Below are 54,597 nucleotides of genomic sequence, written 5' to 3' on the forward strand. Positions count from 1 at the left end.
CACGACCGCCATGCTGTCGATCCTGGGTGCGACGCCCGACGATATGGAAGAGATCCTGAAGGGTCTCGGCTATCGCGCCGACAGCGTGAAGCCGGAAGAGGCTGCAGCGTTTCTCGGCGCGCAGGCGCCGGCCACGAGCGCTGCTGCGCCCAAGGTCGAGACGTCTGAGGCCGAGACGGAGACAACAGAGACGTCTGACACGGAGGCATCTGACACGGAGGGCGAAACCGCTCCTACGGCCGATGCGGCCACCGCGGACGATACCTCCGATGCGACGACCGAGGAGGCCGCCGATGTGTCTGCTTCGGCCGAGGCTGAGGTCCAGGCCCCGGCTGCAAAGCCCGAAGCGGCTTCGGATGCGCCGGTTGCGACAGACGAGCCGACCGCCGAGAACGCACCTGTGTCCGAGCCGGTTGCCGAGACGGCGCCTGCTGCCGCGGATTCTGCACCGTCGGATGCCGTTGTCGGCGACGTGGCCGAAGCCGAGGTCAAGCCCGTGCTTCTCTGGCGTCCGGGTGGTCGCAGCGACAACCAGCGCCAGGGCGACCGTCGTCCCGGCCAGCGCGAGGCCCGTTCGGGCGATCGCCGTGGCGGCAACCGTCCGGGCCAGGACCGGGCCGCTTCGGCGCCGAGTGACGGTGCTGCACCGTCCGAAGGCCGGCCGCAGGGTCGGCGTGACGACCGTGACGGCGAGCGCAAGGCCGGCGGTGGTCGTGCCGACGGCGGACGTCCGGACCGCAATCGCGGCCGCGACGGCAAGCCGGGTGAGGGCGCTCGCTCCGATCAGAAGGGCGATCGTGGCGATCGCCGGGATCGCAACGACCGTCCGGGTGGCAAACCCGGTACGGGCGGCCACGGCAAATCGCAGGCACCGGCGACCTTCGAGGCCCGCCCGCCGCGCAAGGACAAGCCGATCGATCCCGATTCGCCATTTGCAAAGCTGGCTGCCCTCAAGGAGCAGATGAAGAAATAAGGAGCTGCGACGTCATGGCCGACCTGGAGATCACGCCTGCAGAGGCCGCCTCCCGCCAGCGCCTCGACAAGTGGCTCTTCTTCACGCGTCTGACGAAGTCCCGCTCGATCGCCCAGAAGGCGATCGAAGGGGGGAAGGTTCGCGTCAACGATCATCGCGTCACCCAGCCCTCGCATGCCGTGAAAACCGGCGATGTCGTGATGTTGTCGCTCGACCGTCGCGATGTCACGGTGCGCATGAGCAGCGGCGGCAGCCGGCGCGGCCCCTATGAGGAAGCGCGACGGCTCTATGACGACCTGACGCCCGCGCCCGTTCCCGGAGAACGCCTGACGCCTTTCGAGCAGGCGACGCGGGAGCCGGGCAGTGGCCGACCGACCAAGCGGGAGCGCCGCGAGATCGATCGGTTGCAGGACGGGTGGGACGGCGGCGGCGAGGAGTAAAATCCTCCTTTTCCGGGGCTTGGATTGGAACGCAAGAGCCTTGCAAAGGTTGGGCAAAGCCGTTACCTCACCCAACAACACCGGGAATGCCACGGGGCGCGATGCGCTGAGGCCCGACGATCTGGGCCCATGCTGCGGGTTCGGGCAAACCCTGGCTGCAGGCCGGCGCAAACAGCACCGGACCATGTGGTTCTTCTGATGATCGGGCCCTCGGGCCGAAAGCTGTGTGATCCTCGCTCACCCCAAGGCTTCCCAAGCGCCCGGGTTCGAGACGAGACCGACTGGAGTGAGAGCATGACCTACGTCGTCACCGACAATTGCATTCGCTGCAAGTACACCGACTGCGTCGAGGTGTGCCCGGTCGACTGCTTTTACGAAGGCGAGAATTTCCTGGTCATCCATCCGGACGAGTGCATCGATTGCGGCGTCTGCGAGCCGGAATGTCCGGCAGGCGCGATCAAGCCGGATACCGAGCCGGGCCTCGACATGTGGCTCAAGGTGAACGCCGATTTTTCGACGCAGTGGCCGAACATCACGATCAAGCGCGACGAAATGCCGGAAGCCAAGGAAATGGACGGGATTGAAGGGAAGTACGAAAAGTTCTTCTCGCCCAACCCGGGTCAGGGCGACTAAGGTCGCCTGGCCGCGCGCTCTGCAGCGCGTGATTCGATAGCGGTCTCCTCGAGGGAAACCGGCACGCCGTTTTTAACGACATGCGGCGAAGCTTGCCTGTGGCTTAAGCAAAACATTGATTTCGACAGATTTTTGTGGTAGGGTCCGGATACTGATCCACATCGTGGCACTTTCGCGTGCCCGAACCATCACGAAAGCAAATTCTCCTTCGCCGCGGTTCATGTCTCCATGCAACGTCCGTTGCCTGTGTGTGATCTGTTTGCCGAAGCATTTGAATTCGTTTGGGGAGTTTCAGTAAGGAGTGACCCGCAGGATGCCCGTCCATCCCGGGCCTGACTGACCCGACCCCGGCCCATGCCGGGAGCGTAACAGGGAGTTTTTGAAACGAATGACGACCCAGCAGAAAAAATCCTCCACGCGCCATGGCTTTAAAACCGGTGAATCGATTGTTTATCCGGCGCATGGTGTTGGACAAATCGTCGCTATCGAAGAGCAGGTTGTCGCCGGAATGTCTCTTGAATTGTTCGTGATCGATTTCGACAAGGACAAGATGCGCCTCAAGGTGCCGGTCGCCAAGGCCGTCAGCATCGGTATGCGCAAGCTTTCGGAGACGGATTTCGTCGAGCGTGCGTTGAAGGTCGTCCAAGGCAAGGCACGCGTCAAGCGGACCATGTGGTCTCGCCGTGCGCAGGAATATGATGCCAAGATCAATTCCGGCGACCTGATCGCCATCGCGGAAGTCGTTCGCGATCTGTACCGTGCCGAAAATCAGCCGGAACAGTCCTATTCCGAACGGCAGCTTTACGAGGCCGCTCTCGACCGCATGGCGCGCGAAATTGCCGCCGTCAACAAGATGTCCGGCACCGAGGCCGTGCGTCTGGTCGAGGCAAACCTTGCCAAGGGTCCCAAGCGCGGCAAGACCGTCGAGGAAGACGAAACTCAGGAAGAAGAAGCCGCATAATCGGTTCCGCTTCTCTCTGTTCAAAAACCCTGCCTTGAAAGAGGCGGGGTTTTTTTATGCCGTCTGGCGGGCACGGGATGCCGGGGTTGCGCGGATCACCGCCGCCGCTGCCTTGCTCGATGACCATGCCGCCGATCGCTGATAAGGGCCGATCGTCGCGCTGCAGGCGCTTCTCACGGAGATCAGGATACGTGCCGCGGGATGCGTCCGGAGCGCACAAGCGGGGCCCTCTGGGCCGCTGTGGTATCAGGACCGGGTCCTTCACGCCGGCACAAAAAAGCCCCGCCTTTGGTAAGGCAGGGCTTCATGTTCAGGTCGGGCGCGAAGCTTTAAGCGGCGCCGGCCGTACGGCTCTTTTCGAAACGCTTGCGGTCGTTCGGGTCGAGGTACATCTTGCGCAGGCGGATGGACTTCGGGGTCACTTCCATCAGCTCGTCATCCTGGATCCAGGAGAGCGCGCGGTCCAGCGTCATGCGGATCGGCGGGGTCAGCTTCACGGCTTCATCCTTGCCGGCGGCGCGGATGTTGGTGAGCTGCTTGCCCTTGAGCACGTTGACCTCGAGGTCGTTGTCGCGCGAGTGAATGCCGATGATCATGCCGGCATAGACCTTCTCGCCGGGCTCGATGATCATCGGGCCGCGATCTTCCAGGTTGAACATGGCATAGGCCACGGCCTCACCCGAGCCATTGGCAAGCAGAACGCCGTTGACGCGGCCGCCGATGGAGCCCTTGAAGGGCTGGTAGTCGTGGAACAGGCGGTTCATGATCGCCGTGCCGCGCGTGTCGGTCAGAAGTTCCGACTGGTAGCCGATAAGGCCGCGTGTCGGTGCGTAGAAGCGCAGGCGCAGGCGGTTGCCGCCCGAGGGACGCAGCTCGACCATTTCGGCCTTGCGCTCGGACATCTTCTGCACGACGACGCCGGAGTGCTCTTCATCAACGTCGATGACGACTTCCTCGATCGGCTCCAGCAGCGTGCCGTCTTCGTCCTTGTGCATGACGACGCGGGGACGCGACACGGCAAGCTCGAAGCCTTCGCGGCGCATGGTTTCGATGAGAACGGCGAGCTGCAATTCGCCGCGGCCGGACACGTAGAACGAATCCTTGCCTTCGGCTTCCTCGATCTTCAGTGCGACGTTGCCTTCGGCTTCCTTCAGCAGGCGGTCGCGGATGACGCGGCTCGTGACCTTGTCGCCTTCGGTGCCGGCAAGCGGGCTGTCGTTGACGATGAAGGACATGGTGACGGTCGGCGGATCGATCGGCTGCGCCTTCATCGGCTCGGTGACCGAGGGGTCGCAGAACGTGTCGGCGACGGTGCCCTTGGAAAGGCCGGCGATCGCGACGATGTCACCTGCCTGCGCTTCTTCGATGGCCGTACGCTCGATGCCGCGGAAGGCGAGGATCTTGGAGATGCGGCCGGTTTCCACCAGCTTGCCGTCCTGGCCCAGAACCTTGACGGCCTGGTTCGCCTTGATCGTGCCGGATGCGATGCGGCCGGTGATGATGCGGCCGAGGAAGGGGTTGGCTTCCAGAATCGTACCGATCAGACGGAAGGGGCCTTCTTCGACGGTCGGCTCGGGAACGTGCTTCAGCACGAGATCGAGAAGCGGTGCGAGACCCTCGTCCTTCGGGCCTTCCGGGTTGACGTTCATCCAGCCATCGCGGCCCGAACCGTAGAGGATCGGGAAGTCGAGCTGCTCGTCGGTGGCGTCGAGGTTTGCAAAGAGGTCGAACACCTCGTTGATGACTTCCTCGTGGCGGCCGTCCGGACGGTCGATCTTGTTGATCGCGACGATCGGGCGAAGGCCGACCTTCAGCGCCTTGGAGACCACGAACTTGGTCTGCGGCATCGGGCCTTCCGAGCTGTCGACCAGAACGATCGCGCCATCCACCATCGACAGGATACGTTCGACTTCGCCGCCGAAGTCGGCGTGGCCGGGGGTGTCGACGATGTTGATGCGGACGCCCTTCCACTCGATCGAGGTCGCCTTGGCAAGAATGGTGATGCCGCGTTCCTTTTCGAGGTCGTTCGAGTCCATCATGCGCTCGACGGTGCGCTGATTTTCACGGAACGAGCCCGACTGCTTCAGGAGCTCGTCGACAAGGGTCGTTTTCCCATGGTCGACGTGTGCGATGATCGCGATATTGCGCATATTCATGATTTGGGTATCCGGGGGCTCGGGGCGTGTCTTGGGAACGCCGCAACTTCATTGTCCGGGCTCTTACATGTTTTTTTGCAAATGCGAAAGAGGGTGCCCGGCGCTCGCTTCGATGAGCGCCGGTTCGGGCCTTTCTCAGGCGTCGCTGCCGGCCAGCGCCTCGGTAACGCCAAGACCCTTCTTGCGCAGCATGGCGTCCGGGCTCGGCAGCTTGCCGCGGAAGGCGGTATAGGTGACTTCGGGGTCGATCGATCCGCCGACGGAATAGATATGGTCGCGCAGCCGCTTGGCCATGGCGGGATCGAACGGATTTCCGGTTTCCTCGAAGGCCGAGAAGGCATCCGCATCCAGCACTTCCGACCACATGTAGGAATAGTAGCCGGCCGAATAGCCGTCGCCGGCGAAGATGTGCTGGAAGTGCGGCGAGCGGTGCCGCATGGTGATCGACTGCGGCATGCCAAGGCGCTGCAGCACGGCCGCCTCGAATGCGGCGGGATCATCGACGCTGCCGGCCGTGTGGTAGGCCATATCGACCAGGGCCGAGGCGGTGAACTCGACCGTGTTGAAGCCGGCATTGAAGGTGCGCGCGGCCATCACCTTGTCGAACAGCGCCTGCGGCATTGGTTCGCCGGTCGCCTCATGCACGGCGTAGCGTTTGAGGATATCGGGCACCGTCAGCCAGTGCTCGTAGAGCTGGGAGGGAAGCTCGACGAAGTCGCGGGAGACGCTTGTCCCGGAGACGGACGGATAGGTCACATTCGAGAGCATGCCATGCAGGCCGTGGCCGAACTCGTGGAAGAGCGTGCGGGCGTCGTCGAGGGACAGCAGCGCCGCCTTGCCGTCGGCCGGCTTGGCGAAGTTGCACACATTGTAGACGATCGGCAGTTCCCCCTGTGCGCCATTGGGCAGAGGCAGGCGATGCTGCGACTGGAAGGCGCTCATCCAGGCGCCGGAGCGTTTCGACGACCGGGCGAAATAATCGCCGAGGAAGAGCGCGACGAGCGTGCCGTCCGCATTGCGGATGTCGAAGACGCGAACATCCGGGTGATAGCCCCGCACGCCGGTCTTTTCCGTGGCGGTAATGCCGAACAGCCGGTTTGCGACATCGAAGCAGGCGTCGATGATGCGATCGAGCTGCAGATAGGGCTTCAGTTCGCTTTCGGAGAAATCAAACCGCTCGGCGCGGAGCTTTTCGGCATAATGCCGCCAGTCCCAGGGCATGACGGGATGGTTGCGACCCTCGCGAGCGATGAGCGCTGCAAGATCCGCCTCCTCCCGGCGCGCCTGGGCAACGGCCTTTTCCCACACGGCGCTCAAGAGGCCGTTCACGGCGTCCGGTGTCTTTGCCATGGTGTTGTCGAGCTTCAGTGCGGCATAGCTCTCGTAGCCCAGCAGTTTCGCCTTTTCCGCGCGCAGGGCGAGCGTCTCCCGGATGACGGCGCCATTGTCCGTCGCGCCGCCGTTCTCGCCGCGGGACGACCATGCACGGAAGGCCTTCTCGCGAAGATCGCGATTGTCGGAGAAGGTCAGGAACGGCTCGACGATCGAGCGGGAAAGAGTGACGGCATACCCGCCCTCCGCGGCGCCCTCCCGGGCGGCCGCGGCCATCGCGTCGCGCAGGAAGCCCGGAAGGCCGGCGAGATCCGCCTCATCGGTCAGGATCAGCGACCAGCCTTTTTCGTCGGCGAGCACGTTCTGCCCGAATGCGGCCCCGAGACCCGCAAGCCGTTCGTTGATCGCGGCAAGGCGCTCCTGCTCGGGCTTGGCAAGCTGCGCACCGGATTTGACGAAGCCTTTCCAGTGGCGCTCCAGCACGCGCGATTGTTCCAGAGACAGGCCCAGCGCTTCGCGCTGGTTCCACAGCGTATCGATCCGGGCGAAGAGGACGGCATCCATGCCGATCTTCGAATAGTGGCGCGACATCTTCGGGGCGATCTCGCGCTCCAGCGACTGGATCGTTTCATTGGTATGGGCACCGGCGCGGTTCCAGAAGAGCGCCGACACGCGGGACAGGCGATCGCCTGCGATCTCAAGGGCCGTGATGGTGTTTTCGAAGGTCGGCATATCCGGATGATGGGCGATGCCGGCGATCTCCGTTTCGTGCTCGGCAAGGGCCGCATCGAAAGCCGGCGCAAAATCGGTGTCTGCGACCGCTTCGAAGTTCGGCAGCCCGCTCGGACCAGTCCATTCTGTCAAGGCGGGGTTCAGATCGGGCGTGGCCATCGTCAAAATCCTTCGGGAAACGGTCTGTGGTCGTAAGATATCCGGGTTCGGCGAGTCATACTCGGTGGCGAAAGAGGTAGCACTGCGGCAGGGCGTTGTGCAAAAGACCGGTTCAGGGGATCCCGGTTGCCTCCCTGCTTCGGAAATGATAAGAAAAGCTTATTGCATTTATTCTGAAACAGGAATGGGTCTAGTGCGTTATGCAGCGGCGATCCTCGCCTGTCATCCCCGACGTGGCGGCGCATCACGGAGACCTCATGACCGTCCGACTGGAAGCCGATACTGTCGGCATGCTTCTCACCGACGTTTCCCGGCTGCTGCGTAGCGCCTTCGACCGGCGGATCAATGCCGCCAATCTCGGCGTGACCCCGGGCGAAGCGCGCGCCCTCATCCAGGTGGCGGTGAACCAGCGCATCAAGCAGGCCGATATCGCCATCCGCATGGGCATCGAGCCGATGACGCTCTCGACCTATCTCGATCGACTGGAGGCGCTGGGCTTCGTCGAGCGGATCCCCGATCCGTCGGACCGGCGCGCGAAAAACGTGGTCGCAACACCAGCGGCCGACGGCGTGCTGCTCGACATCCGGACGCATGTCCGCGCGCTGATGGACGAGGTTACTGCCGGGCACGATGCCGCGGAGCTCGAAATCCTGCGGTGCAGCCTCAAGGTGATGCGCGACAATCTGCACGACCTCGACCGCAATCCGGCGCCGTCCGCCGCACCGGGAGCGACGCCGGCCGGAGAGGCCGATCCGGCGAATGCCGTGCAGCCGGCCGATCGAACGCGTCCATGAAAGGTACGCGTCCATGAAAGGTGCGGCACGCGGACGCATGAGCGAGCGTCGCACCAGCATGCTCGGCGCGCTGCTTGCTACGCTCGGGCCGATTTCCATGTCGATCTACACGCCGGCCATGCCGCAGCTGGTGAGCGCCTTTTCCAGCACGGAGTCGATGATCAAGCTGACATTGACCGTCTACTTCGCCGGTTTCTCGCTGGCGCAACTCGTGTCCGGCCCGTTTTCCGATGCTTTCGGGAGGCGGACCGCCACTTTGCTCTTTGTCGGCATCAATGCGGTCGGTGGTCTTATCTGCGTCCTCTCGCCGGATGTGAGCTGGCTGCTCGCCGGGCGGCTGGTGCAGGGCATCGGTGCCTCTGTCGGCATCACGGTCGCGCGGGCGGTCGTGCGGGACCAGTTCACGGGCGCGGAGGCGTCGCGGATCATGAACCTGATCGGGATCATGCTGGCCATCGGCCCTGCCATGGCGCCGGCGATCGGCGGGCTATTGCTGGTCGCCTTCGGATGGCACGCGATCTTCCTGACGCTGATCGGGTTTTCGCTGACGATCATCCTCTCCGTGTTCCTTTTCATGCGGGAAACGGGACGGCCGGATCCGGCCCTCGCGAAACCAAGGCGGGTTGCCGCCTCCTATCTGGAGGTGCTTGGCGATTTCCGGTTTCTCGCGGCCACGGGTGTGCTGGGCGGGTCGATCGGTTCGCTCTATGCGCAGGCGACCATGCTGCCGTTCATCCTGATCGACCGGGTCGGGCTGTCGCCCACGGCCTTCGGGCTTGGCATGCTCATGCAGTCGGGGTTCTATTTTCTCGGATCGGTCTGCCTGCGGTTGACCTCGGCGCGGCTTGGCGGCGAGCGGTCCGTGCAGCTAGGGCTGGCGATGCTCGGCTCGGGTGGCGTGCTGATCGCGCTCTCGACGCATCTCCTGCCGCCGACCTATCTTTCGGTCATGGCGCCGGTTGCTTTCTCAAGCTTCGGCATCGCCTTCCTGACGCCGCATATGACAACGGCGGCGCTCCAGTCGTTCCCGCATATCGCGGGATCTGCCTCCGCCATGCTCGGCTTTATCCAGATGGCCAGCGGGTTTCTCGGAGGCTTGGCGGCAGCGCTCGTCGGCGCGCCGTTGATCGCGTTCGGCACGATCATTCCGCTGATGTGCCTGCTGGCCGTTGTGTCCTATCTGGCCTTCGTGCGCCTGACGCAGGCCGCCGTGGCAACCTGATGCGCTTGGCCGGAGCGGCCGGTTTCCCGACCGCGCCGGCTTGTTCGCTTACCGGTTGCGGTTGCGGGCGGCGAGGGTGCGCAGGCGCAATGCGTTCAGCTTGATGAAGCCGGCCGCGTCCTTCTGGTCGTAGGCGCCCTGGTCGTCCTCGAAGGTGACCAGCTTGTCGGAGTAGAGCGACTTTTCGCTCGTCCGGCCGATGACCATGACATTGCCCTTGTAGAGCTTCAGCGTCACGTCGCCTTCCACATGCTCCTGGCTCTTGTCGATCAGGGCCTGCAGCATGTCGCGCTCGGGCGAGAACCAGAAGCCGTAATAGATCAGCTCGGCGTAGCGCGGCATGATCTCGTCCTTGAGGTGGGCGGCACCCCGGTCGAGCGTGATGCTTTCGATGGCGCGGTGGGCGGTCAAGAGGATGGTGCCGCCGGGCGTTTCGTAGATGCCGCGCGACTTCATGCCGACGAAGCGATTTTCCACGAGGTCGAGACGGCCGATGCCATTGTCGCGGCCAAGGGCGTTCAAGGCCGTGAGGATGGACGCGGGGCTCATTTCCTTGCCGTCGATCGAGACAGCGTCGCCCTTGCGGAAGCCGATCGTGACGGTGGTTGCCACATCCGGCGCCTCTTCGGGCGAGATGGTGCGCATATAGACGTAGTTGGGCGCTTCCTGAGCCGGGTCTTCCAAAACCTTGCCTTCGGACGAGGAGTGCAACAGGTTGGCATCGACCGAGAAGGGCGCTTCGCCCTTCTTGTCCTTGGCGACCGGGATCTGGTGCTTTTCGGCAAACTCCAGCAGATCGGTGCGGCTCTTGAAGGCCCAGTCGCGCCAGGGGGCGATGATCTTGATGTCGGGGTTGAGCGCATAGGCGGAAAGCTCGAAGCGGACCTGGTCGTTGCCCTTGCCGGTCGCGCCATGCGCGATCGCGTCTGCACCGGTTTCCCGGGCGATGTCGATCAGGTGCTTGGAGATCAGCGGGCGGGCGATCGAGGTGCCGAGCAGATAGACGCCTTCGTAGACGGCGTTGGCGCGGAACATCGGGAAGACGAAGTCGCGCACGAACTCCTCGCGGACATCCTTGATGAAGATGTCCTTGATGCCCATCATCTCGGCCTTCTTGCGCGCCGGCTCCAGCTCCTCGCCCTGGCCGAGATCGGCGGTGAAGGTCACGACCTCCGCGCCGAGTTCCGTCTGCAGCCATTTGAGGATGATGGATGTGTCGAGCCCGCCCGAGTAAGCGAGCACGACCTTCTTGACGTCTTTGGGAAGTGCCATGGTGATCCGTTCCGTCTGAGGTAAAGCGAGTAAAGGGGGTGAACGGCGGCAGAATACGCCGTGTCTCTTCGAAATGGCGGAACTCTTACTGCATATCGCCGAAATCCGAAATCCCGCCTCGGGAGAAAATCGCGGTGTCGCTCAGGGCCTTTCAGGCGAGATCGAGGCCCATCTGCCAGAAGTCGGCCTCCAGCCGGGTCGCCTTGCCGAAGATCCCGGAGAGGCGCGAGACGGCGTTCTCGTCGAGGCTTGCAAGCCGGCGGTCGAGCCAGTCGATCTCGCTTCGCACGAGCGCCTGATAGTCCGGGCTCGCATACATCTCGATCCAGGCCGTGTAGGGATTGCCGTCCGTTTTCAGGAAGGGCCGATCCTTGAGCCAGAGCGCAATCTCGCCGTAGCCGATGATGCAGGGTGCAAGCGCCACGTGCAGGTCGAGGAGGTCGCCGTCGAGGCCCGTTTCAAGGACGTAATCGGTATAGGCAAGGGTCGCTGGCGATGGCGTCACATCGGCTAGCGCCTTTTCCGCAATGCCCCATTCGGCGCAATAGCCGACATGCAGACCGATCTCGACCTCCACGATGGCCTTCAGGCTCTCCAGTCCCTGTCGGATCTCATCGAGATCCCGGCTCTTGTAGACCGCAAGGCCCCAGGCGCGGGCGAAATGGACGAGGAAAAGATAGTCCTGTTTCAGATAATGGCGGAAGGCGTCTTCGGGCAGCGTTCCGTCTCCGAGCCGGCAAACGAAATCATGTTCGCGATAGGCCCGCCATTCCGCAGCGTGCCGACGTTTCAGCGTTTCGAAGGAGGATGTCATTCAGGTGCCCTCTGCGAGGATGGGGAGGTTCTTGCCTTGCCAGGGAATAGCTGCAAAAGCTGGGAAAGCACAGAACCCTTCCGCGAGACGATGTCATGGACTTCATTCCCAGCCTTCCGATCCTGCTCGCCTTTGCCGTGGCAAGCCTTCTGCTCGCGATCACGCCCGGTCCCGACATGACGCTCTGGATCAGCCGGGCGCTGAGCCAGGGACGCGCGGCGGCGTTCCAGGTCAGTCTGGGGACCAATCTCGGCTGCCTGGTCCACACCTTCCTCGTCGCCTTCGGCGTCTCGGCGCTCGTCACCGCCTCTCCGACCGCCTTCTTCGTGCTGAAGACCGGTGGTGCGGCCTACCTGCTTTACATTGCCGTTCAGGCGATCCGTTATGGATCGAGTCTTTCGGTGAAGCGCACCGAGGCGCCCAAGGCATCGGCCATGGCGAACATCCTGTCCGGCCTGTCGGTCAATCTGCTCAACCCCAAGGTCATCATCTTCTTCATGACCTTCCTGCCGCAATTCGTCACGGCGGGAGATCCGAACCTTCGAACGAAGCTGATCGTGCTCGGGCTGATCCTGATTGCTGTGTCGCTGCCGATCAACATCGCGGTCGTGCTGACGGCGGACAAGCTTTCCGGATGGCTCCAGGCACGTCCGAGCGTCATGCGCGCGATCGACTACGTGTTTGCAGGGGTGTTTTCACTGTTTGCGGTGAAGATCGTACTCACGCAGGCGCGATGAGCGGACGTCAGTGCGAGTGCTTCTTGGCAAGCTCGCGCTTCTGGTCGCGACGCGTTATCGCGAGCATGACAAGCCCGAAGCCGATGGCTGCCGTCGGGGTGATCAGAAAGGTCATGAACTGTGCGATGGTCATGCGATCAATCCCTTCAAAACACGTCTTGCCAATAAATGTAGTATGATCGAGGTGGAAACACAAACGACGCTCGTCAGGCTTGACGAGATCGTGATGGTTTGAAGGCCGCTGCCGAAGCCGGCAGCGACAGGTGCAAATCCACCGATAGCGAAAATCGAAATTGCGGCACCGTTGAAATAGGTCGCCGTCAGCTTCGTTCGCTCGTTGTGGATCAGGCTCATCTCAATCGTCGGCGCCGTGATTGGCGATCATCATCGCTTCGAAGGCCATGCGGTCGACCTTGCGCATGCGCTCGGATTCCGACTTCAACTGGCCGCAGGCGGCGAGGATATCGCGGCCGCGCGGGGTGCGGATGGGCGAGGCATAGCCGGCGGCGTTGATGAAGTCGGCGAATTTCTCGATCTGCTCCCATTGGGAACACTGGTAGTTCGTGCCCGGCCAGGGGTTGAACGGGATCAAGTTGATCTTGGCAGGCACGCCCTTCAAGAGCTTCACCAGTTCCTTGGCATCCTCGAGGCTGTCGTTAACGCCTTCCAGCATGACATATTCGAAGGTGATGCGGCGCGCGTTGGAAAGACCGGGATAGGCGCGGCATGCGTCCATCAGATCCTTCAGCGGATATTTTTTGTTGATCGGCACCAGCATGTCGCGCAGGTCGTCCCGCACGGCATGGAGCGAGATCGCCAGCATGACGCCGATTTCCGCGCCGGTGCGGTAGATCTCCGGAACGATGCCGGAGGTCGAAAGCGTCACGCGGCGCTTCGACAGAGAGAGGCCGTCGCCATCGGTTGCGATCAGGAGGGCGGTCTTGACGCTCTCGAAATTGTAGAGCGGCTCGCCCATGCCCATCATCACGACGTTGGAGACCTTGCGGCCCTCGGCCGGTGCGATCGTGCCGGGCGGCGTGTCGCGGTCCGGGAAATCACCGAGACGGTCGCGCGCGAGCAGAAGCTGGGAGAGGATCTCTTCAGCCGTGAGATTGCGCACGAGCTTCTGCGTGCCGGTGTGGCAGAAGGAACAGGTCAGCGTGCAGCCGACCTGGCTCGAAATGCAGAGCGTTCCCCGGCCTTCCTCGGGAATATAGACCGTTTCGATCTCGACCGGGCGCCCGGCGCCGCGTGCGGGGAACCGGAGAAGCCATTTCCGCGTGCCGTCGGTTGAGATCTGCTCGTCGACGATCTCGGGCCGGGCGATGGTGAAGTGCCGCTTCAGCATCTCCCGCATATCCTTGGAGACATTCGTCATATGGTCGAAGTCCGAGACCCCGCGAACGTAGAGCCAGTGCCAGAGCTGGCTGACGCGCATCTTCACCTGACGTTCGGCCACGCCGACTTCGGCCAGCGCCTTGCCCATCTCCTCGCGCGTGAGGCCGATGAGGGTGGGCATTTCCGACAGCGCCACAGGTCGGGCGGCGGGGCGTACGGGACGGTCGAGGGAGAGGATATCGGTCATAACGCAATGTTCCTGTCGCAGCTTTGCCCGCCACGCCAAACGGTTCCCCTTCGGTTGGACGAGAGGGACGGAAAGGCGGAACGGGAGCAGGCTATATCCGGCGCACGAGGAGCGTCTCACCCGTGCAGCCTGTCATTGATGCCGCGTCTAGCATGATTTTGGCTGGGCGTCACCTCCCGCCGCTGCAAGCGGGCCTGACCATGCCCGGCGACCATGCGGAATGACGATGCGATGTCGCCGGCCCAAAACGACAAAGGCCGGCACGTGCCGGCCTTCGATCGATCCGCGTTGCGGAGGTGATTACTTGCAGCTTTCGATCTGTTTCAGGGCAGCCGAGATGCCGGACAGCGAATAGGAATAGTTGGTCTGCGTGCCCTTGCGCGATTTCGCGATGACGGACATGGCCTTGCCGACCTTCATCGCTGCAACCAGAGCCGGCTCTTCGGCAGCGTTCTCGACCCAGGCCGAGTTGCCCTTGGTGAAAAGGGTGAAGTTCTTGGCGTCGATCGTGACGGTGACCTTGGAGTTTTCCTGAAGGGCGTAACCCATCATGGCCTGCGGCTCGTAGGAGATGTTCTGGCCGGGTCTCTGGGACACCAGGAAGAAGACGTCGCCATGATCGACATTGGCCGGGCTCTTTTCCTTCGGCACGGACAGAACGTAGCAGACCTTCGACTTGCCCGACTGGTAGGAATAGGCACCCCATGCGTTGAACTGCTGGATGCGCGTCGGAGACTGTGCCGAAGCGATGCCTGCGCCAGCGAGTAGGATTGCGAGTGCGGTTGAGAGCTGTCTTACAAACATCTTGTCCTGCCGGTTGTCTTGCTGCCAGCGCCCGTCCGTGGCCGGGCGATGCATGGTCGCGATTACGATTATTGTGACTTCATTCAGGTTACCAAACCGTCAACATCACAGGAATAAGGCAGGAGCGTGCAGAAATGCAGCGGGCGGACCCGATAAGCTTGCGACAACGGGCACGTCGTCGCACCCCGTCGCCTTGACCCTGCCCGTCGCCTTATTTCTGAACGTCCCCTCCGGCGGCCTGCTCATTCCCTCCGCGTGATATCCTCGACCGACTGTCGATATCTGCGACACGCGGCCGTCAAAGAGATGAGATTGGCTGATCGGTACCAGAAGAGCATCCGATTTTGTGTGAAATCCACCCCAAGGACGGCTAATGTCACAAAGAATCGGGCAACAGTTTGACGTTTCCCGAATGAGCTTTACCTGTTGTTCTACCATTACCGGATCTTGGGCTCGGAGGCCCTGAAAGCAGGCATGACAGGGGACGCGAGACAGCATTTCGCAGGGCTGGCGGATGCCGTCGCGAAAAAGCGGGACCAGGCCGCTTTCGCCGAACTGTTTCATTTTTTTGCACCTCGGCTGAAGTCTTTCCTGCTGCGACAGAACACGCCTGCCAACGAGGCGGAAGAGATCGTGCAGGAGGTGATGATCGTCCTCTGGCACAAGGCCGATCTCTACGATGCCGAGAAGTCCTCGCTTTCCACCTGGCTCTTTCGGATTGCGCGAAATCGCCGGATCGACGCCGCACGGCGCCAGTTGACGCGCAAGCTGGACGAGAAGGACCCGCTTCTCCTGCCGTCCGCGCCGCCGGCACCGGACGAGTTCGTGCAGAGCGGGGATCGGGAGGACGTGGTGCGCACGGCTCTGGCCAAGCTTCCGAGCGAGCAGGTGAAGCTGATCCAGCTCGCCTTCTTCTTCGGTCAGTCGCATTCCGAGATTGCCGCTTCGACCGGCTTGCCGCTCGGCACCGTGAAATCACGGATCAGGCTCGCGTTCGGCAAGCTGCGCACGCTTCTTCACGATGACGGCATCGACGGCTCGGAATAGCCATCTTACCGCGATCTATCGCGCCGCGAGGCCTTCTTCGCCGAGCGCGGTGTCAGCCTTGTCGTAGTGATCTTCCTTGATCTGGCCGCTGATGGCGGCAAACGCCGCTGTCAGCACAGCGATATCGTCGGAGAAGCCGACCATGGCGAGAACGTCGGGCAGGACGTCGAACGGCATCACAAAATAGGCGAGCGCCCCGAGCAGGATGCCGCGCGTGCGCAGCGGGGTCGAAGGATCCATCGCGCAATAATAGGCGGCGACGAGATCGCGGCTGAAGGGAACCTGACGCACGGCCCGCTTGAGGGTCGGCCAGAATCGGCGGCGGACCTTCTGCGCCTTGGACTCCTGCTCGCTGCGGTCGCCCGGCAGGAGGATTTCGCCGATCTTGACCTCATCCATCGTCGTCTCCGCTTTCATGCGCCTTACCTCGCCTGTCTCTTCCCTCGTATGGGGCGTCTGTTCAGGCCTGATATGGGAAAGCATTCCGGCAATTCAAACGCCGATCCCGTCAACGACGATCAGGGCTTTGCCGCGGATGCCGCCTTCTCCATGCGTGCGGCGAGCGAAAGGTCGAGGGCCGTCACGCCTTTGGCGCTATGCGTCGTCAGCTTCACCTCGACCCGATTGTAGACGTTGAACCATTCCGGGTGATGGTCGAGCTTTTCGGCTGCCAGCGCGCTCTGGCTCATGAAGCCGAAAGCCTCGACGAAGGATGGAAAGCGGTAGGTCTTCTCGATCGCCAGGCCATCATCGGACAGCGCCCAACCCGGGAGACCGGCAAGACCGATGGAGATGTCCTCGGGGCTCAACCTGTCCCGCGTGGTCATAGCATGCCCTTGGCTGCGTGTTCCTCGCCTTTTGCCAGACCCGAGGAGCGCGGTTCGTGAAGCTGGAACACGTCTTCCGTGAGGTAGGGTCCGCCGCCGACGGAATCGCGCGAGGACAGGAGCACGAAGCGCGAGACCGTGAACGGATTGGTGTAGAAACCGCCACGGCCCGAGAGATAATGGACCACATCGTCGACGCGGGAGGCGCGTAGGCGTGCCAGCGTGACATGCGGCGTGAATTTACGGGGATCGGCAGGAAGGCCCAGGCGCTGGCAGATGCGCTCGATCTCGGCCTGCAGGGCCATCAGTTCCGGCGGATTGCTGACGCCGGCCCAGACCGAATGCGGCTTCTTGGAGCCGAAGGCGCCGGTTCCCGTCAGTTGGAGTTCGAATTCGGGCCGCTCGATCCGGTCGAGGCGATCGACCACCTCGTCCGCCGTGCGGTTGTCGACATCGCCGATGAAGCGCAGGGTGATGTGGTAGTTCTCGACGTCGATCCAGCGTGCGCCCGGAAGGCCCCCGCGCATGAGGGACAGGCTCATCGCCGCATTGCGCGGGATTTCGAGGGCGGTAAATAGTCTCGGCATGACGAGCACTCCCCGAATCTTGCAGACACGTCCTGCAGACACCCCAGCCGACCACGACGCGTGGCCGTAGGCAACTACAAATTCGCACCCGCAACATTTCTCCAACGCTGTTTCGTGATCGTTAGACCTCGACCGCGCGCCGGATGACGGGGGATCACAAGCGATAGTCTTTCCGATCCGCCGTCCTTGTTTCGCCGGGGCGCCTCATTTCGGCAGTCCCTGCACGAATGTTTCGACCACGGGCAGCATTCGCTCTACCATCACGCCGACACCTTTTGGATTGGGATGCATGCCGTCCTCGATCTTGAGGCCAGCATCCTGCACCACGCCATCGAGAAAGAATGCATAGAGCGGGATGCTATAGGTCTTGGCGAGATCCGGATAGATCGGGTTGAAACGGTCGGCATAGTCGCCGCCCATGTTCGGCGGTGCGAGCATGCCGACGAGGAGCACGCCGATGCCGCGGGCTTTCAGCTTCTCGATCATGGCCACGAGGTTCTTGCGGCTTTCTTCGGGCGGTATGCCGCGCAGCGCATCGTTCGCGCCGAGTTCCAGGATGACCCCCTTCGTGCCGTCGGGGACGGACCAGTCGATACGGGCAAGCCCGCCCGACGTCGTGTCGCCGGAAACACCGGCATTGGAGATCGATACGTCGAGGCCTCTGTCGCGTAGAGCCTTCTCCAGCCGCGCCGGAAAGGCGTCGGCCGGTGGCAGCTGATAGCCTGCCATCAGGCTGTCTCCGAAGCCGACGAGTTCGATGGGCGCGGCACGAAGCGGTCCCGCCGCGATCAAACCTGCGAGAGCAGCCAGGAAAAGCGCCCTGAAACCTTTCATTCGCATCACGTCGCTCCTAAATCCGGATGTGAGCAATTGCAGCATTCCCCACATATAGGGCGGACCAGCGTGGCAAAAACCATGATCGAACTGAAAAATGCGGATCTGACACTCGGGCAGGCCGCAGCCTCCGTCCATGTGCTGAAGGGTATGAGCCTTCAAATCGATGCCGGACAATCCGTCGGCATCGTCGGACCCTCGGGCTCGGGGAAATCGACCCTCTTGATGGTGCTCGCCGGGCTAGAGCGCCTGGACAAAGGCGAGATCGTGATCGACGGAACGCCGCTTCAAGGGCTGAGCGAAGACCGGGTGGCCGATTTTCGGGGCCGCAATATCGGCATCGTGTTCCAGTCGTTCCATCTCATCCCCAACATGACCGCGCTTGAAAACGTGGCTGTGCCGCTGGAGCTTGCCAATGTGCGCGATGCTTTCGACATCGCCCGCCGCGAGCTGACCTCGGTCGGGCTCGGTGAGCGGCTCACGCATTACCCAGGCCAGCTCTCGGGCGGCGAACAGCAGCGGGTGGCGATCGCGCGGGCGCTTGCGCCCTCGCCGAAACTGCTGATCGCCGACGAGCCGACCGGCAATCTCGACACGGAAACCGGGCGGCAGATCGCCGACCTGATCTTTTCCAAACAGGCCGAGCGCAACATGACGTTGATCCTCGTCACCCATGACAACAGTCTGGCGGCGCGCTGCTCGCGGCAGATCAAGGTCCGGTCCGGCACCATCGTCGATGATGGCCGTGTGGCCGCCGGTCTCGCGCCGACCGCGGTTTCGGCATGATGGCGTCCTTGCGCCTGCCGAACCTTTCGCTCGCATTGCGGCTGGCGCTGCGGGAAATGCGCGGCGGCCTGTCCGGCTTCTACATCTTCCTTGCCTGTATCGCGCTGGGAACGGCGGCAATCGCCGGGGTCAATTCGCTGTCGCAGGCGATCACCGGGTCCATCGCTTCCCAGGGGCAGTCGCTTCTGGCCGGCGATCTCCGGTTCGAGCTCAACAACCGTCTGGCCAATACCGAAGAAAAGGCCTTTCTCGACGGGGCCGGCGACGTCTCCCTCTCCTCGGGGCTGCGCTCCATGGCGCGGCTTGTCGATGGCTCGAACCAGGCATTGGTGGAACTGAAGGCGGTCGATGCCGCCTATCCGCTGTACGGAACGGTGGAAAGCGAACCGCAGGCGCCGCTTCAGACGCTCCTTTCTGCCGAGAATGGCACTTTTGGTGCGCTTGCAGCCCCTCTGCTTCTGGAGCGCCTCGGCGTGAAGACGGGGGACGTGCTGCTGATCGGGAATGTCCGGCTCAGAATCACGGGCACGCTGGTGCGCGAGCCGGATGCGCTTTCGGACGGTTTCGGCTTTGCGCCGCGGCTGATGGTGTCGCAGGACGCGCTCACGGCCAGCGGCCTGGTGCAGACCGGAAGCCTGGTGGAACATGCCTATAAGGTGCGCCTCGCCGATCCGACAGGCGTCCCGGCCGTTCGTGCCCAGGCCGAGCAGCAGTTTCCGCAGGCCGGCTGGTCGATCCGCTCCAGCCAGAATGCGGCACCGTCGCTCACGGCCAACATCACGCGCTTCTCGCAGTTTCTGACGCTTGTCGGACTGACGGCGCTGATCGTCGGCGGGGTCGGGGTCGCCAATGCGGTTCGGGCCTATCTCGACGCCAAGCGCGGCGTCATCGCGGCGTTCAAGTGCCTCGGCGCGCCCGGCGCGCTCGTCTCCACCATCTATCTCATCCAGATCCTGCTGATCGCGATGATCGGCATTGCCATCGGCCTCGTTGTCGGCGCCATTATTCCGCTGGTTGCCGCCCGCTTCCTTGCCGATGTCCTGCCGATCTCGACGGATCTCCGGCTCTATCCCTCTGCCCTCGGGCTCGCGGCTCTGTTCGGCCTGTTGACGGCGCTGGCCTTTGCCTGCCTGCCGCTCGGTCGCGCCCGCAGCGTGCCGGCGACAGCACTGTTCCGCAATCAGGACTTCGATCGCAGCCGTTGGCCGACCTGGCCCTATCTGCTGGCCGCGGCTCTCAGCCTTGCAGCGCTTGGCGGTCTCGCCATCTTCACCGCCTATGACCGGATGATTTCGCTCGTCTTCCTCGGCGCCATCGCCTTTTCCTTTGTCGTGCTGCGCGGCGTCTCGGTGCTGGTCGCGGCTCTTGCGCGGCGCAGCCCCCGGGTTTCGTCGCCGGCCCTGCGGCTGGCGATCGGCAACATCCACCGGCCGGGCGCGCTGACGCCCTCCGTCGTGCTCTCTCTCGGTCTAGGTCTCGCTCTGCTGGTCACGCTGGCGCTGATCGATGGAAACCTGCGGCGGGAGCTGACGGGGAACCTGCCGGAGCGGGCGCCCAACTTCTTCTTCGTCGATATCCAGGGCAGCGAGATCGAGGGCTTTCGATCCCTGCTCAACACGGCCTTGCCGGCGGGCAAGGTCATCGAAGTGCCGATGCTGCGCGGGCGGATCCTCGCCTTCAACGGCGAGGATGTCGCCAAGCGCGAGGTTGCACCGGCCGGGCGCTGGGTTCTGAGAGGCGACCGCGGCATTACCTACGCGAAGAACCTGCCGGAAAATTCGCGCCTCGTGGAGGGTGCGTGGTGGCCGGATGGCTACAGCGGCGAACCCTTGGTGTCGTTCTCCGAGCAGGAGGCGCGCGAGCTGAATCTCAAGATCGGCGATACCGTGACCGTCAACGTGCTGGGGCGCAACATCACGGCGCGCATTTCCAATTTTCGCACGGTCGAGTGGGAATCTCTGTCGATCAACTTCGTCATGGTGTTTTCGCCGAATACGTTTGCGGGCGCGCCGCATGCCTGGCTTGCCACGGTCATCGACCCCTCGGCCACGGCCGAGCAGGAGGCTGCGGCCCTGCGCCAGATCACCAACACCTACCCGACCATCACCAGCGTCCGGGTGAAGGATGCGCTCGACATCGTCAACGGTCTGCTGGGGCAGTTGGCGACCGCGATCCGGGCCGCTGCCGGCGTCGCGCTCGTCGCCTCGGTTCTCGTGCTCTCCGGCGCGCTTGCCGCGGGCAACCGCGCGCGCATCCATGATGCCGTGGTGCTGAAGACGCTGGGGGCGACGCGCGCGACGCTGATCCGCGCTTTCTGCTACGAATATGCCATTCTCGGCCTCTCCACCGCCGTCTTCGCGCTTCTGGCGGGGGGCGTCGCGGCATGGTTCGTGGTGGCGCGCATCATGACGCTGCCGTCGTCCTTCCTGCCGGACGTGGCCGTGCTGACGATCGCGATTGCCCTCGTCATGACGGTCGGTATCGGCCTTGTCGGGACATGGCGCGTGCTCGGGCAGAAGGCCGCGCCCGTGCTTCGCGACCTCTGACGCGCGGGCGGGCACGGTCCGGTCATCTTTCCGCTAACCGTGCCGCGCATTACAATCGCGTCATGCATTCGGGCCACCCTTGAGATATCGGCGGTTCCGCATCATATTGTCCTCAGGCTTGCTGAAACTCCACAGCGATGCCCGGTCCGATGGAACCCGACCTGTCCGTCACTTGGAGCTGATAAGAGGATAAGAATGTCCGATCCCAGAAACTATCGCATGCAGACCGCCGGCGCGCGCGCTGACGCTGCTGTCGACCAGGGCCTGCGCGCTTATATGCTGCGGGTCTACAATCTCATGGCACTCGGCGTCGCCATCACCGGCGTCGCCGCGTTTCTCGCCTTCCAGTTCGCGTTTGCCGACGGTCAGCTGACCGCATTCGGCCAGGCGATCTATGACAGCCCGCTGAAGTACCTGATCATGCTGGCGCCTTTCGGCATGGTTCTGTTCCTCAGCTTCCGGATCAACTCCATGAGCGTTTCGGCCGCGCAGACCACGTTCTGGGTCTATGCCGCGCTGATGGGCCTGTCGCTGTCGTCGATCATGCTGATCTACACCGGGCAGAGCATCGTGCGCACGTTCTTCGTGACCGCCGCCTCCTTCGGCGCGCTGTCGCTCTACGGCTACACGACGAAGCGCAGCCTGTCGGCCATGGGTTCGTTCCTGGTCATGGGTCTGTTCGGCCTGATCATCGCCTCGATCGTCAACATCTTCTTCGTGTCGTCTGCCCTGCAGTTCGCCATCTCGGTCATCGGCGTGCTGATCTTCGCGGGCCTGACCGCCTACGATACGCAGCGTATCAAGGAAATGTACTTCGAAAGCGATGGCTTCGAGGCTGCAGGCCGCAAGGCAATCATGGGCGCGCTCACGCTCTATCTCGACTTCGTCAACCTGTTCCTCTTCATGCTGCGCTTCCTCGGAAACCGCAACTAAGCGTCGGAAACGGGTTCGACCCTGAACTTGGAAAGGCGGCTTCGGCCGCCTTTTTTCCTATCTTGAACAAAGCGCAGCGGCTGAGCGGCGGGCTTTCGCTCTCCTGCCTTGATCGGGCCGGGGGAATGTGGAAGGACGGGGGAAACGTCCGAGATCCCCGCATTTTTCGAGATTGCTGCCATGCCCTTCACCCTGCGCGATGCCACCCTTGCCGATATCTCCGCCATCACGGACATCTACAGCGAGTCCGTTCGCAACGGCGTCGCCACCTACGAGATCGCCATTCCGGATCAGGCGGAGATGACGACGCGCTTTTCCACCATCACGGGCAACAGCTATCCCTACATCGTCGCGCAAGACGACGACGGGACCGTGATCGGCTATGCCTACGCATCGGCGTTTCGCACGCGCAGCGCCTATCGGTTTCTGGTGGAGGATTCGATCTATCTCGCGCCGGAGGCCCGGGGGCGCGGCGTCGGCAAGGCCCTTCTCACCGAGCTGATCGCGCGCTGCACCGATCTCGGTTTCCGCCAGATGGTGGCCGTCATCGGCGGCGCGCACCCGGCCTCCATTGCCGTGCACCGGTCGACGGGGTTCGTGGACTGCGGCACGCTGAAGGGGAGCGGTTTCAAGTTCGGCCGCTGGCTCGATACGACCTTCATGCAGCTGGCCCTTGGCGATGGGCTGGAGACCGTGCCGGCAGACGGCGTCTATCCGGATACGCTTTACGCCGGCTGAGCCTGGTTCCCGGAGAGACTGCGGATGTCCGCAGGATCAGCTCTTCACGACTTTCAGCAGCTTGTCGAAGACCTTCAGCACCTGCGGCAGCTCATGTCCGCGCTTCAAGATCATGCCGTGGGTGTTGACCACGGCGTAGGCGCCCTGCTTGGCGGCGAGCTTCGGCACTTTCTCCACCCGATAGAGCGGGAGTTCGCCCGATCGCTTGAAAACGGAGAACACCGCCTTGTCGCGCATATGATCCAGCGCGTAATCGCGCCATTCGCCCTCGCCGACCATGCGGCCATAGACCCACAGGATCTGATCGAGCTCTCTGCGATGGAACGTTACGGGAAGCGGGTCCTTGGCATGTCGGTAGTCGCTGAGATCGACGACCACGTTTTCAGATGCCGCAGGGGTTTGGCGACCTTGCAAATCCGTCTGATCGGTCATGCACATTCCGGCCTTTTGTTATGACAGGACGGTAACAGTGTGCCTGAGTGCGGCTGAAAATCAAGCCGGAATGGCGGATCTGCGCGCGTGTCCTGATCCGCTCCTGCAGCGATGGCTTTTTTTGCACTGCCGCATTGCGGTCAAACAGGCGCCCGAATTCCGCGCTTAACTCCGCCGGCCGCCGCTGCTTCGGTTTCGCCGAGGTGCCGCGCGCCGGCCGGCCGGTCGAAAGCGTTTCTTGTTTCGACGGTCCGGTCTCTGTACCGCCTGCCATGTCCAACCTTCGGTCGGGGGCGGCGACAGATGGTCGCGTCGGTATCGGTCTCAGGCCGGTGCTGCCCGATCCCCCGGTCCGGTTTTATCGAACCCTCAGCCCCCAGCCCTCGATATGCCGGACCGGACATCTCTCAATTCCCGCGCGGCGCCTCGCGCGGAAGTCGGTCGAGGCTATTGCGATGCCATCAGCGTCGCTGCGCCGACGATGGCGCCAGGCGTTTCCGCGTCCTTCATCCGTTGCAACAGGATGGCGCAGCCGCTGTCCTTCTCCTGGTCGAGCACGGAGGCGGGCAGGACGAACCGCGCGGACTTTCCGTCCCACATGCCGATCGTCTGGATGTCGCGTACCGCGTGCCAGTAGGACATCTTCTTGCCGCCGTTCTCGCCCTTCTCCACATCCACCACCTTCTGGCGGTTGAAGTAGACGATGACGACATTGGCCTTGCCGTCGCCTTCACCGATGGTGATATCGATTTCGTCGTTCTTCCGTTCCGCCGAAATCGCCACCTTCATGCCTTCGTCGGCGCCGTTCAGCGCGCCCAGCCGGCCCTTGATGCCCGAGAGGTTGGCGCCGTTAACCTGATCGCGGCCGTTCAGCACGGCCTGCGGCGTGTAGACGCCGTTGCGGCCGAACATCTTGGCATAGGCATATTGACGGGCAGTGTTTTCCTTCGAGGCGAGCGTGTCCGCCCAGCCGAGATAGTTCCAGTAGTCCACATGATAGGAAAGGGCGACGATCGACCCGTCGTCGATCAGGTGTTTGAGCGCTGCATCTGCCGGAGGACAGGAGGCGCAGCCCTGGCTCGTGAAAAGCTCGACCACGCCTTTCGGCTGCGTCACCTCCAGCCCGCTGCCCGCAGGTCTCGCCTGCGTCGTCTCTGCCGCCGCCTGCCGGTTTGCGTCCTGCGCTGCGGCCGGCAGTGCCGCCAGCAGGAACAGGCTGCCGATCAGGCTTCGACGGGTGGTCTTGGAGACGGGCATGCAGGTTCCACTTCGGGCAGAGTCCAATTCGGGCAGGATTGCGGCAGCCGGAAACCGCTCTTTCATACGCCGCGGCGTCCTCAACACAAAGTCACGTTGGAGTGAAATTTCGGCGATGAGGCGATCGGGACGCCGGACGTGCGGAAGGCCGGAACGGGGGTTCCGGCCTTCGCGATTTTTCAGGTGCGGGCGCCTCAGGCTGCGAGGTCGCGCAGAACCGTCTGGAGAATGCCGCCATTGTTCATGTAGGTGACTTCGTCCAGCGTATCGATGCGGCAGATCAGCGGAACCTCCTTCACCGTGCCGTCGGCATAGGTGATGACGGCCGTGCGCTTTTCGCGCGGCTGGACATTCGTCAGGCCCTCGATGGTGACGATCTCGTCGCCCTTGAGGTTCAGCGAAGCCCAGGTCGTGCCGGCCTCGAAGACGAAGGGCACGACGCCCATGCCGACGAGGTTGGACCGGTGGATACGCTCGAAGCTTTCGGCAACGACGGCCTTGACGCCGAGCAGGTTGGTGCCCTTGGCCGCCCAGTCGCGCGAGGAGCCGTTGCCATATTCGCCGCCGGCGAAGATGACGAGCGGAACGCCTTCTTCCTTGTACTGCATGGCCGCATCGTAGATCGACATCTCTTCCTTCGACGGATAGTGGAAGGTGTAGCCGCCTTCCTTGCCGTTCGGGCCGAGCATGTGGTTGCGGATGCGGATGTTGGCGAAGGTGCCGCGCATCATCACTTCATGGTTACCGCGACGCGTGCCGTACTGGTTGAAGTCGGCAACGCCGACGCCGTGGCCCGTCAGATAGGCACCGGCAGGCGACGCCGCCTTGATCGAACCGGCCGGGGAGATGTGGTCGGTCGTGATCTTGTCGCCGAAGAGGCCGAGAATGCGGGCGCCCTTGATGTCGGAGATGCCGGAGCCGGACTTGCCCATGCCCACGAAGTAGGGCGGGTTCTGGACGTAGGTCGAATCGTCGTCCCAGGCATAGGTCTGGCCGGCGGGAACCTGAACGGCCTGCCAGTTGACGTCGCCCTTGAACACGTCGGCATACTTGCTCTCGTAAAGCTCGCGCGTGACGTATTTCAGGATGAATTCCTGGATCTCGTGCGATGTCGGCCAGATGTCCTTGAGGAACACCGGCTGTCCGTCCGAACCGATGCCGAGCGGCTCGGTCGTGAGGTCCTTCTGGACCGAACCGGCGAGCGCATAGGCGACGACCAGCGGCGGCGAGGCGAGGTAGTTCGCCTGGACGTCCGGCGAAATGCGGCCTTCGAAGTTGCGGTTGCCCGAGAGGACGCCGGCCGTGATCAGGCCCTTGTCGTTGATGGTCTTGGAGATCGGTGCCGGCAGCGGGCCGGAATTGCCGATGCAGGTCGTGCAGCCGAAGCCGACGAGGTTGAAGCCGAGCGCATCGAGGTCCTTCTGCAGGCCCGACTTCTCGAGATATTCGCCGACGACCTGGGATCCCGGCGCCAGCGAGGTCTTCACCCACGGCGCGCTCTTCAGGCCCTTGGCGACGGCGTTGCGGGCGAGAAGGCCGGCAGCGATCAGAACGGACGGGTTCGACGTGTTGGTGCAGGAGGTGATGGCGGCGATCGCCACGTCACCATGCCCGAGGTCGTAGTCCGTGCCTTCGACCGGGTAGCGGTTTTCCAGCTGGCCGGGCTTCTTGTAGTCGGCTTCGAGCGACGTGGCGAAGCCGGATGCGATGCCTTCGAGCGGAATGCGGCCTTCGGGGCGCTTCGGGCCGGCCATGGACGGCACGACATCACCGAGGTCGAGTTCGAGCGTATCGGTGAAGACGAGTTCGGAACCGTCGCCGTTGCGCCACATGCCCTGCGCCTTGGAATAGGCTTCGACCAGAGCGATCCGGTCCGTCTTGCGGCCGGACATGGTGAGGTAGTTGATGGTTTCGCCATCGACCGGGAAGAAGCCGCAGGTTGCGCCGTATTCCGGACCCATGTTGCCGATGGTGGCGCGGTCGGCCAGCGTCATCGAATCAAGGCCGGGGCCGAAGAATTCGACGAACTTGGAAACGACGCCCTTCTTGCGCAGCATCTGCACGACGGTCAGCACGAGGTCGGTGGCGGTGACGCCTTCCTTGACCTTGCCGGTGAGGCGGAAGCCGATGACTTCCGGCAGGAGCATGGAGACGGGCTGGCCGAGCATGGCCGCTTCCGCTTCGATGCCGCCGACGCCCCAGCCGAGAACGCCCAGACCGTTGATCATCGTGGTGTGGCTGTCCGTGCCGACGCAGGTGTCGGGATAGGCGACCGTTTCGCCGTCCTCTTCCTTGGTCCAGACCGTCTGGCCGAGATATTCGAGGTTGACCTGGTGACAGATGCCGGTGCCCGGGGGAACGACACGGAAGTTCTTGAACGCCTGCTGGCCCCACTTGAGGAAGCGGTAGCGCTCGCCGTTGCGCTCGTATTCGAGCTCGACGTTGCGGGCAAAGGCGTTCGGCGTGCCGAATTCGTCGACGATGACGGAGTGGTCGATGACGAGATCGACGGGCACCAGCGGATTGATCTTTTCCGGATCGCCGCCGAGCGCCACCATGGCGTCGCGCATGGCCGCGAGATCGACCACGGCGGGAACGCCGGTGAAGTCCTGCATCAGCACGCGGGCCGGGCGGTAGGCGATTTCGTTTTCAGCCGTGCCCTTGTCGTTGAGCCAGGCCGCGATGTTCTGGATGTCCTGCTTGGTGACGGACCGGCCGTCCTCGTTGCGCAGCAGGTTTTCCAGCAGGACCTTCATCGAGTAAGGCAGCCGCGAGATGCCGGCGAGACCGTTCTCTTCGGCCTTGGGCAGGCTGAAATAGACGTAGTCTGTGCCGTTGACCGAGAGGGTCGAACGACAATTGAAGCTGTCTAGGGACTTGGACACTTGGATACCCCGTTCCGTCTGATCGCCATAAACTGACGTGCGAACGCCCGAGCGCCTGAAGGCGCAGATTGGGATGCGGGTACGGTCATTTCCGCTGTCCGCACGTGGAAAATCTTCCATGTTCGGCGCTAGGATGAAATTCACGCCGACCGCTGGCGTGTTGGGCGGGTTATAGATAATTTCGCCAAAACGTGCCAGATCGAACGCTCTCAATTCGAGACAATTTTTTTCAATGCGACCAACGTCGTAAAAGGACGATGAATGCCATTTCGCCTGCGTGTGGACGGGCTGGGCGCCAGCCGCGGCGAAGACCCGATCTTCCGGGAGATTTCCCTGCTTCTGGAGGCCGGCGGCGCACTGCTGGTCACCGGTCGGAACGGCACCGGAAAGTCCACCTTCCTGCGAACGCTCGCCGGTCTTCATCCGGCCGACAGCGGCACGATCCTCATCGAGGGGGGCACGGATCCGACGGTGCCGGTGCGCGAATCACTCCATTATCTCGGCCATCGAAACGCGATGAAACGCGACCTGACCGTCGCGGAAAACCTCCTGTTCTGGTCGCGGTTCACGCAGGCGACCGATGAGGTGGCAGAGCGCATCGATGCGACCGGCAAAACGGTTCAGGCCCTTGAGGCGGTCGGTCTCGGCGGTCTCGGGGGTCTGCCGTTCGGTTATCTCTCGGCCGGGCAGCAGCGCCGCGCGGCCCTTGCCCGGCTTCTCGTCGCGCACCGCCCGGTCTGGCTCATGGACGAACCGACGGCGGCCCTCGACACGGCGAGCGAACGGATGGTGGAGGCGCTGATCGCCGGACATCGGGCCACCGGCGGCATCGTCATCGCCGCCACGCACCAGGCGCTTGATGTGCCGGGGGCGCAGATGCTGACCATGGCCGGCTTCGCGGTGCCGGCATGAGGATCGGTCGCTGCTGTCCACCCGTCCTGCCTGTTCCGGGGTGCGGGCCATGACGGCGCTCTTTCTGCGTGATCTGAAGCTTGCGACGCGGGCCGGCGGCGGTGCGCTGACCGGCATCCTGTTCTTCCTCGCGGTCGTCGCCGTCGTGCCCTTCGGGCTCGGGCCGGACCTGAAGCTCCTGGCGCGCGTCGGGCCGGCCATGCTGTGGATCGGCGCGCTGCTCGCCTCGCTGCTCGGGCTCGAACGCCTGTTCCAGGCCGAGCGCGAAGACGGGGCTCTCGACGTGATGCTGATGCAGGAGACGCCGCTGGTGTTCACCGTCTTCATCAAGTGCCTTGCCCATTGGACGGCGTCCGGCCTGCCGCTCGTGCTCGTCTCGCCGCTGCTCGGCCTCTTCCTCAACATGGAGCCGCAGGCGATCGGCGCGACGATGCTGACGCTGCTTGCGGGCACGCCGGCGATCACGCTGATCGGCGCGATGGGCGCTGCGGTTGCCGTCGCCCTGCCGCGCGGCGGGCTTCTGGTGTCCATCCTCGTGCTGCCGCTCGTCGTTCCCGTGCTCATCTTCGGCGTCAGCGCGGCCTATGCCGCCGTCGAAGACCCCGCGCCCTTCCTGCCGCCGTTCCTGATCCTGATCGCCATCACCCTGTTCTTCGCCGTCATCGGCCCGGCGGCGGCGGCCGTCGCCCTGCGCGCCGCCTCGGAATGACGCAAAGGTGACCATCCCCTGTGCCGTGAGCTTCATTGAAGAGACCTATCGAACTTGGTAGAGAGAGCGCATGTCTGACAGAAGCCTTGCCATTCGCAGCTTTACCGATCTTGCCAATCCGACGCGCTTCGTCGCACTGGCCGGGCGGCTGCTGCCCTGGCTTGCAGGCCTGACGGCCGTGCTCTTTGCCGTCGGGTTGACGCTCTGTTTCACCACCGCCGCCGACTATCAGCAGGGCGAGACGGTGCGGATCATGTATATCCACGTACCCGCCGCCTGGTTGTCGATGATGGGCTATTCGGTGATGGCGGCGTCCGCCCTCGGCACGCTCGTCTGGCGCCACCCGCTGGCCGACGTCGCGGCGAAATGCGCGGCCCCGATCGGCGCGGGCTTCACGGCGCTGGCCCTCATCACCGGCTCGCTCTGGGGCAAGCCGATGTGGGGGACCTGGTGGGTGTGGGACGCGCGGCTGACCTCCGTCTTCATCCTGTTCCTGATGTATCTCGGCCTGATCGCGCTCAACCGCGCCATGGACGATGCCAGCCGGGCGGCGAAGGTCTCGGCCGTGCTCATCCTCGTCGGCTTCGTCAACATTCCGATCATCAAGTTCTCGGTCGACTGGTGGAACACGCTGCACCAGCCGGCCAGCGTGATGCGTCTCGGCGGTTCGGCGATCGATCCGGAATTCCTGCGCCCCCTGCTCGTCATGGCGCTCGCTTTCACCTGCCTGTTCTTCACGCTGCATCTGGCGGCCATGCGCACGGAAATCTGGCGGCGGCGGATCGCGGCCATGCGCCGGCAGGCGGCACGCGGGGCGGCGTCCGCATGAGCGCGCATCTGGCCTATGTCGCTGCCAGCTATGGCGCGGCACTGTTCATCAGCGCCGGTCTCATCGGTTGGGTCGTGCTCGACGCGCGTGCACGGCGGCGCGAATTGAAGGCGCTGGAGGATGCCGGCATCCGCCGCCGCTCGGCCGGCGGAGGTGCGCCGTGAGCGAACTGCCGGAGCGCCGCGGCACGGCGAAGGGGCGGATCGCGCTTGCGCTTCTGCCGCTCACCATCTTTGCCTGTCTGGCCGCCATGTTCTGGAGCCAGCTCGATTCCGGTCGCGATATCAGCGAGATCCCGTCCGCGCTGATCGGCACGACAGCGCCGTCGCTGGCGCTTCCGCCTCTGGAAGGCGCGACGTTGAAGGACGTCCCCATGCCGGCGCTGACCGATGCGGCGGTCAAGGGCAGGCTGACGCTCGTCAATGTCTGGGCGTCGTGGTGCGTGCCCTGCCGCGCGGAAAATCCGATCATGCTGGCTCTGGCGAGGGACCCGCGCCTGCAGATCGTCGGCATCAACTACAAGGACCAGACGGACAACGCACTGCGGTTCCTCGGTGAGCTCGGCAATCCCTTCTCCGCCGTCGGCGTCGATCCGCGCGGCCGCGCCGCGATCGACTGGGGCGTCTATGGCATTCCGGAATCCTACCTCGTCGGCCCCGACGGCACGATCCTCTACAAGCGCGTCGGCCCCTTCGACGATCGCAGCCTCAGTGAAGGCCTGATGCCGGCTATCGAGAAGGCCTCGGGCGGCTCGTAAGCGTCAGAGCGCGCCCTGCCAGGCCTTGACCGCGTCCAGCGGCCAGACGAGCATCAGCACGTTGAGCGTCAGGTTGTCGCGGATCAGCCAGCCGGTGAAGAGTTCGAAGACGATGGCGAGGACGATCGTGACGGCGACGGGCAGGCGGGCGGCGGCGAGAAAGCCGAGCCCCATGAAGACGGTGTCCATGGCCGAGTTCAGCACGCTGTCGCCGACATAGTTCAGCGAGACGGTCGCGGAGCGATAGCGCTCGATGATGATGGGCGAGTTTTCGAGCAACTCCCAGCCCGCCTCGATGACGGTCGCGACGAACAGCCGGGCCATGAGCGGCTTTCCCGGAAACAGCCAGCGGGTCAGCGCATAGAACAGGAAGCCGTGAATGATGTGGGAGGGCGTGTACCAGTCGGCAAGGTGCTGGGAATTTCCGGGACTGTTGACCACGGGTTCGAACAGCTTGACGAACCCGCAGGTGCAGATCGGCGTCCGCCCCATGAAAAGCTCCACGGACACCTGAAACGCGAGCACGGCAAGGCAGGCGCCGATCCAGAGAAGGGTGCGGCTTTTGGGCAGGGCCTCGACCGGGGGAACGGCGGTCATGGCTTGTCGGATGCGGTTTCGACGGAATGGCGCAGGATCAGCGGCATCTGCGCCATGGTGAAGAGGATGGTGATCGGCATGGTGCCCCAGACCTTGAACGCCACCCAGAAATCGTCGGCGGCCTGCGCATCCGGCGCATACCAGACGGCGGCACCGCGCCAGACCACCTCGTTGAGGACGGCCAGGAACAGGAAGAAGATGCCCCAGCGCAGCGTCAGCTTGCGCCAGCCGGCCGCGTCCAGCTGAAAGGCGGCGTTGAAGACGTGGCCGAGCAGCGACTTGCCGAAGAACAGGCCGCCCAGAAGCACCGCGCCGAACAGCGTGTTGACGATGGTCGGCTTCATCTTGATGAAGGTGTCGTTCTGCAGCCAGATCGACAGCGAGCCGAACACCACGACGACGATGCCCGAGACGAAGGGCATGACCGGGAGATGGCCGAGCACGATCTTGGAGACGACCAGCGAGATCACCGTTGCCGCCATGAAGAGGCCGGTGGCGATGAACAGCGGTCCACCGAGTTCGGTCAGAACCGGAAAGGTCTCGGCAAGCCAGGGTCCGCGCAGATTGGCGAAGAAGAAGACCAGCAGGGGGCCGAGTTCCAGCGCGAGCTTGAGGCCCGGATGGTGTCGCTCGGCCGGTGTCGGCGTGACGTCGGTGTCTACGGGCCGTTCGGTCTTCATCGTCTCTGCCTTGTGGTCTTCGGGTGATGTGCGTGTGATGTGGCCGCAGACGGCGGCGGAATTTCGGCGGAGAAGCGCGTCTACTCCGCGATCCCGGCGATCGCTTCGGCGAAATCCTGCGCCTCGAACGGTTCGAGATCGTCGATGCCCTCGCCGACGCCGATGAAGTAGACCGGCAGCTTGTGCTTGGCAGAGATGGCGACGAGGATGCCGCCGCGCGCGGTACCGTCCAGCTTGGTCATGATCAGGCCGTTGACGCCGGCGACATTGCGGAAGATCTCGACCTGATTGAGCGCATTCTGCCCGGTGGTCGCGTCCAGCGTCTGCAGCACGGTTTGCGGCGCGTCGGGATCGAGCTTGCCGAGCACGCGGACGATCTTTTCAAGCTCGGCCATCAGCTCCGTGCGATTCTGGAGGCGGCCGGCGGTGTCGATAATCAGCACGTCGCTCTTCTGGCGGCGCGCCTCCTCGAAGGCTTCATAGGCCAAGCCGGCTGCGTCCGCGCCGAGCTTGGAGGAGACGATGTGGCTGTTCGTGCGGTCTGCCCAGATCTTCAGCTGCTCGATGGCGGCGGCGCGGAAGGTATCGCCGGCGGCGAGCATCACCTTCAGGCCCGCGCCGGAGAGCTTTGCCGCAAGCTTGCCGATGGTCGTCGTCTTGCCGGTGCCGTTGACGCCGACGACGAGGATGACATGGGGACGATGGTTGAGGTCGAGCTGCAGCGGCTTGGCGACGGGGGCGAGGACCTTGGTGATCTCGTTGGCCATGATGCGCGAGACATCCGCGCCGGACACATCGCGGCCGTAGCGCTCGGAGGCGAGCGTGTCGGTGATGCGCAGCGCGGTCTCGACGCCGAGGTCGGCCTGGATCAGGAGGTCTTCCAGCTCTTCGAGCGTCGCGTCGTCCAGCTTGCGCTTGGTGAAGAGCGCGGTGATCTGGCCGGTGAGCTGCGAGGAGGTGCGCGACAGGCCGGCGCGCAGGCGCTGGAACCAGGTCAGGCGCTCCGTCTCGGGGGCGGCTTCCGGTTCTAGGGCCGGACCCGTGGCAAAGCCTGCGGGCAAGGCGGAGAGGTCGCGCCGACGGTCGAGATCGGCGGTCGGGCTTTCGCCGGGAGCAAGCGCTGCCTCCGCTTCGAGCAGCGACAGGGGCACGATGCCGAGATCGCCGATCTCTTCGGCAGCCGGAAGCGGGAGCAGCGGCTCGTCGTTTTCGTCCGCGTCGTCTTCAGAAGCATCGTCATCGGCGGCAGGGCCTCCGGCCGTGGCGATCTCCTCGGCGAGAACAGGATCGTCGGCCACGGGCAGGGCAGCGTCTGCGATGGCATCGGAGGGATCGGACGGTTCGAACGCCTTGGCATCTTCTGCCGCGGGGGTCGGGATCTGGGGTGCGCTTTCCACGGTCGGGGCGGCATCCGGCGCACGCGCGTCCGCGGGCGGGGCGGCCGGTGTTTCCGGCGGCACCTGGTCGAATGTGAAGACCCTTTTGAGGAAGTCGAACGCCATCTTATATCCTGAAACCTGTAGGGCCGCTCATATCCACGCGGCCTGTCTTTCGGCGGTGGCGATGGAGAGGTTCTTGCCATCGTGGCCCGTGATCGTCGTCGCGACCAGCGAGCGGGGCTCGAGCCCCGGTGTCGCGACGCGGGTGAAATTTTCCGTATGGCCGGCGCCGTTGCTCTCCACCAGCACGGTCTGCGCGGTGCCGACCATGGAGGCCAGATGACGGCGCGCGAGGTCCTCGCCGATCGCGCGCAGGCGCGCGGCGCGCTCCCGTATGAGGAGAGGATCGTGCTGCGGCATGCGGGCGGCGGGCGTGCCTTCGCGCGGGCTGTAGGGGAAGACGTGCAGGCTGGCGATGTCGGCTTCCTGCGCCAGCGTCCCCGCCTGGGCGAACATCTCTTCCGTCTCGGTCGGAAAGCCGGCGATCATATCGGCGCCGAAGGCGATGCCGGGGCGCAGGCGACGGGCCTCGTTGATGAAGGCGAGCGCGTCGGCGCGCGAATGCCGCCGCTTCATCCGCTTGAGGATCATGTCGTCGCCATGCTGCAGCGAGAGATGCAGATGCGGCATGAAGCGCGGCTCGTCGGCGATGAGGTCGATCAGGTGCCGGTCGGCCTCGATGCTGTCGATGGAGGAGAGGCGCAGGCGGGCAAGCTCCGGCACCTGCTTCAGGAGCGTCCTGGCGAGCAGGCCGAGCGTCGGCGTGCCGGGCAGGTCGCCGCCATAGCTGGTGGCATCGACGCCGGTCAGCACGATCTCGCGGTAGCCGTTCTCCACCAGCATGCGGGCCTGATCGACCACCGCGCCCATCGGCACCGAGCGGGAATTGCCGCGGCCATAGGGGATGATACAGAAGGTGCAGCGATGGTCGCAGCCGTTCTGCACCTGCACGAAGGCGCGCACATGGCCCTCGATCATCCGCACCATCTGCGGCGCGGTTTCGCGCACGCTCATGATGTCGTTGACGCGCAGCTTCTCCTCGCCGGCAACGCCGAAATCCGGCAAGGCGCGATAGGCGCTGCTGACCAGCTTTTCCGCATTGCCGAGAACGGCGTCCACCTCGGGCATGGCGGCGAAGGTGCCGGCCTCGGTCTGGGCGGCACAGCCGGTGACGATGATGCGGGCGTCCGGATGCGCGCGCCGTGCGCGGCGGATCGCCTTGCGCGCCTGGCGCACGGCCTCGCCGGTGACCGCGCAGGTGTTGACCAGCACGGCATTGTTCAGGCCGGCCTTTTCGGCCGCCCCGCGCATCACTTCGGATTCATAGGTGTTGAGGCGGCAGCCGAAGGTGATGATCTCGACGCCGCTCACTCTGCCTGCGCCCCTATCGCCTGCGCCACTATCGCCTGTGCCTCCGCATTGACGGGTTCCAGATACCGTGTGAAGGCGCCCGTCAGCGGATCGACGCGGCCGGACCACTCCCAGGCGGCAGGGCCCGTCATGACGACATGATCGTCGCGCTCGCGCCAGTCGATGGTCAGCACGCCCTTGGGAACGGCGCTGGCGACGGTCACCGCCACCTTGCGGCCGGTGCGCCCCGTGCGGGCGCCGCTGACGGCGGCGGCGCAGGCGGCAGAGCCGCAGGCGAGCGTCAGCCCGGCGCCGCGTTCCCATGTGCGGGTCGTCATGGCGCCTTGCGATGTCACCTCCGCAAGCGTGATATTGGCGCGCTCGGGAAACATCGGGTGGTTTTCGAGCAGCGGACCGAAGCGCGCGAGATCGTAGGACATGACGTCGCGATCCACCCAGAAGATCGCATGCGGATTGCCCATCGACATGACGGAGGGCGAATGCAGCACGGGATCGTCGATCGGGCCGATCTGCAGCTCGATGCGGCTCGTGTCGTGGAAGTCTTCGGCAAGGGGAATGCGGTTCCAGTCGAACACCGGCTTGCCCATGTCGACGGAAATCGTGCCGTCGGCATGTTCCTCGGCATTGAGGACGCCGGCGACCGTGTGGAAGGTGAAGGTCTTGCGGCCGGTTTCCGCCGCCAGCGCCTGCACCACGCAGCGCGTGCCGTTGCCGCAGGCCTGCGCCTTGGTGCCGTCGCAGTTCAGAATGTCGATCCAGGCGTCGGTTCCCGCGGCCTTCGGGTCATGGATGGCCATGATCTGGTCGAAGCGCGTCTGCGGGTCGGCATTGAGCGCGATGGCGGCGGCCGGGGTCACGGCATCGCTCCGGCCGCGCATGTCCACGACCAGGATGGCATTGCCAAGCCCGTTCATCCTTGCGAATTCGACCGTCGTGTCCATGCCTGTCCATACCTTGCGCAAAGGCCTTGCGAGAGGGCGTATATGGCGGAAAACAGCCGGGATTACCAGAGGGCGGGATCTGCGCAGGATTGCCGTCAGCGGCGCGCGGCGACACCCTCGGCGATCACGCAGAGCAGCTCGAACAGGATGGTCGCGCCGGCCAGCGCCGTCATGCCGGCGACATCGAAAGGCGGGGCGACCTCCACGACGTCGGCCCCGACGATCCGCACGCCCGCGAGTTCCCGCACCAGCGCCTGCGCCTCGCGCGTGGTAAAGCCGCCGATCTCGGGCGTTCCGGTTCCCGGCGCCATGGACGGGTCGATGCAGTCGATGTCGAAGCTCACATAAGTCCGCCCGTCCCCGGCAATGCCGCGGGCCTCCGCCATGACGTCGGCGATGCCGCGCCGGGTGCATTCCTCCATATAGATGACGCGGATGCCCTGCGCGCGCGCCCAGTCGTGCTCGTCGGTCGCGTAGATCGAGCCGCGAATGCCGATCTGCACCGTGCGTTTGGGATCGAGCAGGCCTTCCTCGATCGCGCGGCGGAAGGGCGTGCCGTGGGTATAGGGATTGCCGCCGAAATACGTGTCGTTGGTGTCGGAATGGGCGTCGAAATGGATCATGCCGACCGGGCCGCCGGCCGCCACGGCGCGCATCACCGGCAGCGTCGTCAGGTGATCGCCGCCGACGGACAGCGGAATGGCACCTGCGTCCACGATGGCGCGCATCCCGGTCTCGATCCGCTTCAACCCGTCGAGAAGATCGATCGGATTGACGCTGAGATCGCCGACATCGGCGACATTGGCGAGGCTGAACGGCTCGGTCAGCGTGACGTGGTGGACGCGCCGCATCAGGCTCGACTGGTTGCGCACCTCGCGCGGCCCATGGCGGGCGCCGGCCCGGTTGGTGGTGCCGCCATCCCAGGGAATGCCGACGAGCGCGATGTCAAGGCCGGTGGCGTCGGCAACGGCGGGCAGCCGCATGAAGGTGGAGTGGCCGGCAAAGCGCGGGACTTCGGCGGCGTCCACCGGCTGGTGAAAGGGGGTGGTCATGCGGGGGTCCTTTGTGCGGATACGTCCTGGGGCACGTCGAACACTTCGCCGGCGTGAAGCGGGCGGACGCGGACGGGGTCGATATCGTGTTTCTGAAGCGCTGCGACCAGCGCCTTTTCCGGCGCGTCCATCGCCTCGTCGGTCAGCTGGATGGTCGCGAAGTGATGGCCGACGACAGAGGCGGCGTTCGCAAGGCGCATGCCTTGAACGGCTTCGTCGGGGTTCTGGTGCTGCCCTTTCATGAACCAGCGCGGCTCGTAGGCGCCGATCGGCAGGATGGCGAGACGGAAGCTGCCGTATTTCTCGCCCGCTGCCCGATAGTTGATGCCGTCATGGAAGCCCGTGTCGCCGACATGGTAGATCCGACCCGCCGGCGTCGAGAGGACGAAGGCCGCCCAGAGCGCCTTTCGCCGGTCTCCGAGCCCCCGCGCCGACCAGTGATGCGCTGGCTCGCAATGGATCTTGACGCCCTCCGCGACATCGAGCGCATCGCCCCAGTCCATCAGCGCGATGCGCGCATCGGGCGCCACCTTGCGGATGAAGACGTCGTTGCCGAGCGGCGTCACGAAGGTCGGCTTGTGCGCTTCCTCGAGACTTGCGATCGTCGGCTGGTCCAGATGGTCGTAATGGTTGTGGCTGATCAGCACGACATCGATGCGGGGCAGGTCCTCGATGCGGATGCCGGGCGGCGAGACGCGGCGCGGGCCGGCGAAGGAGACGGGGCTTGCGCGCTCCGACCAGACGGGATCGGTCAGGATGTTGAGGCCGGCCACCTGGATCAGCATGGAGGCGTGGCCGACCATGGTGACGCGCAGGGCCTGCCCGTTGACCGCCGCGTCCGGCTTGACCACGGTCGCGCGGGGATCGGGCGTCTCCGGCCAGGTCGCCTTTTGCCCGTTGAACCGCCAGCGCAGCAGGTCGCCGAAGCCGTTCGGCTCGACGCCGCCGGGGTTGAAGAAACGCGTGCCGTCGAAATGATCGCTGACGGGGCCTTTGTAGTAGCGGTTGGCGGCCATGCTGCTCCTTGCGGTGATCCCGCCGGACACGGCGACCAGGGCGCCGGCCAGCGACCATTTGAAGAATGTGCGGCGTTTCATGCCTGTCTCCGTGAAAGAGCCGTCTCACCGTTCCGATGTAAGCGGCGCTTGACGCGGCGGATGATGGCGGCTTTTTCGTGCCGGCGCCATCGGAAAGCGTCGGCATCGCAGCCCCAATGGGCGCGCCGCAGACCGGAGGATGGCGCTGAGCCTTGACTTTCCGGGCGGTTTGCTGTTTACCGCGCTCCATCTGCGACGAGACACGACTCCGAGCCGCCGACCGGGACCCTTGTCAGGTATAAACGTTCCCGGAGGTCAACACCCGACAGCGCGATGCGCCCTCGGGTGCCGTTCGGCTTTGCGTCTTGTTCAAAACGACCCGGAACCCACGTTTGCGGCACATGCTCGCAGACGAAAAGGAAGAGCCGATGTTTGAAAGCCTCCAGGACCGCCTTGGTTCGATCCTCAACGGATTGACTGGACGCGGTGCGCTGTCGGAAGCCGATGTTTCGGCGGCCCTGCGCGAGGTTCGCCGTGCGCTGCTGGAAGCCGACGTGGCGCTGGAAGTCGTGCGGTCCTTCACCGACCGCGTGCGCGAAAAGGCCGTCGGCGCGAACGTGCTGAAATCGATCAAGCCCGGGCAGATGGTCGTCAAGATCGTCCATGACGAGCTGGTCGAGATGCTGGGCGCCACCGGCGTTTCCATCGACCTCAATGCGCCCGCCCCCGTCGTCATCATGATGGTCGGCCTTCAGGGCTCGGGCAAGACCACGACCTCGGGCAAGATCGCCCACCGGCTGCACGCGCGCGACAAGAAGAAGGTCCTGATGGCCTCGCTCGACACGCGCCGGCCGGCCGCCCAGGAGCAGCTGCGCCAGCTCGGGGTTCAGGCGGGCATCGACACGCTGCCGGTCATCGCCGGGCAGTCGCCGACCGATATCGCCGCGCGTGCCGTGCAGGCTGCCAAGCTCGGCGGCCACGACGTCGTCATCCTCGACACCGCTGGCCGCACGCATATCGACGAGCCGCTGATGATCGAGATGGCCGAGATCAAGCGGCGCTCGAACCCGCATGAGATCCTGCTGGTCGCCGATGCGCTGACCGGTCAGGACGCCGTCAATCTCGCCCGCAACTTCGACGAACGCGTCGGCATCACCGGCCTCGTGCTGACCCGCATGGACGGCGACGGCCGCGGCGGCGCGGCGCTGTCCATGCGTGCCGTCACCGGCAAGCCGATCAAGCTGATCGGCGTCGGCGAGAAGATGTCGGAGCTCGACGAGTTCCATCCGCGCCGCGTCGCCGACCGCATCCTCGGTATGGGCGACATCGTTTCGCTGGTCGAGAAGGCTGCCGAGAACATCGATGCCGAGAAGGCGGCGGCGATGGCCGCCAAGATGAAGTCGGGCAAGTTCGACCTCAACGATCTCGCCGACCAGCTGTCGCAGATGCAGAAGATGGGCGGCATGGGCGGCATCATGGGCATGATGCCCGGCATGTCCGGCATGAAGGACAAGATGGCGGCAGCCGGTCTCGACGACCGCATGTTCAAGCGCCAGATGGCGATCATCTCGTCCATGACCAAGGCCGAGCGCGCCAATCCCGACCTTCTCAAGCATTCCCGCAAGAAGCGCATCGCGGCCGGCTCCGGCACGGATGCCTCCGACATCAACAAGCTGCTCAAGATGCACCGCCAGATGGCCGACATGATGAAGGCCATGGGCGGCAAGAAGGGCGGCGGCATGATGAAGCAGATGATGGGCGGCCTTGCCGGCAAGATGGGTCTGGGCGGCATGGGCGGCGGTATGGGCGGCATGCCCGACCTGTCGAGCCTCGATCCCAAGCAACTGGAAGCGCTGCAGAAGCAGGCGGAAGCGGCCGGCCTCGGCAAGGGCATGCCGGGTGGCATGGGAGGACTTCCGGGCCTTGGCGGTGGCAAGCTGCCCGGTCTCGGCGGCGGTTTCCCGGGCCTGCCCGGCCTGCCGAAGAAGAAGTGAGGTCTCCATGAGCATCGACCCTTCTCTCGCGCACGAGCTGTCCGGCTATCGCCAGTCGATCGACAATATCGATGCGGCGCTGGTGCATATGCTGGCCGAGCGGTTCCGCTGCACGAAGGCCGTGGGCGTTCTCAAGGCCCTCCACGATTTGCCGCCGGCCGACCCGGCGCGCGAGGAATACCAGATCGAACGTCTGCGCCGCCTGGCAAAGGACGCTCACCTGGACCCGGATTTCGCCGAGAAGTTCCTGAACTTCATCATCAAGGAAGTCATCCGGCATCACGAAGACATCGCCGCCGATCTGAAGGATTGACGGTCTCTCCCTACCCCTCAGGCCGCATCCGCGGCACGCCAACATTCAAGGAGTTATTGACATGGCACTGAAAATTCGTCTCGCCCGCGGCGGTTCCAAGAAGCGTCCGTTCTACCAGGTTGTCATCGCCGACGCCCGTTCGCCCCGCGACGGCCGCTTCCTCGAAAAGGTCGGTTCCTGGAACCCGATGCTTGCCAAGGACGATGCCAAGCGCGTCGAACTGAACAACGAGCGCATCCAGCATTGGCTCGACCACGGCGCCCTGCCGACCGACCGCGTGCTGCGCTTCCTCAGCGAAGCCGGCATCGTCACGCGCGAAGCCCGCAGCAACCCGACCAAGGGCAAGCCCGGCAAGAAGGCGACCGAGCGCGCCGCCGAAGCCAAGCAGAAGGCCGAAGACGCCGCTGCCGCTGCCGCCGAGTAATCGGACCTATCGCATCTTCGGGACCGGGCGGCATTTTCATGCCGCCCGTTTTCGTTTATGGGGTCGCGCGACCGACAGACATCCCGGAACGCACTTTCAAGAACGGTTCATCGATGAGCAAGCTGAAAAACCCTGTCCTGATGGGCACGATCGGCGGCGCGCAAGGCTTGCGCGGCGAAGTCCGCGTGAAGAGCTTTGCCGAGGAGCCGACGGCGCTGGGCGACTATGGCCATCTGCACAGCGAGGACGGGCGCGTCTTCGAGGTGCTGGAGGTGCGCGACAACAAGAACGTCGTCGTGGTCCGCTTCCGCGGCATCAACGACCGGACGGCGGCAGAGGCGCTGAACGGGCTGGAGCTGTTCATCGAGCGGGAAAACCTGCCGGACGACGATCTCGACGAGGATGAATTCTTCTATGCCGATCTCGAGGGGCTTGAGGCGAAGGACGCCGAGGGCAAGAGCTATGGCGTCGTGACCGGCGTGTTCGATTTCGGTGCCGGCGATCTCCTGGAACTGAAGGGCCCCGGCCGGCGGCCGGTGCTCATTCCCTTTTCCGAATTTTCCGTGCTCGAAATCGATCTCGAAGGCGGTACGATGCTGGTCGATCCCGTGGCGGCCGGCCTCGTGGATGACAAGGACGATCCGTCCGGTCCGTTCGACCCGAACGCGTCGGGAGAATGAGCGCCGCCATGGCGTTCCGGGCCACTATTCTGACGCTCTATCCGGAGATGTTTCCGGGACATCTCGGCCATTCCCTGGCCGGGCGCGCGCTGGAGCGTGGGCAATGGTCGCTGGACGCCGTGCAGATCCGGGACTTTGCCGAGGACCGGCATCGCACGGTGGACGACACTCCGGCGGGCGGCGGCGCGGGCATGGTGCTGCGGGCGGATATTCTCGGACGCGCGATCGACCGGGTGTCGGCCGAGGATGAGCCCGGCGCCCTGCGCCCGCGGCTCCTGATGAGCCCGCGCGGCCGGCCGCTGAGCCAAGCGCGGGTTCGGGAGATCGCGTCCGGGCCGGGCGCCGTCATCGTCTGCGGACGGTTCGAGGGCGTGGACCAGCGGGTCATCGATGCGCGCGCGCTCGAGGAGGTCTCGATCGGCGATTACATTCTCTCCGGCGGCGAGCCCGCGGCGCTGACGCTGCTCGATGCCGTGGTGCGGATCCTGCCGGGCGTCATGGGCAATGCGCTCTCGGGCGTGCACGAAAGTTTCGAGGGCGGGCTGCTGGAGCATCCGCACTACACGCGGCCGCAGGTCTTCGAGGGACGGGAAATCCCCGCCGTGCTGACCTCCGGCAATCACGGCGCGATCGAACGCTGGCGGCGGGCGGAGGCCGAGCGGATCACGCGGGAGCGCCGGCCCGATCTCCTGTCACAATCTTCTCCGCCTCAGCCCGTGACGAAATAGTAGAAGGCAAGCAGCAGGCCGACCGCGACGACGAAGGCGCGGATGATCGCCTGCGGGATGCGGCGGGCAAGCCAGACGCCGCTATAGCCGCCGAGCGCCCCGCCGGGGATCATCACCGCCGCCTCCAGCCAGGAGACCACGCCGCCGACGGTGAAGACCGCGACCGCGATAGCGGCGATGACCAGGGCGAGCAGGTTCTTCAGCGCGTTGATCCGGTGGTAACCGCCGCCGGCCGTCAGCCCCAGCACGGCGAGCATCATGATGCCCATGCCGGCCCCGAAGAAGCCGCCATAGACCGAGGTCGCGAACTGTCCGAGGAGGCCGAGCACGCCGAGCGGCGCGCCCGCCTCGCGGGATTTCGGACGCAGCAGCGGCCCGGCCGCAAAGATCGCCGTCGCGCCCAGGAGCAGCCAGGGTACCAGCGCCCGAAACGACGGATTGGACAGCATCAGCAGAATGCCGGCGCCGATCAGGCCGCCGACCGCCGAGAGAAGCCCCAGCATGACCGCCAACCGCCGGTCGGCCAGAATCTCGCGGCGATAGGCGAGGGCGGATGTGATGTAGCCGGGAAACTGCACGATGGAGGAGGTCGCATTGGCGACGATCGGCGGCAGGCCCGTCAGCGTCATCGCCCCGAAGGTGAGAAACGTGCCGCCACCGGCCACCGCATTGACGGCGCTCGACAGGAATCCGGCGAGGAACAGGAGAACGGCGGTTGTGATCGGCATCAGCGACTCATCGAAGAAGGGGCGTGTTTTTTGTGGTATAGGGCATGTGCTCAAACGCAAGGGCAGATGTCGATCCGGAGATTGCCGACATGCCGTGCCCGAACGACCCTTGGCGTCTCCGACACGTCGCGACACAGGACAGGCAGCGCCTGCGCGCACTGCTTGACGACTATCTGCAAGAGCTGTCCGCCTTCGGTCCCGTCGATACCGCCTATCGCTATTTCGACCTGTACTTCGAGGATGCCGACCGCTCGGCCTACATGATCGACGTCGTCGATGCGGGGGCGTGGACGCCTGCCGGTTTCGCGCTCGTCAACCGCCACGCCTGCTCGGGCTTGCCGGTGGATCATGCGATGGCGGAGTTCTGCGTGCTTCCCGATGTCCGCAGAACGGGCCTCGGTCATCGCGCCGCGGGCCGCATCCTCGCGCTGCATCCGGGCGTCTGGGAGCTCGGCGTGTCGCAATTCAACGCCGCAGCCTGGTCGTTCTGGTGCCGCGTCACCGAGCGCTTCCCCAATGTGGAGACGATTTCGGCGGGCGAGAGGCGCATCCTGCGCTTCGAAAGCCCGGACGGGGAGCGTAGAATCGCATGCGAAGAGGGGTGACAAATCGGCGATCCCGGTGTATAGGCCGCACCGGCTCGGGTTCCTGCCCGTGACCGTCAACAAGGAATGGTGTACCCGCCGTCGCTCTTCACCGGAAGAGTCCTGCCCGGAGGCTTTGCCGAAGGACACCCTGGCGCTCTGACTGTTTGAGAAGAAAGCAAGGTTAAACCGATGAACATCATCCAGCAGCTGGAAGCCGAACAGGCCGCCAAGATCGAAGCCAAGCGTACCCTCCCGGAATTTTCCGCAGGCGACACGCTCCGCGTCAACGTGCGCGTGACGGAAGGTACCCGTACCCGCGTGCAGGCCTATGAAGGCGTCTGCATCGCCCGTTCGGGTGGTGGCATCAACGAAAGCTTCACCGTTCGCAAGATCTCCTACGGCGAAGGCGTCGAGCGCGTGTTCCCGGTCTATTCGCCGATGGTCGAAAGCGTCGAGATCGTTCGCCGCGGTAAGGTCCGTCGTGCCAAGCTCTATTACCTGCGCGATCGTCGCGGCAAGTCGGCGCGTATCGTCGAGAACACCGGCACGCGCGCCCGCAAGCTGAACGACACGGCTCGCCAGTCGGCTGCCGAAGAGAAGGCGCGTCTGGAAGCTGAAAAGGTTGCAGCAGCCCAGGCTCTCGCCGCCGAAAAGGCAGCAGCAGATGCCGCAGCCGCTGAAGCCGCCGCTGCCAAGGCCGCTGAAGACGCCGCCGCTGCAAAGGCTGCCGAAGACGCGAAGTCCGCAGAATAAGATCTTCGGATCGTCCCATGAAAAAAGCCGTCGGAGCGATCCGGCGGCTTTTTTCGTCTGGAGAGGGTCGCGCGGCGGCGCTCAGTCCCTGGTGGCAGGATCCCAGTGCTCGTCCGCCTTGCCGTCCTTGATGCGCCATGTGTCGAACCATGTGGTGGTGTAGCTCTTCGACGGATCCTTCTCGTCCTTCACCTCGCGGACGAAGCCGACGGTGACGAGGTCGCCCTCGGCCGTGACGAAGGCGACCGGCGCCTTGATCTTTTCCGGGATCGGCGAAGGCGTGCGCTTGAGCACCTGCATGAAATAGGCGACCACGCCGTCGCGGCCCGAGGCGGCGTTGGGATTGTGCTGGAGATAGCGCTCGGTCAGATACTGGTCGGCCTTGTCCCAGTGATTGGCTTCCAGGAGATCCCGGATAATGCCGAGGACCACCTGTTTGTTGGCGTTCAGCTGCGGATCGGGGCTGGTGAACAGCGCTTCGGCATCGGGCGCCGCCACCACGGCCTCCTGCGCCTGGGACGGGGCGGCCGTGAGGATCGATCCGAACGAGAGGCAGGCTGCGAGGAGGGTGGGGGCAAGTCGGTGTTTCATGAACATTCCTTGGAGAAGACCGTTTCATCGGGTGAGCGTCGTGGTCCTTGTCGAAAAATCTGTAGGGACAAGCCGGATGATGAGGAAGGAGGCAGGTTTTTCGCCGATAGGGCGCAAAAGAGAACCAAGAGTGGTCGCCGCTCGCCGGCACGGCAACGGTTTTCTTCCAGCAGCGGGAACGGCGATCGGTTCATCCCGCGCACCGGCACCGGCGCTGCGGTCGAAATGTCCTTGCCGCCCGCTCGCCTCTTGCCCTGCCGGGAAGTTTCGTGACAGTCTCGTATGGCACACGCCAGGAGCCCGCCTCATGTTCTTCCGCCGCCACGTTCTCGCCGGTCTGACCCTTCTCGCCCTTTCGCCCCTTCATGCCGTCGCGGCCGATCTTCCGGATCTCGGCGGGCGCGAGATCGTCGTGGTGACGGAAAATGCCTATCCGCCGCTGCAGTTCATCGACCCGAAGACGGGCGTGGCCGCCGGCTGGGAATATGACGCGGTGGGCGAGATCGCCAAGCGGTTGAACGCCAAGGTGACCTATCGCAATACGAGCTGGGACGCGATGATCCAGTCCGTGTCCGACGGCCAGTACGACATGGGCATGACCGGGATCACCATCAAGGAAGACCGCAAGGAGAAGGTGGATTTCTCCGATCCCTATATGCGTTCCGAGCAGTTCATGCTGGTGCGCGGCGACGAGAACCGCTTCACGGACGGCAAGTCCTTCGCCGCGTTCTCCAAGGGTCTGGTCGGCGCCCAGCCGGGCACGACGCCGTTCTATACCGCCATCTACGAGGTGCTCGACGGCAACGAACAGAACGCGCGCGTCAAACTGTTCGAGACCTTCGGTGCGACGGTGCAGGCGTTGAAGACCGGCGACGTCGATGTCGTGCTGACCGACGGCACCGCCGGCAAGGGCTATGTGGAGACGTCGGATGGCGGGCTGAAGCTGATCGGCGGACCCCTCGGCGCCGAGGATTTCGGCTTCATCTTTCCCAAGGGCTCCAAGCTCGTCGCGCCCGTCAACGCCGCCATCGCGGCGCTGAAGGCCGACGGCACGCTGGACACGCTGAACCACAAGTGGTTCGTCGATTTCAAGATGGGCGAATGAGAGACGGCTGACCGGATACGCAGCCCCTCATGCAGCCCATGCCGCCTCGCCCATCCGATCCGTCGCCGCACGTCTCCCCAAGCGAAATCGCAAGCCCGAGTAAAGTATCCGGCCCGAGTAAAATATCCGGCCAGAGCGAGATATCCGGCCCAAGCCTCCGTCCGACGTCCGGCAGGGGCGCGATCTCGCGGGAATTTCCCTGGTGGCTGATCGCGCTGGCCGCGATCGCCGTCGGCCTTGCCGTGCTCATCGCCGTCAACGATCTCTATTCCCGCGTCTTCACCGTCGTTGCCGCCGGCATCGGCGTCACGATCTTCGTGACGATCGTCGGCTTTGCGCTGGCCACCCTCGTCGGGCTGGGCGTGGCGCTGATGGCGCTGTCGCGCCGGCAGGTTCTGCGGCAGGTCGCCCGGTTCTACACCGAGGTGATCCGCGGCATTCCTGTTCTCGTGCTGCTCTTCTACATCGCCTTCGTCGGCACGCCGGCGCTGGTCTGGCTGATCAATCTCGTCCTCACCCCGCTGATTTCGGCCGGAGCGATGGAGCCGGTGCTGGTGCGCGACCTGTCCCTCATGTGGCGGGCGATCATCGCGCTCACCATCGGCTATTCCGCCTTCATCGCCGAGGTCTTTCGCGCCGGCATCCAGTCGGTCGATCGGGGGCAAGTGGAGGCGGCGGAGGCGCTGGGGCTCAACCGGTTCCAGCGGTTCCGGCTGGTCGTGTTTCCGCAGGCGATCCGCACCATCCTGCCGCCGCTCGGCAATGATTTCGTCGCGATGATCAAGGACAGCTCGCTCGTCTCGGTGCTGGGCGTGCAGGACATTACCCAGATGGGCAAGGTCTATGCCTCCGGCTCGTTCCGGTTCTTCGAGACCTATTCCATCGTCGCCTATATCTATCTTCTCCTCACCATCGGCCTGTCGCTGGCGCTGCGGGGTCTGGAGAAGCGGCTGCGGCGCGGCCATCGCGGATAAGGGGTCGCCACCGTGCCGGTGACGGCGTGCTTGACGGCCGCGACACCGCAATCGCGCCTATCGATCCTCTCGCTGGCGATGCCGACAAGGCGGGCTGGCGGCTTTGGGCGAAAGCGCTGGAACCTTGCAGTCAGGCTTGAAAACTGCTATTTCGCCGGTCATGGAATCCAAGTTCGGATGTCGCGCGCAGAATGTCGTCGTGCTGCAGGATCACAAGCGCCTGCCGGCACGCTTTTACGCGCGTGTTTCCGGGGCGCTCAACAGCCGACTTCGATAGATCCTTCAGGGGCTTTTGCTCCGGCTTTTGAAGCCTGATCCGACCGGCCGCCGCGCCGGATTTTCCAACTTCTTCTTTCCAATGGATGACACGCCATGAGCGCACCACGGACCCTCTATGACAAGATCTGGGACGACCACGTCGTCGATCAGCAGGAGGACGGCACCTGTCTTCTCTATATCGACCGCCACCTCGTTCATGAAGTGACGAGCCCGCAGGCGTTCGAAGGCCTGCGCCTGACCAACCGTCAGGTGCGCGCGCCGCAGAAGACGCTCGCCGTCGTCGATCACAACGTTCCCACATCGCCGGATCGCCATCTCGGCATCAAGAACGAGGAAAGCCGCATCCAGGTGGAAGCGCTGGCCCAGAACGCAGCCGATTTCGGCGTCGAATATTATTCGGCCTCCGACAAGCGCCAGGGCATCGTGCACATTGTCGGGCCGGAACAGGGTTTCACCCTGCCGGGCATGACGATCGTCTGCGGCGACAGCCACACCTCCACGCATGGTGCTTTCGGTGCGCTGGCCCACGGCATCGGCACGTCGGAGGTCGAGCACGTGCTCGCCACGCAGACGCTGATCCAGAAGAAGGCCAAGAACATGCTGGTGCGCGTCGACGGGCAGTTGCCCGAAGGCGTGACGGCGAAGGACATCATCCTCGCGATCATCGGCGAGATCGGCACGGCCGGCGGCACGGGGCACGTCATCGAATTTGCGGGCGAAGCCATTCGCGCGCTGTCGATGGAAGGCCGCATGACCATCTGCAACATGACGATCGAAGGCGGCGCCCGCGCCGGCCTCATCGCGCCGGACGAGAAGACGTTCGACTATATCAAGGGCAAGCCGCGTGCGCCGCAGGGCGAAGCGCTGGAGCAGGCGATCGCCTACTGGAAGACCTTGAACACCGAGGAAGGCGCGCATTTCGATCGTGTCGTGGTGCTCGACGCTGCGGAACTGCCGCCGATCGTCTCCTGGGGCTCCTCTCCGGAAGACGTCATTTCGGTTCAAGGCGTCGTTCCCAATCCGGACGAGATCCAGGACGAGAACAAGCGTGCCTCCAAGTGGCGCGCGCTCGACTATATGGGCCTGAAGCCGGGCACGAAGATCACCGACATCGCGGTCGATCGCGTGTTCATCGGCTCCTGCACGAATGGCCGCATCGAGGACCTGCGCGAAGTCGCCAAGGTCGTCGAGGGCAAGACGGTGGCGTCGACGGTCTCCGCGATGATCGTGCCGGGTTCGGGCCTCGTCAAGGAACAGGCGGAAGCCGAAGGCCTCGACGTCATCTTCAAGGCGGCCGGCTTCGACTGGCGCGAGCCGGGCTGCTCCATGTGCCTGGCCATGAACGACGACCGGCTGAAGCCGGGCGAGCGTTGCGCCTCGACCTCCAACCGCAACTTCGAAGGCCGCCAGGGCTTCAAGGGCCGCACGCATCTGGTCTCCCCGGCCATGGCGGCAGCTGCAGCCGTTGAAGGTCATTTCGTCGATATCCGCACTTGGCAGTAGATCAGAACGGGCAGTAAGTCGGAACGGGCAGTAAACCGGAACGCGCAGTAAGCCGGGCCGTTCCGCCGTTCACGACATGAAAAAGCGCCGCTTCCGGTCTCCGGAGGCGGCGCTTCTCTTTGTCCGGCAGGGATCAGCGCAGGACGGTGAGCGTGAAGCCCTGTTTGCGGAGGAGTTCGACCACGCCTTCCGGCCCCGGCAGGTGCAGGGCGCCGACCGCCATGAAGACGTTGCCGGCGTCGAGGCTCGGACCGGCGCGGGTGGCCATGACATGGTTGCGATCGGTGACGATGCGCTGTTCGAAGGCAATTGATTGCTGTTCGGAGTCGCTGTCCTCGACGGTTTGCGAAGCGGCCTTCAGCATGGGCATGATGGTTGCGATGCGGCCCTCAAGATAAAGATCCGTGGTGGTCTCCATGGCATCCTCGACGAGCGAGCCCAGTTTGAGCGTCTCGACCAGAGCCGAAATATGAAAGGCGATCGGCAGGCCGTCGATTGCGCGGATCTGCTCGACGATGGTTTCCAGACCCTTGAGCGTCTTGCCCTGCGACACTGCGTCCTGCGCCAGTTTCTGGTCGAGAAAGCGCGCGCCACCGGCTTTCCGGCTCAGTTCGCAAGGCGGCAGGGAGACGAAGCTTGCGATCATCCACGGCTTCATGCGGGCGACGGTGGGCAAAGGCAGACCGCGGGCTTTCAGGCCCTCGGTCAGGATCACTTTCTGGTCGGCATCGAGATAGGTTTCGATCGTGCTGCCATCGGTGAACATGGTGAGGCTCGGGTCCGAAAGCAGCGCAATCCGGGCCTTCGTCTCGTCGAGAACCTCGTCGGATTCGACGATGACGGTGGCGGCACCTGCAAAGGCGTCCGGCGCACCCTCCGGCATGGCGAGCACGCGCGGGTCGGTGACGTGCATGGTGCCCAGGAGATAGGACGCGGGAATGCCCGGCTTCTCGATCTTCCAGAACTTGCCCATCCCGTTGACCACGCGCGCGGCCTCGGCCTCGACGCTCTTGACGCGGGCCGGATCGGTTGTTGCCCAGCCTTCGAGAAGGTTGACCCCCTTACAGGCTACCTCTTCGGCATGGGCGCGGCCGATCGTGACAAACCCGGCGACGAGCGCGGCCAGCAGCAGGACGGGCAGGAGGGCCGCGAGAGAAACGAGGCTGTCGAGCAGGAAACGGCCAAGAGGCGCGGAAGGGGGGCGGGTCGTCGGGGTCGTGGCTCGCACGGGTCGTCCTTTTCTTGGCGGTCGCAGGCGTCGCCTCAGGCGCGGGGATGAGCGCGGTCGTAGATGTCGAGCAGGCGGGCGGAATCGACGCCGGTGTAGATCTGGGTGGTGGAGAGGCTCGCATGACCGAGCAGTTCCTGGATGGTGCGCAGATCGCCGCCGCCGGCCAGCAGATGGGTGGCGAAGGAGTGCCGCAAGGCATGGGGCGTTGCCGTGTCGGGCAGGCCGAGCGCGCCGCGCAGGCGCTGCATCTCGCGCTGGATGATCGCCGGCTGCAGAACGCCACCCTTGGCGCCGCGGAAGATCAGGTCGTTGCCCTCGGCGGCATAGGGGCACAATGCGAGATAGCGGTTCACGGCATCGAGCGCCGGTGCGATCAGCGGCACGATGCGGGTCTTGCCGCCCTTGCCGGTGACGCGCAGCGCGCGCGGCGTGCCCGCGACATCGTCGGCGGTGAGGCCGAGCGCTTCGGAAATGCGCAGGCCGCAGCCGTAGAGCAGCGTCAGAACCGCCTCGTTGCGCGCGGCGATCCAGGGCTCCTCGCTCAGCTGCGCGTCGCTCGCCACCACGGCCAGCGCGTCGGTGTCGGTCAGCGGCTTCGGCAGCGATTTCGGCTGTTTCGGCGAGCGAACCGCGCCGGCGCCGGCGGCGTTGACCAGTCCCTTGCGCTCCAGGTGGCGCAGGAAGGAGCGCAGGCCGGCAAGGCCGCGGCCAAGGGTGCGGGCGCCCGCGCCGTCCCGGCGTCGGGTGGCGAGGAAACCGCGCAGGTCGCCTGGCCGCAGCGCCTTGATGTCCGAGAGTTTCGGCGGGCCGGCGAGATGTCCGGTGAGGAAGGCGAGGAATTGTCGTGTGTCGCGCTCATAGGCTTCGATCGTGTTGTCCGCCAGCCGTCGCTCGTTCGCCAGCGCCTTCAGCCACGCTTCCCGCTCGGCCATCAGCACGGCATCGCCGATTACCAGAAACTCGTTCATGTCAAACCTGTCGCCTGCCCTGTCGGCATCAAGTCTGGGCGCACAGGTCTTGCCGAATTGCTAACATCCCCTTGGAATCCGTCATCGCTCAATCATATTCTTTTGCGATAGCTATGCGAGGCGCGGCGGCGGGACGATCATGACAAGACGAGGTTCGGCAGGCGGTCTCACTGGTTTCGCGGAAGCGGTGTCGCTCGTCTCGCACGGCCAGCCCGGCCATATCGTGGACACGCTGATTGCCGAACGCGGGCAGCGGATCGTCCATCACCCGCTCTGGCCCGTCATGCGGCCGGCGCTGTACACGCTCCTCAACTACCGCAAGGCGCTCGAATTTGCCAACGGCGTCGCCAATCTGCCCGGCTTCCAGGCCTTTCAATATCTGAGCGACACGCTGTCGCTGAACATTCGCGTGGCGCATGAGGAGCGGATTCCGTGGACCGGCGGGTTTCTCCTCGTCAGCAACCACCCGACCGGTATTGCCGACGGCGTGGCGGTGTTCGACCTTCTCAAAACCCGCCGGCCGGACATGATGTTCTTTGCCAATCGCGATGCGATCCGGGTCAATCCACGCTTCGTCGAGATGGTCATTCCGGTCGAATGGCGCGACGAGCACAAGAGCAAGCTCAAGGCACGCGAAACGCTGCAGGTGACGAACCGCGCGATCGCGGAAGGAAAGGCGACCGTCCTGTTTCCCTCCGGCCGCATCGCCTACTGGGCGGACGGCCGGCTGAACGAGCGGCCCTGGAAGACCTCCGTCGTCGGCTTTGCCCGCAAGCACAACCTCGCCATCCTCCCAGTCCACATGCAGGCCCGCAATTCCGGCTTGTTCTACTGGCTGGCGAAGTGGTCGACCGAGCTGCGCGACATGACCGTGTTCCACGAGCTGCTCAACAAGAAGGGCAATGTCTTCGACATGACCGTCGGCCATCTCATTCCGCCGGAGGCGCTGGACGGAGATACGGCCGAGGTCACCCAAGCCCTGGAGCAGCATACGGTGACCGATCTCGCACGCAATGGCGATGCGGTGTTCGAGCCGATCGTCTGCCAGCCAAAGCCGGCCGGTTGCAACCGTCTCACGGTTTGATCAGGCCGCCGTGGTAATCGAGCCTGTAGACCTCGTTCTCGCCGACGTGGATCCGCTCAATGCCGATAAAGCTCTCCAGGTTCGCGGTGCTCCGATCTGTGTAATCGTAGATGCCCGAGCGATGGTCATATTCTCCGAGGAAACGCCCGGTCCGGTACAGCGCCGATAACGCGTCGCGGATAACGGTGCCGGCTACGACCGCGTCGATGAGGTCGGGCAAAGGACACGGCCATAATAGTTCATGGCCCATACCGGCTCACCCTTCCACCAGACGACCTCCTGTCCGAGGAAATCCGTCCCGCCGAAATAGCTGTCGAGATAGCGCCATGCTCCGCGTTCATACGCGATATCGTGGGAGGCCGGGCGGCATGCGGCAGATGGCACATTGTCGCCGACATAGGTTTTCGATTTGGCTTCCACTATAAAATCGAGCAATGCATCCATGATAGCGCCCTTGAACATAAAGTGAACAAAATGGACTGTATGACAAACGCCCTATCCTTCAAGTGAAATTTCTGGGAGACGCACGGGCATTCTCAGAGGCGCCGGGCGTGGCGGGAGCAAGGGCTGCGGCTCTTTTCTTTCCGGTCTCGGGCGGGCAAGGTCAAACGCAATGACGGCCGATTCGATTGATCTGTTCGGGGACGAGGCGCGCCCGCACGCGCCGGGCAGGGTCGTGCCGGTTCTGGTGCCCATGCCCGCCGACAAGGCCTATTCCTATCTGGTGCCGGAGGGCATGGCGGTTCAGCCGGGGTCGATCGTGCAGGTGCCGCTCGGACCGCGACAGGTCGCGGGCGTCGTCTGGGACGCGATCGACGGGCCGGCCGTCGATCCGAAGAAGCTGAAAGCTATCACGCAGGTCTTCGACTGCCCGCCGCTTTCAAAAGATATGCGCGCCTTTCTCGATTGGGTCGCAGCCTACACGCTGTCGCCGCCCGGGCTGGTCGCGCGCATGGCGCTGCGCGTACCGACCGCGTTCGAGCCCGAGCCGATGGTGGAGGGGCTGCGGCTGACCGACCGGCGGCCGGACCGGATGACGCCGGCGCGCATGCGCGTGGTGGACATGGCGGCCGACGGTCAGTTCTGGACGCGCTCGGGCCTTGCCCATGCCGCCGGTGTCTCGGCCAGCGTCGTGGAAGGGCTGCGCTCCCAGGGCGTGTTCGAGACCACTTTCATGCCGCCGCCGCCGGTGGTGGCCGCGCCGGATGCGGATTATGCCGTGACCGACCTGGAGGAGATCCAGCGCGAGGCGGCGGACACGCTGATCGCCTCGGCCGCGCAGAAGGTGTTCTCCGTCTCGCTGATCGACGGCGTCACCGGGTCCGGCAAGACGGAGGTCTATTTCGAGGCGATCGCCGAGACGCTGCGGCAGGGCCGGCAGGTGCTGATCCTGCTGCCGGAAATCGCCCTGACGGCCGCGTTTCTCGATCGGTTCGAAAAGCGCTTCGGCGCAAAGCCGGCCGAATGGCATTCGGATCTCGCACCCCGCACCCGCGAAAAGGTGTGGCGGCAGGTGTGCGAGGGCGGCGTGCGCGTGGTGGCCGGCGCGCGCTCGGCGCTGTTTCTGCCGTTCGAGGATCTCGGCCTCATCATCGTCGATGAAGAGCACGACCCCGCCTACAAGCAGGAAGACCGCGTGTTCTACAATGCGCGCGACATGGCCGTCGTGCGGGCAAGGCTCGGCGATTTCCCGGTCGTGCTCGTGTCGGCGACGCCGTCGGTGGAAAGTCGCGTCAATGGCGCGGTCGGGCGCTACCGGCCGATCCATCTGCGCAGCCGTTTCGGCGCGGCGGCGATGCCCGATCTCGGGCTGATCGACATGCGCCGGCATCCGCCGGAACGCGGCGGCTTCCTGTCGCCGGTGCTTCTCTCGGCTATCGGCAAGGCGGTGGAGAAGGGCGAGCAGGCGCTTCTCTTCCTCAACCGGCGAGGCTATGCGCCGCTGACGCTCTGCCGCGTCTGCGGGCACCGTTTCCAGTGCCCCAATTGTTCGAGCTGGCTCGTGGAGCACCGGTTCCGCAGCCAGATCCAGTGCCATCATTGCGGCTATGCCGAGCGGACGCCGGAGGCCTGCCCGGATTGCGGCACGCTCGATCATCTCGTCGCCTGCGGGCCGGGCGTCGAGCGGATCGCCGAGGAGGTGGACCGGCATTTTCCGGACGCGCGCACCATCGTGCTCTCCTCCGACCTGATGGGCGTGAAGCGTCTGCGGCTGGAACTCGAGGCCATCGCCAAGGGCGAGGCGGATATCGTCGTCGGCACGCAGCTCGTCGCCAAAGGGCACAATTTCCCGATGATGACCTGCGTCGGGATCGTCGATGCGGATATCGGGCTTGCCAATGGCGATCCCCGCGCGGCCGAGCGGACCTTCCAGCTTCTGAGCCAGGTGACCGGCCGCGCCGGGCGAACCGGCCTGAAGAGCCGCGGGCTGCTGCAGACCTACCAGCCGCAGCATCCGGTGATGCAGGCGATCGTGTCGGGCGATGCCGAGGCCTTCTACGCGCGCGAGATCGGTGAACGGGAACGGGCGGTGCTGCCGCCGTTCGGGCGGCTTGCCTCCGTCATCGTCTCGGCCGATACGCGTGTCGACGCCGAGACGCATGCGCGCGGCCTGCGCCAGGCGGCGCCCCAGGTCTCCGGCATCACCGTGCTCGGGCCGGCCGAAGCGGCGCTGGCGCTCGTTCGCGGCCGGCACCGCTTCCGGCTTCTCGTCCATGGGCGGCGCAACAGCGACATGCAGGCCTTCATGCGGGCGATGATCGCGGCCGGGCCGAAGGTGCGCGGCTCGGTGGCCGTGCAGCTCGATATCGATCCGCAAAGTTTCCTTTGAGGCCTCACCCGCGCG

56 protein-coding genes and 1 pseudogene (1 of these 57 cut by a window edge) are annotated in these 54,597 nt (G+C 64.6%); 29 read left to right on the forward strand and 28 right to left on the reverse strand.

Annotation, left to right across the window (positions count from 1 at the left end; translation table 11 throughout):
- The 4 genes from C8J36_RS12265 to C8J36_RS12280 all read left to right on the forward strand — a co-directional run.
- On the forward strand, nt 1-973 hold the final stretch of the coding sequence (locus tag C8J36_RS12265) for a helicase-related protein (RefSeq protein WP_165915045.1). The gene continues 2,336 nt to the left of window position 1, outside the view; 973 of the gene's 3,309 nt are visible here — the last part of the coding sequence; its start codon lies beyond the left edge, outside the window; its stop codon occupies nt 971-973.
- 14 nt (nt 974-987) lie between these two features.
- On the forward strand, nt 988-1,413 hold the full coding sequence (locus C8J36_RS12270) for an RNA-binding S4 domain-containing protein (RefSeq protein WP_132535250.1): 426 nt from the start codon (nt 988-990) through the stop codon (nt 1,411-1,413).
- Nucleotides 1,414-1,707: 294 nt separating this feature from the next.
- The gene (gene fdxA, locus C8J36_RS12275; RefSeq protein WP_062596353.1) at nt 1,708-2,046 is read left to right on the forward strand and encodes a ferredoxin FdxA; all 339 of its coding nucleotides are present in this window, start codon (nt 1,708-1,710) and stop codon (nt 2,044-2,046) included.
- 388 nt (nt 2,047-2,434) lie between these two features.
- Nucleotides 2,435-3,007, forward strand: coding sequence for a CarD family transcriptional regulator (locus C8J36_RS12280; RefSeq protein ID WP_062596352.1), 573 nt, complete (start codon nt 2,435-2,437; stop codon nt 3,005-3,007).
- Between the two features lie 329 nt (nt 3,008-3,336).
- Here C8J36_RS12280 and typA read toward each other — a convergent pair whose 3' ends face one another.
- Both typA and C8J36_RS12290 read right to left on the reverse strand, forming a co-directional pair.
- Nucleotides 3,337-5,163, reverse strand: coding sequence for a translational GTPase TypA (gene typA / locus C8J36_RS12285; protein WP_062596351.1), 1,827 nt, complete (start codon nt 5,161-5,163; stop codon nt 3,337-3,339).
- 135 nt (nt 5,164-5,298) lie between these two features.
- A complete protein-coding gene (locus C8J36_RS12290; RefSeq protein WP_165915040.1) occupies nt 5,299-7,386 on the reverse strand; it encodes a M3 family metallopeptidase in 2,088 nt (695 codons plus the stop codon).
- A gap of 257 nt (nt 7,387-7,643) precedes the next feature.
- Here C8J36_RS12290 and C8J36_RS12295 point away from each other — a divergent pair, with 257 nt between their 5' ends.
- Both C8J36_RS12295 and C8J36_RS12300 read left to right on the forward strand, forming a co-directional pair.
- Nucleotides 7,644-8,180, forward strand: a complete 537-nt coding sequence (locus tag C8J36_RS12295; protein ID WP_132535254.1) for a MarR family transcriptional regulator — start codon at nt 7,644-7,646, stop codon at nt 8,178-8,180.
- Between the two features lie 13 nt (nt 8,181-8,193).
- Nucleotides 8,194-9,402, forward strand: a complete 1,209-nt coding sequence (locus C8J36_RS12300; RefSeq protein ID WP_245506538.1) for a multidrug effflux MFS transporter — start codon at nt 8,194-8,196, stop codon at nt 9,400-9,402.
- A 48-nt stretch (nt 9,403-9,450) separates the two neighbouring features.
- On the opposite strand, the gene C8J36_RS12305 is transcribed toward C8J36_RS12300, so the two are convergent.
- Together C8J36_RS12305 and tenA are read right to left on the reverse strand one after the other, a co-directional pair.
- The gene (locus tag C8J36_RS12305) at nt 9,451-10,674 is read right to left on the reverse strand and encodes an argininosuccinate synthase (protein ID WP_132535256.1); all 1,224 of its coding nucleotides are present in this window, start codon (nt 10,672-10,674) and stop codon (nt 9,451-9,453) included.
- A 151-nt stretch (nt 10,675-10,825) separates the two neighbouring features.
- Nucleotides 10,826-11,488 (reverse strand): thiaminase II, encoded by a 663-nt coding sequence (gene tenA, locus C8J36_RS12310; RefSeq protein ID WP_132535258.1) that lies wholly within the window; start codon nt 11,486-11,488, stop codon nt 10,826-10,828.
- Nucleotides 11,489-11,583: 95 nt separating this feature from the next.
- Here tenA and C8J36_RS12315 point away from each other — a divergent pair, with 95 nt between their 5' ends.
- On the forward strand, nt 11,584-12,225 hold the full coding sequence (locus C8J36_RS12315; RefSeq protein WP_132535259.1) for a LysE family translocator: 642 nt from the start codon (nt 11,584-11,586) through the stop codon (nt 12,223-12,225).
- Between the two features lie 7 nt (nt 12,226-12,232).
- Here C8J36_RS12315 and C8J36_RS25615 read toward each other — a convergent pair whose 3' ends face one another.
- The 4 genes from C8J36_RS25615 to C8J36_RS12330 form a co-directional block, all read right to left on the reverse strand.
- The gene (locus tag C8J36_RS25615) at nt 12,233-12,358 is read right to left on the reverse strand and encodes a hypothetical protein (RefSeq protein WP_277995975.1); all 126 of its coding nucleotides are present in this window, start codon (nt 12,356-12,358) and stop codon (nt 12,233-12,235) included.
- A complete protein-coding gene (locus C8J36_RS12320) occupies nt 12,355-12,579 on the reverse strand; it encodes an amino acid transporter (RefSeq protein WP_244481265.1) in 225 nt (74 codons plus the stop codon). The genes C8J36_RS25615 and C8J36_RS12320 overlap by 4 nt, the downstream gene beginning before the upstream one ends.
- Nucleotide 12,580: 1 nt before the next feature.
- Nucleotides 12,581-13,810 carry a 23S rRNA (adenine(2503)-C(2))-methyltransferase RlmN gene (gene rlmN, locus C8J36_RS12325; protein WP_132535260.1) on the reverse strand — a complete coding sequence of 410 codons (1,230 nt, stop codon included), beginning with the start codon at nt 13,808-13,810 and terminating at the stop codon, nt 12,581-12,583.
- A 300-nt stretch (nt 13,811-14,110) separates the two neighbouring features.
- On the reverse strand, nt 14,111-14,614 hold the full coding sequence (locus C8J36_RS12330) for an invasion associated locus B family protein (RefSeq protein ID WP_132535261.1): 504 nt from the start codon (nt 14,612-14,614) through the stop codon (nt 14,111-14,113).
- A gap of 474 nt (nt 14,615-15,088) precedes the next feature.
- On the opposite strand from C8J36_RS12330, the gene C8J36_RS12335 reads away from it, so the two are divergent.
- Nucleotides 15,089-15,661 carry a sigma-70 family RNA polymerase sigma factor gene (locus C8J36_RS12335; RefSeq protein ID WP_132535263.1) on the forward strand — a complete coding sequence of 191 codons (573 nt, stop codon included), beginning with the start codon at nt 15,089-15,091 and terminating at the stop codon, nt 15,659-15,661.
- 15 nt (nt 15,662-15,676) lie between these two features.
- Here C8J36_RS12335 and C8J36_RS12340 read toward each other — a convergent pair whose 3' ends face one another.
- The 4 genes from C8J36_RS12340 to C8J36_RS12355 all read right to left on the reverse strand — a co-directional run bounded on the left by C8J36_RS12340 (nt 15,677) and on the right by C8J36_RS12355 (nt 17,915).
- On the reverse strand, nt 15,677-16,060 hold the full coding sequence (locus C8J36_RS12340; protein ID WP_062596413.1) for a YkvA family protein: 384 nt from the start codon (nt 16,058-16,060) through the stop codon (nt 15,677-15,679).
- A gap of 119 nt (nt 16,061-16,179) precedes the next feature.
- On the reverse strand, nt 16,180-16,488 hold the full coding sequence (locus C8J36_RS12345; protein ID WP_132535265.1) for a 4a-hydroxytetrahydrobiopterin dehydratase: 309 nt from the start codon (nt 16,486-16,488) through the stop codon (nt 16,180-16,182).
- A complete protein-coding gene (thpR, locus tag C8J36_RS12350) occupies nt 16,485-17,075 on the reverse strand; it encodes an RNA 2',3'-cyclic phosphodiesterase (RefSeq protein ID WP_132535267.1) in 591 nt (196 codons plus the stop codon). Before thpR ends, C8J36_RS12345 begins: the two co-directional genes overlap by 4 nt.
- A 204-nt stretch (nt 17,076-17,279) precedes the next feature.
- Nucleotides 17,280-17,915 carry an arylesterase gene (locus C8J36_RS12355; protein ID WP_245506539.1) on the reverse strand — a complete coding sequence of 212 codons (636 nt, stop codon included), beginning with the start codon at nt 17,913-17,915 and terminating at the stop codon, nt 17,280-17,282.
- 63 nt (nt 17,916-17,978) lie between these two features.
- Here C8J36_RS12355 and C8J36_RS12360 point away from each other — a divergent pair, with 63 nt between their 5' ends.
- From C8J36_RS12360 to C8J36_RS12375, 4 genes are all read left to right on the forward strand, one after another.
- Nucleotides 17,979-18,695, forward strand: a complete 717-nt coding sequence (locus C8J36_RS12360) for an ABC transporter ATP-binding protein (protein ID WP_132535271.1) — start codon at nt 17,979-17,981, stop codon at nt 18,693-18,695.
- Entirely contained in the window at nt 18,692-21,241 is a 2,550-nt protein-coding gene (locus C8J36_RS12365) for an ABC transporter permease (RefSeq protein WP_132535273.1), read from the forward strand. The genes C8J36_RS12360 and C8J36_RS12365 overlap by 4 nt, the downstream gene beginning before the upstream one ends.
- Before the next feature lie 195 nt (nt 21,242-21,436).
- On the forward strand, nt 21,437-22,174 hold the full coding sequence (locus C8J36_RS12370) for a Bax inhibitor-1/YccA family protein (RefSeq protein WP_132535275.1): 738 nt from the start codon (nt 21,437-21,439) through the stop codon (nt 22,172-22,174).
- 180 nt (nt 22,175-22,354) lie between these two features.
- Nucleotides 22,355-22,912, forward strand: coding sequence for a GNAT family N-acetyltransferase (locus tag C8J36_RS12375; RefSeq protein ID WP_132535277.1), 558 nt, complete (start codon nt 22,355-22,357; stop codon nt 22,910-22,912).
- A 36-nt stretch (nt 22,913-22,948) separates the two neighbouring features.
- On the opposite strand, the gene C8J36_RS12380 is transcribed toward C8J36_RS12375, so the two are convergent.
- The 3 genes from C8J36_RS12380 to acnA form a co-directional block, all read right to left on the reverse strand.
- A complete protein-coding gene (locus tag C8J36_RS12380; RefSeq protein ID WP_062596411.1) occupies nt 22,949-23,344 on the reverse strand; it encodes a DUF2794 domain-containing protein in 396 nt (131 codons plus the stop codon).
- Between the two features lie 447 nt (nt 23,345-23,791).
- Entirely contained in the window at nt 23,792-24,601 is an 810-nt protein-coding gene (locus tag C8J36_RS12385) for a thioredoxin family protein (RefSeq protein ID WP_062596337.1), read from the reverse strand.
- 194 nt (nt 24,602-24,795) lie between these two features.
- Nucleotides 24,796-27,486, reverse strand: coding sequence for an aconitate hydratase AcnA (gene acnA / locus C8J36_RS12390; RefSeq protein WP_132535279.1), 2,691 nt, complete (start codon nt 27,484-27,486; stop codon nt 24,796-24,798).
- A gap of 261 nt (nt 27,487-27,747) precedes the next feature.
- On the opposite strand from acnA, the gene ccmA reads away from it, so the two are divergent.
- The 5 genes from ccmA (at nt 27,748) to C8J36_RS12415 (ending at nt 30,693) form a co-directional block, all read left to right on the forward strand.
- Nucleotides 27,748-28,398, forward strand: a complete 651-nt coding sequence (gene ccmA, locus C8J36_RS12395) for a heme ABC exporter ATP-binding protein CcmA (RefSeq protein WP_132535281.1) — start codon at nt 27,748-27,750, stop codon at nt 28,396-28,398.
- 49 nt (nt 28,399-28,447) lie between these two features.
- A complete protein-coding gene (gene ccmB / locus C8J36_RS12400) occupies nt 28,448-29,107 on the forward strand; it encodes a heme exporter protein CcmB (RefSeq protein ID WP_062596334.1) in 660 nt (219 codons plus the stop codon).
- Nucleotides 29,108-29,177: 70 nt separating this feature from the next.
- Complete coding sequence (locus C8J36_RS12405) at nt 29,178-29,936, forward strand: heme ABC transporter permease (RefSeq protein ID WP_132535283.1); 759 nt, start codon at nt 29,178-29,180, stop codon at nt 29,934-29,936.
- Nucleotides 29,933-30,100, forward strand: coding sequence for a heme exporter protein CcmD (ccmD, locus tag C8J36_RS12410; protein ID WP_132535285.1), 168 nt, complete (start codon nt 29,933-29,935; stop codon nt 30,098-30,100). Before C8J36_RS12405 ends, ccmD begins: the two co-directional genes overlap by 4 nt.
- Entirely contained in the window at nt 30,097-30,693 is a 597-nt protein-coding gene (locus C8J36_RS12415) for a DsbE family thiol:disulfide interchange protein (protein ID WP_132535287.1), read from the forward strand. The genes ccmD and C8J36_RS12415 overlap by 4 nt, the downstream gene beginning before the upstream one ends.
- 3 nt (nt 30,694-30,696) lie before the next feature.
- Here C8J36_RS12415 and C8J36_RS12420 read toward each other — a convergent pair whose 3' ends face one another.
- The 7 genes from C8J36_RS12420 to C8J36_RS12450 all read right to left on the reverse strand — a co-directional run bounded on the left by C8J36_RS12420 (nt 30,697) and on the right by C8J36_RS12450 (nt 37,870).
- On the reverse strand, nt 30,697-31,290 hold the full coding sequence (locus C8J36_RS12420) for a DUF2585 domain-containing protein (RefSeq protein WP_132535289.1): 594 nt from the start codon (nt 31,288-31,290) through the stop codon (nt 30,697-30,699).
- Nucleotides 31,287-31,970 carry a septation protein A gene (locus C8J36_RS12425; RefSeq protein ID WP_062596330.1) on the reverse strand — a complete coding sequence of 228 codons (684 nt, stop codon included), beginning with the start codon at nt 31,968-31,970 and terminating at the stop codon, nt 31,287-31,289. The genes C8J36_RS12420 and C8J36_RS12425 overlap by 4 nt, the downstream gene beginning before the upstream one ends.
- An 80-nt stretch (nt 31,971-32,050) precedes the next feature.
- On the reverse strand, nt 32,051-33,472 hold the full coding sequence (gene ftsY, locus C8J36_RS12430) for a signal recognition particle-docking protein FtsY (RefSeq protein WP_132535291.1): 1,422 nt from the start codon (nt 33,470-33,472) through the stop codon (nt 32,051-32,053).
- A 27-nt stretch (nt 33,473-33,499) separates the two neighbouring features.
- Nucleotides 33,500-34,780 (reverse strand): tRNA (N(6)-L-threonylcarbamoyladenosine(37)-C(2))-methylthiotransferase MtaB, encoded by a 1,281-nt coding sequence (mtaB, locus tag C8J36_RS12435; RefSeq protein WP_132535293.1) that lies wholly within the window; start codon nt 34,778-34,780, stop codon nt 33,500-33,502.
- The gene (dapF, locus tag C8J36_RS12440) at nt 34,777-35,721 is read right to left on the reverse strand and encodes a diaminopimelate epimerase (protein ID WP_132535295.1); all 945 of its coding nucleotides are present in this window, start codon (nt 35,719-35,721) and stop codon (nt 34,777-34,779) included. The genes mtaB and dapF overlap by 4 nt, the downstream gene beginning before the upstream one ends.
- A gap of 95 nt (nt 35,722-35,816) precedes the next feature.
- A complete protein-coding gene (speB, locus tag C8J36_RS12445; protein WP_062596326.1) occupies nt 35,817-36,773 on the reverse strand; it encodes an agmatinase in 957 nt (318 codons plus the stop codon).
- Entirely contained in the window at nt 36,770-37,870 is a 1,101-nt protein-coding gene (locus C8J36_RS12450) for an MBL fold metallo-hydrolase (RefSeq protein ID WP_132535297.1), read from the reverse strand. Before C8J36_RS12450 ends, speB begins: the two co-directional genes overlap by 4 nt.
- 368 nt (nt 37,871-38,238) lie before the next feature.
- Between C8J36_RS12450 and ffh the strand changes: the two genes are divergently transcribed.
- The 5 genes from ffh to trmD all read left to right on the forward strand — a co-directional run bounded on the left by ffh (nt 38,239) and on the right by trmD (nt 41,949).
- On the forward strand, nt 38,239-39,804 hold the full coding sequence (gene ffh, locus C8J36_RS12455; protein ID WP_132535299.1) for a signal recognition particle protein: 1,566 nt from the start codon (nt 38,239-38,241) through the stop codon (nt 39,802-39,804).
- Nucleotides 39,805-39,811: 7 nt separating this feature from the next.
- Nucleotides 39,812-40,117, forward strand: coding sequence for a chorismate mutase (locus tag C8J36_RS12460; protein WP_062596324.1), 306 nt, complete (start codon nt 39,812-39,814; stop codon nt 40,115-40,117).
- 61 nt (nt 40,118-40,178) lie between these two features.
- Nucleotides 40,179-40,541 (forward strand): 30S ribosomal protein S16, encoded by a 363-nt coding sequence (gene rpsP, locus C8J36_RS12465; protein WP_062596323.1) that lies wholly within the window; start codon nt 40,179-40,181, stop codon nt 40,539-40,541.
- Nucleotides 40,542-40,654: 113 nt separating this feature from the next.
- Nucleotides 40,655-41,221 carry a ribosome maturation factor RimM gene (rimM, locus tag C8J36_RS12470; RefSeq protein WP_132535301.1) on the forward strand — a complete coding sequence of 189 codons (567 nt, stop codon included), beginning with the start codon at nt 40,655-40,657 and terminating at the stop codon, nt 41,219-41,221.
- An 8-nt stretch (nt 41,222-41,229) separates the two neighbouring features.
- Nucleotides 41,230-41,949: a tRNA (guanosine(37)-N1)-methyltransferase TrmD gene (gene trmD, locus C8J36_RS12475; protein WP_132535303.1), complete on the forward strand. Its 720-nt coding sequence runs from the start codon at nt 41,230-41,232 to the stop codon at nt 41,947-41,949.
- On the opposite strand, the gene C8J36_RS12480 is transcribed toward trmD, so the two are convergent.
- A complete protein-coding gene (locus C8J36_RS12480; RefSeq protein WP_132535305.1) occupies nt 41,931-42,677 on the reverse strand; it encodes a sulfite exporter TauE/SafE family protein in 747 nt (248 codons plus the stop codon). The two genes, trmD and C8J36_RS12480, sit on opposite strands and share 19 nt — an antisense overlap.
- An 89-nt stretch (nt 42,678-42,766) precedes the next feature.
- Between C8J36_RS12480 and C8J36_RS12485 the strand changes: the two genes are divergently transcribed.
- Together C8J36_RS12485 and rplS are read left to right on the forward strand one after the other, a co-directional pair.
- Complete coding sequence (locus C8J36_RS12485) at nt 42,767-43,282, forward strand: acetyltransferase (protein ID WP_132535307.1); 516 nt, start codon at nt 42,767-42,769, stop codon at nt 43,280-43,282.
- Between the two features lie 171 nt (nt 43,283-43,453).
- Entirely contained in the window at nt 43,454-44,017 is a 564-nt protein-coding gene (rplS, locus tag C8J36_RS12490) for a 50S ribosomal protein L19 (RefSeq protein WP_062596319.1), read from the forward strand.
- Nucleotides 44,018-44,098: 81 nt separating this feature from the next.
- Here the strand turns inward: rplS and C8J36_RS12495 are convergent, their stop codons facing one another.
- Nucleotides 44,099-44,608, reverse strand: coding sequence for a nuclear transport factor 2 family protein (locus C8J36_RS12495; RefSeq protein WP_132535309.1), 510 nt, complete (start codon nt 44,606-44,608; stop codon nt 44,099-44,101).
- Nucleotides 44,609-44,915: 307 nt separating this feature from the next.
- On the opposite strand from C8J36_RS12495, the gene C8J36_RS12500 reads away from it, so the two are divergent.
- Nucleotides 44,916-45,713 carry a transporter substrate-binding domain-containing protein gene (locus C8J36_RS12500; RefSeq protein ID WP_132535311.1) on the forward strand — a complete coding sequence of 266 codons (798 nt, stop codon included), beginning with the start codon at nt 44,916-44,918 and terminating at the stop codon, nt 45,711-45,713.
- Nucleotides 45,714-45,742: 29 nt separating this feature from the next.
- Nucleotides 45,743-46,687 carry an amino acid ABC transporter permease gene (locus C8J36_RS12505; protein WP_245506540.1) on the forward strand — a complete coding sequence of 315 codons (945 nt, stop codon included), beginning with the start codon at nt 45,743-45,745 and terminating at the stop codon, nt 46,685-46,687.
- 130 nt (nt 46,688-46,817) lie between these two features.
- On the opposite strand, the gene C8J36_RS24930 is transcribed toward C8J36_RS12505, so the two are convergent.
- On the reverse strand, nt 46,818-47,072 hold the full coding sequence (locus C8J36_RS24930) for a hypothetical protein (protein ID WP_165915035.1): 255 nt from the start codon (nt 47,070-47,072) through the stop codon (nt 46,818-46,820).
- Here C8J36_RS24930 and leuC point away from each other — a divergent pair.
- On the forward strand, nt 47,060-48,469 hold the full coding sequence (gene leuC, locus C8J36_RS12515) for a 3-isopropylmalate dehydratase large subunit (RefSeq protein WP_132535313.1): 1,410 nt from the start codon (nt 47,060-47,062) through the stop codon (nt 48,467-48,469). The genes C8J36_RS24930 and leuC overlap by 13 nt on opposite strands.
- Nucleotides 48,470-48,602: 133 nt before the next feature.
- On the opposite strand, the gene C8J36_RS12520 is transcribed toward leuC, so the two are convergent.
- Complete coding sequence (locus C8J36_RS12520; protein WP_245506541.1) at nt 48,603-49,697, reverse strand: TraB/GumN family protein; 1,095 nt, start codon at nt 49,695-49,697, stop codon at nt 48,603-48,605.
- A 35-nt stretch (nt 49,698-49,732) separates the two neighbouring features.
- Nucleotides 49,733-50,668 (reverse strand): tyrosine recombinase XerC, encoded by a 936-nt coding sequence (locus C8J36_RS12525; RefSeq protein WP_132535315.1) that lies wholly within the window; start codon nt 50,666-50,668, stop codon nt 49,733-49,735.
- 139 nt (nt 50,669-50,807) lie between these two features.
- Here C8J36_RS12525 and C8J36_RS12530 point away from each other — a divergent pair, with 139 nt between their 5' ends.
- Entirely contained in the window at nt 50,808-51,752 is a 945-nt protein-coding gene (locus C8J36_RS12530) for a 1-acyl-sn-glycerol-3-phosphate acyltransferase (RefSeq protein ID WP_132535317.1), read from the forward strand.
- Here the strand turns inward: C8J36_RS12530 and C8J36_RS12535 are convergent.
- Nucleotides 51,742-52,214 (reverse strand): annotated as a pseudogene (locus tag C8J36_RS12535) (DUF5680 domain-containing protein). The gene C8J36_RS12530 and the pseudogene C8J36_RS12535 overlap by 11 nt on opposite strands.
- Nucleotides 52,215-52,365: 151 nt before the next feature.
- Here C8J36_RS12535 and C8J36_RS12540 point away from each other — a divergent pair.
- Nucleotides 52,366-54,582, forward strand: a complete 2,217-nt coding sequence (locus tag C8J36_RS12540; protein ID WP_132535319.1) for a primosomal protein N' — start codon at nt 52,366-52,368, stop codon at nt 54,580-54,582.
- Nucleotides 54,583-54,597 lie beyond the last annotated feature (15 nt).

Source organism: Rhizobium sp. PP-F2F-G48, from assembly GCF_004342335.1.
In the GTDB taxonomy this organism is placed as follows: Bacteria; Pseudomonadota; Alphaproteobacteria; order Rhizobiales; family Rhizobiaceae; genus Ferranicluibacter.

Bases quoted from the DNA above. Each gene is read 5' to 3' on its own strand.
- rimM (WP_132535301.1), top strand. From the start codon at position 40,655: ATGAGCAAGCTGAAAAACCCTGTCCTGATGGGCACGATCGGCGGCGCG.
- C8J36_RS12280 (WP_062596352.1), top strand. From the start codon at position 2,435: ATGACGACCCAGCAGAAAAAATCCTCCACGCGCCATGGCTTTAAAACC.
- C8J36_RS12500 (WP_132535311.1), top strand. From the start codon at position 44,916: ATGTTCTTCCGCCGCCACGTTCTCGCCGGTCTGACCCTTCTCGCCCTT.
- C8J36_RS12355 (WP_245506539.1), bottom strand. From the start codon at position 17,915: ATGCGAATGAAAGGTTTCAGGGCGCTTTTCCTGGCTGCTCTCGCAGGT.
- C8J36_RS12300 (WP_245506538.1), top strand. From the start codon at position 8,194: ATGAAAGGTGCGGCACGCGGACGCATGAGCGAGCGTCGCACCAGCATG.
- rpsP (WP_062596323.1), top strand. From the start codon at position 40,179: ATGGCACTGAAAATTCGTCTCGCCCGCGGCGGTTCCAAGAAGCGTCCG.
- dapF (WP_132535295.1), bottom strand. From the start codon at position 35,721: ATGGACACGACGGTCGAATTCGCAAGGATGAACGGGCTTGGCAATGCC.
- C8J36_RS12315 (WP_132535259.1), top strand. From the start codon at position 11,584: ATGGACTTCATTCCCAGCCTTCCGATCCTGCTCGCCTTTGCCGTGGCA.
- C8J36_RS12425 (WP_062596330.1), bottom strand. From the start codon at position 31,970: ATGAAGACCGAACGGCCCGTAGACACCGACGTCACGCCGACACCGGCC.
- ccmB (WP_062596334.1), top strand. From the start codon at position 28,448: ATGACGGCGCTCTTTCTGCGTGATCTGAAGCTTGCGACGCGGGCCGGC.
- C8J36_RS12270 (WP_132535250.1), top strand. From the start codon at position 988: ATGGCCGACCTGGAGATCACGCCTGCAGAGGCCGCCTCCCGCCAGCGC.
- C8J36_RS12460 (WP_062596324.1), top strand. From the start codon at position 39,812: ATGAGCATCGACCCTTCTCTCGCGCACGAGCTGTCCGGCTATCGCCAG.
- C8J36_RS12375 (WP_132535277.1), top strand. From the start codon at position 22,355: ATGCCCTTCACCCTGCGCGATGCCACCCTTGCCGATATCTCCGCCATC.
- trmD (WP_132535303.1), top strand. From the start codon at position 41,230: ATGGCGTTCCGGGCCACTATTCTGACGCTCTATCCGGAGATGTTTCCG.
- C8J36_RS12405 (WP_132535283.1), top strand. From the start codon at position 29,178: ATGTCTGACAGAAGCCTTGCCATTCGCAGCTTTACCGATCTTGCCAAT.
- tenA (WP_132535258.1), bottom strand. From the start codon at position 11,488: ATGACATCCTCCTTCGAAACGCTGAAACGTCGGCACGCTGCGGAATGG.
- typA (WP_062596351.1), bottom strand. From the start codon at position 5,163: ATGAATATGCGCAATATCGCGATCATCGCACACGTCGACCATGGGAAA.
- C8J36_RS12370 (WP_132535275.1), top strand. From the start codon at position 21,437: ATGTCCGATCCCAGAAACTATCGCATGCAGACCGCCGGCGCGCGCGCT.
- rplS (WP_062596319.1), top strand. From the start codon at position 43,454: ATGAACATCATCCAGCAGCTGGAAGCCGAACAGGCCGCCAAGATCGAA.
- C8J36_RS12525 (WP_132535315.1), bottom strand. From the start codon at position 50,668: ATGAACGAGTTTCTGGTAATCGGCGATGCCGTGCTGATGGCCGAGCGG.
- C8J36_RS12530 (WP_132535317.1), top strand. From the start codon at position 50,808: ATGACAAGACGAGGTTCGGCAGGCGGTCTCACTGGTTTCGCGGAAGCG.
- C8J36_RS12495 (WP_132535309.1), bottom strand. From the start codon at position 44,608: ATGAAACACCGACTTGCCCCCACCCTCCTCGCAGCCTGCCTCTCGTTC.
- speB (WP_062596326.1), bottom strand. From the start codon at position 36,773: ATGACCACCCCCTTTCACCAGCCGGTGGACGCCGCCGAAGTCCCGCGC.
- C8J36_RS12295 (WP_132535254.1), top strand. From the start codon at position 7,644: ATGACCGTCCGACTGGAAGCCGATACTGTCGGCATGCTTCTCACCGAC.
- C8J36_RS12335 (WP_132535263.1), top strand. From the start codon at position 15,089: ATGACAGGGGACGCGAGACAGCATTTCGCAGGGCTGGCGGATGCCGTC.
- C8J36_RS12320 (WP_244481265.1), bottom strand. From the start codon at position 12,579: ATGAGCCTGATCCACAACGAGCGAACGAAGCTGACGGCGACCTATTTC.
- ccmD (WP_132535285.1), top strand. From the start codon at position 29,933: ATGAGCGCGCATCTGGCCTATGTCGCTGCCAGCTATGGCGCGGCACTG.
- leuC (WP_132535313.1), top strand. From the start codon at position 47,060: ATGAGCGCACCACGGACCCTCTATGACAAGATCTGGGACGACCACGTC.
- C8J36_RS12540 (WP_132535319.1), top strand. From the start codon at position 52,366: ATGACGGCCGATTCGATTGATCTGTTCGGGGACGAGGCGCGCCCGCAC.
- C8J36_RS12480 (WP_132535305.1), bottom strand. From the start codon at position 42,677: ATGCCGATCACAACCGCCGTTCTCCTGTTCCTCGCCGGATTCCTGTCG.
- C8J36_RS12420 (WP_132535289.1), bottom strand. From the start codon at position 31,290: ATGACCGCCGTTCCCCCGGTCGAGGCCCTGCCCAAAAGCCGCACCCTT.
- C8J36_RS12290 (WP_165915040.1), bottom strand. From the start codon at position 7,386: ATGGCCACGCCCGATCTGAACCCCGCCTTGACAGAATGGACTGGTCCG.
- ftsY (WP_132535291.1), bottom strand. From the start codon at position 33,472: ATGGCGTTCGACTTCCTCAAAAGGGTCTTCACATTCGACCAGGTGCCG.
- C8J36_RS12450 (WP_132535297.1), bottom strand. From the start codon at position 37,870: ATGAAACGCCGCACATTCTTCAAATGGTCGCTGGCCGGCGCCCTGGTC.
- C8J36_RS12340 (WP_062596413.1), bottom strand. From the start codon at position 16,060: ATGGATGAGGTCAAGATCGGCGAAATCCTCCTGCCGGGCGACCGCAGC.
- rlmN (WP_132535260.1), bottom strand. From the start codon at position 13,810: ATGACCGATATCCTCTCCCTCGACCGTCCCGTACGCCCCGCCGCCCGA.
- C8J36_RS12345 (WP_132535265.1), bottom strand. From the start codon at position 16,488: ATGACCACGCGGGACAGGTTGAGCCCCGAGGACATCTCCATCGGTCTT.
- C8J36_RS12505 (WP_245506540.1), top strand. From the start codon at position 45,743: ATGCAGCCCATGCCGCCTCGCCCATCCGATCCGTCGCCGCACGTCTCC.
- thpR (WP_132535267.1), bottom strand. From the start codon at position 17,075: ATGCCGAGACTATTTACCGCCCTCGAAATCCCGCGCAATGCGGCGATG.
- C8J36_RS12365 (WP_132535273.1), top strand. From the start codon at position 18,692: ATGATGGCGTCCTTGCGCCTGCCGAACCTTTCGCTCGCATTGCGGCTG.
- C8J36_RS12305 (WP_132535256.1), bottom strand. From the start codon at position 10,674: ATGGCACTTCCCAAAGACGTCAAGAAGGTCGTGCTCGCTTACTCGGGC.
- C8J36_RS12380 (WP_062596411.1), bottom strand. From the start codon at position 23,344: ATGACCGATCAGACGGATTTGCAAGGTCGCCAAACCCCTGCGGCATCT.
- C8J36_RS12385 (WP_062596337.1), bottom strand. From the start codon at position 24,601: ATGCCCGTCTCCAAGACCACCCGTCGAAGCCTGATCGGCAGCCTGTTC.
- fdxA (WP_062596353.1), top strand. From the start codon at position 1,708: ATGACCTACGTCGTCACCGACAATTGCATTCGCTGCAAGTACACCGAC.
- C8J36_RS12485 (WP_132535307.1), top strand. From the start codon at position 42,767: ATGCCGTGCCCGAACGACCCTTGGCGTCTCCGACACGTCGCGACACAG.
- ccmA (WP_132535281.1), top strand. From the start codon at position 27,748: ATGCCATTTCGCCTGCGTGTGGACGGGCTGGGCGCCAGCCGCGGCGAA.
- C8J36_RS12330 (WP_132535261.1), bottom strand. From the start codon at position 14,614: ATGTTTGTAAGACAGCTCTCAACCGCACTCGCAATCCTACTCGCTGGC.
- C8J36_RS25615 (WP_277995975.1), bottom strand. From the start codon at position 12,358: ATGACCATCGCACAGTTCATGACCTTTCTGATCACCCCGACGGCAGCC.
- ffh (WP_132535299.1), top strand. From the start codon at position 38,239: ATGTTTGAAAGCCTCCAGGACCGCCTTGGTTCGATCCTCAACGGATTG.